Raw genomic sequence first — 54,401 nt, forward strand, 5'->3', positions numbered from 1 at the left:
ACCCAGACATAGGTAGCGATCAGGAGGGTTTCTGCGTCAAGATAGTAAAGGGGGTGCTCGCGATCTGAGTGCATAGCACCCCCTCTTGTTTCACATCTTGGGGTTCAGATCAAGTAGCACACGAAGGGATAGATAGTCATCCATTGGGAATCCACCCGAACCCTGCCACCCCCCGGATGATCTCGGGGTGCTGCTGGAAATAGACACACCGCTCTACCAGACGCTCTTGCAAAGCCTCCAAGCTGGGGAAGCTCTCATTGGCCACCGCTTCCCGCAGCAAAGGCACCACCGGCTCCGCCGGGGAGAGCTCCGGGGTGTAGGGCGGTAGGTTCAGCAGCAGCAGACCGGGCGGTACCTGGAGGTCTTTGGCCCGGTGCCAGCCCGCGTTGTCCAGAAGCAGCACCAGAACCTTCCTCCCCTCTGGATCCACCTCCCGCTGGAACTCCTGTAGGGCCAGGCTCATGAGTTGGCTGTTCACCGTGGGCAGGATCAAGAAGGTGCTCTGCCCACTGGCCGGATGCACGAAGAGGTAGACGTACAGCCATTCATAGCGGCTGCGATGGAAGGCCAAAGGCCGCTGTCCTTTGAGCGCCCAGACCCTGTGCACAATCGGCTTCAGGCCCAGGCGGGCCTCATCCTGGCTCCAGACCTCCACCGGCTTATCTGGGTGCAACCGCCGCTGGGCCTCTACTACCTGGGCTACTTTTTTTGAAAGCGGCCTTCTCCTGCGGGCTTGCCGCCTGGGTGTGACGCGGACGGAGGCGTTGGAGGCTGAAGCCCAGCCGCCGCAGGTAGGTCCAGGCGGTGATCTCCGCCATGACCTTGCCGGTGTGCTGCTTGACCCAGCGGGCCACCTTGGGGGCCGTCCACACCCCCCCGTCGGGGGGGCGCTCTTGCAGGGCCCGCCAGAGGGCTTGTTGCTGCTGTTTGTTCAGCAGAGCCCGCTTATCCCCTCCCGGGTTGTAGCGGTGCTTATCGATGAGCCCTTGGGGTCCCTCGGCGTTGTAGCGCCGGATGAGCTTGTAGACCCAGTTCTGGCTAAACCCGGTGGCCCGGCTTACCGCCAGGGTGCTGGGGCGGTTCTCCCGGGTCTGCTGGGCGTACAGCCAGATCACCTGCCAGCGGGTCTTCTCCTTGGCATCCTTGCAGCGACGATAGCGCTGTTCCAGTTCCTCCAGGCTCAGGTGGGGGTGTAGGGGTATGGCTTTGCTCGGCATGCATTATTATCTACATAGATTTGGTATGACATCGTTCAGTGACTAGCACCAGTGATTGGATAGGTGGCAACTTGAGTTAAGTAATCAAGTATTGCAGTAACTAAGTACCTCCGTATATCTTGCATCCATGTCGCACCCGTTGATTGGCCGCAAGGGAAGAAGGCCGTGCCCTTCTGCTTGGGAGCATATCAATCAGGCTAGCCACCTCTTTTTAATTTCGAGCTACAAACTCGCCTCGTGTTCAGGTCATCCCGCCCCTTCCCCGCAGCTCCTCGTTAGGCAGGGGCAGGATGAAGATCAGGGAAATTAGTACAAAGAGGGCAGCGTACATGAATATCTCTTTTTCTGCTTGGGTAATGCCGTTGTTGAGGGCCTCGTGAAGTTTGTTTTTGGTCTCCTCGAGCCTGGCCACCACCTGTTTGGGCACCTCCTGCAGGGCCTTTTGTTCGGCCACAGCAAGGTTTTCACGGGTGGCCTGCAGGGCCTTCTCCAGCGCAGCGGCCTGGGCTTTTTGCAAGCTCTCACGCACCGCCGCAACGGCCTGGGCAGTGGCGGCAGCCTGGGCTTTTTGTAAGTTCTCGCGCACCGCCGTAAGGGCAGCAGCCTCAGCTTGGAGCCGGGCCTGGGCCAGCCCGGCCTTGACCCCGGCCAGCGCCTGGGTTAGGGCTTGTTGCTGGGCTTGCTGCAGACCCGCCTCGATCTGTGCGCTGGCCTGCTGCGTGACCGCAGCGATAATCTGCGGCGACTGGGCTTCCAGGCCCGCCTTTACCTGGGCCAGCACAGCGGGTAGGGCCTCGGCGGGGGGTGGGTTATCCAGCAGGTTCTGGATACGGGGATCCAGGTTGGGTGTGCGCCGCAGGGTCTGGGCGGCCTGAGCATCTCCCTGCAGAGCCGCCTGCAGCAGGCCCAGGGTTTGCTCGAGCTGGGCCTGTACCTGGGCGGCCACCCCCCCTTTGGGAATGCGGGCTTTGAACTCGGCGGGTATCAGGGGGTTCTGCTGAACGGCCTGGTAGGCCTGGGCATCACCCTTCAAGGCCGCCAGAAGCTGGGTTTTGATCTCCTGGAACTGGGCCGGGAGGCCCCCTTTGGTCAAGCGGGCCTTGAACGCTTCAGGTACCTGCGGATTGTTGATCAGGGCGGTGTAAGCCGTTACATCCCCATTCAGGGCCGCCGCAAACTGGGCCTCGAGCGCCCGGAACTGGGCGGGAATACCCCCCTCTACCAGTCGGGCCTTGAGCTCGGCGGGCACCTGGGGGTTGCGGATCAGGGTGTTATAGGCCGCCACACTGCCCTTGAGGGCCGCCTCGACCTGGATCTCCAGCTCCTGGAACTGCGCCGGAATGCCGCCTTTGACCAGCCTGGCCTTGAACTCCGCGGGCAGATTGGGGTCGGCCATCAGGGCCGTGTAGGCCTTCTCATCGCCCTGCAGCGCCGCCACCACCTGTGCCTCCATCTGCCGGAACTGCGCCGGTATGCCACCTTTGACCAGCCGGGCTTTGAACTCCGCGGGCAGATTGGGGTCGGCCATCAGGGCCGTGTAGGCCTTCTCATCGCCCTGCAGCGCCGCCACCACCTCTGCTTCCATCTGCCGGAACTGCGCCGGAATGCCGCCTTTGACCAGGCCGTTTTTGGCCTCCTGGGGTACCTGGGGGTCTTGCAGCAGGGCCTGGTAGGCCTGGGTATCGCCCTTGAGGGCGGCTACGACCTGGGCCTCGAGCTGGGCAAACTGCTCATCCAGGTTCAGGCCCGTGCCCCCTTCGTTTGACCTCGAGGCCAGCGCCCCCGGCTTACAGACGGCATCCTGGGGGAAGACCTTGCAGGTCTCGGCGGTCAGGTTATGGGAGAGGACCGTACCCAGCACGGCAATGCCAATGGTGGAGCCAATCTGCCGCATGAGCTGGGTGAAAGCCGTGGCCGAGCCGATGCGCTCTGGGGGAACGTTGTTCTGGGCGGCTATCTGCAGCAACGACTGGGCCGGGCCTAACCCCAGCCCCAGGAGGAAGAAGAAGAGCACCGCCTGCCAGAGCGGGGTATCCACGCTCAACACAAAGTGCAGAACGGTAAAGATAAGGAGCAGCCAGAGGGTGCCCACCAAAAGCAGCGGCTTGAACCGGCCCAGCCGCCCCGACAGCACCCCACTCCCGCTGGCCCCCAGCACCACCCCCAGGGTCAGGGGCAGCACCGTCACGCCCGAGGCCGAGGCCGAGACGCCCTTCACCACCTGCAAATAGAGGGGCAGAAAGGCCACCGCCCCCAGAAAGGCCGGGCCGTAGAAGAAGGTGGCCGCCGAGGCCAGACTGAAACTCCGCACCCGCAGGACGGAAAGGTCGAACAGCGGGTGCGGCTCGCGGTTCTGCGACCAGACCCACAGGGCCAGGGCCAGTGCGCTGAGCGCAAAGAGGCCCAGAATGGGGGCGCTCAGCCAGGGGTAGGTGCTGCCCCCCCAGGAGAAGGCCAGCATCAGCGGCACTGTCCAGAGAATGAGCAGGCCAGCGCCCAGAAAGTCGAACCGTTCGCGCCGCTCGGGTGAAAGCCGCGGCATGAAGCGCAGGATGAACCACAGGGCCACGGCCCCCACCGGCATATTGATGTAGAAGACCCAGTGCCAGGAGAGGTGGTCGGTCAACAGGCCCCCCAGCCACGGCCCCAAAGCGCTGCTCACCCCGAAGATGGCCCCAAACAGGCCACCCACCTTGCCCCGCTCACGCGGGGGAAAGAGCACTGCAATGGTGGTGAGGGCCAGGGCAAAAAGCGCCCCTCCCCCAATGCCCTGGATACCCCGGAAGAGGATCAACTCGGGCATGTTCTGGGCCAGCCCGCTCAGGGCCGACCCGGCCAGAAAGATACCGATGGCCACCAGCAAAATGGCCTTGCGGCTGAACAGTTCGGTCAGGCGGCCAAAGATGGGCGCCGAGAAGGTGGCCGTGAGCAAGTAGGCGGTGGTCACCCAGGCGTAGAGCTCGGTGCCCTTGAGGTCGGCGATGATCCGGGGCAGGGCGGTGGAGACAATGGTCTGGTCCAGGGCAGCCAGAAACAGCCCCAGCAGAATGCCGATCAGGGTCAGGCGGGTCTCCCGCGCGGTGGTTTGGGTTTGCGAAGCCGAGGGGTCGGTGGGTTGGGCAGGATGGGTCATGGTTGCTCCTTGGGGGCTTCTTCGCTGGCCAGCACCTCGAGCCACCGTGCAAACTGCTGGCGCTCTTTTGGGGAAAGCCGCTCCAGCCGACGCTCCATGGCGCGCTGGATATGCTGGCGGCTCTCCTCGAGCAAAGCCCGCCCCCGCTCGGTCAGCTCGAAGCGGTAACGGCGCAGGTCGGCGGAATCGAGCGAGCGCACCACCAGTCCGGCCTGCTCCAGACGCCGAAGCATCTGGCTCACCGTGGGGGCGGGCATCTGCATGGCCCGCACGGCCTCGGTAGGGTAGCGGTGCCGTTCGATCTCGGCCAGGAGCCAGGGGTCGGTGGGGGCCAGACCCAGGCGCTCGAGGTGAGGCAGGGCTTCCTCGCGCAGTTCGCGGGTCAACTTCCACAGGTAGGTCAGGATGCCCCAGGTCATACTCGGCTTAAGATACTTTCAAATGAAATTATTGTCAAGCAGAACTATTCTTTAGCAAATCTTTACCGTTTAGAAGTAACACCAGGGTCAGGTGCACCACAGGCCGCCCCAGCCAGGGCGTCCAGAGGGGACTTTCCCAGCGGGCGTACTCCTGGAAGCCGAGTTTGCGGTACAGGGCGAGGGCGGCGGTGTTTTCCTCGGTGGTGGAGAGCTGAACCCCACAAACCCCTCGATCCCGCAAACACCCCAGGTGCGCCCGCAAGAGCTGCTCCCCCAGGCCCCTGCCCCGGGCTTCCGGCAACAGGTTCAGGTGCAGGTGGGCTGGGTACAGATTCAGGGGGGCCGCCCTCGAGGGATACCGCACCGCTCGCAGCAGATAGCGCAGGCTACCCCCCAGCCCCGGATACCGGCCCAGCGCGGCCCAGGCCAGCCAGCGCGGCAGCCTTTGGAGGTAGTAAAGCCGGTACCGCCAGGGATCCATGCTCCCCAGGATGTAGCCCAGGACTTTACCCTCTGCCTCGGCGACCAGGCCGCACGCACCCGCAGGCCCCAGATAGGGCCCCACCCAGAGCTCGCTAAAGAGCGCCCTGGCCGGAAAGTAAACCTCCGCCGAGCCGCCGAAAAACCCGGTGGCATAGGCAATATCGGCCAGCACTGGGTAGTCGCCGGGCTGAACGGGACGAATCCGAAGCACGCCAGGGCCCCTAGTGGCCAAAACCGCTGACCAACCGGGCCAGCCCATAGGCCGCACCCGCCGCCAGCCCCCCAACCAGCACGGTCTGCCAGGCCCCCTTGAGCCAGGGCAGGCCGGTAAAGCGGGCCTTGAAGGTGCCAAAGACCGCCAGCGCCAGCAGGGTCACGCCCGCACTAACCAGCAAGGACTGCTCGATGGAAAGAGGAAGCAGGTAGGGCAGCAAAGGAATGGCCCCACCGGCCACGTAGGAGCCGCCGATGGTTAGGGCGCTTCGCAAGGCGCGCCTGGGGTCAGGCGCCTCCAGGCCCAGCTCTTCCTTCATCATGAAGCGAACCCAGACCTGAGGGCTTCGGGTCACCGCCTCGGTGGCCTGCTCGAGGGCCGCGCCCTCCAGGCCATACTGCCGAAAGACCGCTCGCACCTCCTCGGTCTCGGCCTTAGGCAGCTCACGTACCTCCCGCTCCTCCCGCAAGAGTTCAGCCTGGTAGTGGTCGGCCTCGGTACGGGCCGCCAGATAGCCCCCCAGGCCCATGGCAATGGATCCCGCCACCACCTCGGCCAGCCCGGCCACCAACACCACAAAGTTGGAGTCCACCGCCCCCGCCAGACCCGCCGCCAGCGCAAAGGGCACCGTGAGCCCATCGGACATCCCAATCACCACATCCCGCACCGTCTCGGAGCCGGAAAAATGCTGTTCTATATGGGTTTTTGGCATCAGGTACCTCCTTCTGGCAAGTTCAAGCCTGCCACACTTCAATCAGGGTTGAATCGGGTCTGTTTATCGAAGTGCGGGATTGATTTGCATCGCTGGCTGTGCACAGGGTCCGTGTAACGGGAAACACCTGGATTACAAAGCCTCTGCAGCGGGGAGCTCGAGCCGGGCCAGCAGGCCGCCCTCGCGGGCTTTTTGCAGCACCAGCCGACCCCCGTGCTGCTCGGCAATGGCGGTGACCAGGGTCAGGCCCAGTCCGGCCCCCCTCACCCCCTGGGTGGCGGTACCCCGCTGAAAGGGCTGCATGAGGCGCTCAAGCTGCTCCGGTGGGATGCCGGGCCCCTCATCGGCCACCTCCACCACAGCCAGAGGGCCCTCCTGGCGGGTACGCAGCCAGACCCGCCCACCCACGGGGCCATACTTGAGGGCGTTGGAGAGCAGGTTGCCGATGGCGGTGCGCAGGGTCAGGGGCTGGCCATGGTAGGGGGTGGGCTCGAGCTCCAGCAGCACCCGGGCCTGCTTTTCTTTGGCCAGGGCCTCCAGAGACTCCTGGGCTTCCAGGGCCAGCAGGTCAAGATCCACCGGCTGCCGCTCTACTGGCTGGTGGGTGCGGGCCAGCAGCAGCAGGGCCTCGATCACCTGGGCCAGGTCTTCGGCGGTGCGCCCGATCTGAACCAGGGCCTCGCGGTACTGTTCGGGGGTGCGGGGCTTTTCCAGGCTCAGGCTGGCCCGGCCCTGTAGCAGGCTCAGCGGTGTGCGAAGCTCGTGGGCTGCGGCCAGGGCAAAAGCCCTCTCACGCTCGATGGTGCGCTCGAGGCGCGAGAGCATAGCGTTGAAGGTCTGGGTCAGGCGGGCCATCTCATCCGTGCCGGGGCTCTCGGGAACCCGCCTTCCATACCGTCCGGATGCCGCAATCTGCGCGGCCAGCCGGGTGACCTGATCCACCGGGCGCAGCGAGCGGTCCGCCAGCACATACCCCACCCCCAGCGCCACCACCAGCAGCACCGGCAGGCCCCAGAGCAGGGTCTGCTGAGTGCGATCGAGAGTTTGCAGGGCCTCTTCCTGGGATCGCATCACCTGCACAATGCCGCCATTGGAAAGCGGGTGGTTGTAAATCCGGGTCTGCTGGACGGTCATGAAGCCACTTTTGAGTTCAACCTGTACCCAGGGGCGCCCCAGACGAAAGAGTGGGTTCCCCTCAGCGTCATACACGGTGAGTACGGTAGCTCCAGGAAAACGGCTCTGAAGTGCGCTGGAGTCTCCCAGAGGGGTAGATTGAATCTGAAGCTCCGCCGCCGTGATGGTAGCGGTCTCCTGTAGCGACTGATCCAGGGTCTGGTGCAGCGCCGTATGAAAGACCCCATAAAGTAGCAGCCCACTCAAGAGCAGAAACGCCACCAGCAGCAGGCCGTAGTAGAGGGTCAGGCGCAGGCGCAGGCTCAAGGCACCCCCTCCATGCGGCCCAGGCGATAGCCCAGGCCCCGCACCGTTTCCACGAACGCCTCGCCCAGCTTGCGCCGCAGGCTGGAAACGTACACATCCACCACCTTGGTATCCACCTCGCTCTCCCCCGGCCAGACCCGCTCAATCAGGCTGTTGCGGGAGTAGGTGCGGCCCGGGTTCAGCCCCAGGCACTCCACCAGGGCATACTCGCGGGGGGTGAGGGGAACGGGCTGGTTATCTTTGAGCACCTGGTGGGCCGCCAGGTCGAGTGTGTAGCCCCCCGGCAGGGGAATCAGGTTGGCGGCCTCGCCCCGTGCCCGCCGCACCAGGGCACGGATGCGAGCCCGGAGCTCGCGAAAGTCGAAGGGCTTGGTCAGGTAGTCGTCCCCCCCGGTCTCGAGGCCCACCAGTTTGGAGTCCATATCCCCCCTAGCAGTCAGGAAGAGGATGGGGGTCTTGTCGCGCTGGCTCCGCAACACCCGGGCCAGCTCGAAGCCCGCCTGCGGCCCCTCGGGAAGCATGACGTCCAGAATTAGCAGGTCGTAGAGCTCGAGTTCGGCCATGCCCCGTCCAATGGCCGCATTGGGCGCATGATCCACTATCAGACCATCGTCGCTCAGGCCCTCCACAATCAGCGCGGCCAGGCGCGGGTCATCTTCTACCAACAGGACGCGCATAGATACCTCATAGCATGGCAGCGTAAGTGCCCAGGGTAAAGGTTGGGTAAAGGTCAGGGTATGGAGCTGGCCTGCATGGGTAGCCACAGGCGAAACCGCGCCCCCCTGGGCCCATTGGCCACCTCCACCTGGCCCCCGTGCCAGCGGGCAATGGCCGCCACCAGGGCCAGCCCCAGGCCGCTCCCGCTGCGGCGGTGTTCCACCTGGGCCTGGTAGAAGCGCTCAAACAGGTGCGGGAGAGCGGCCTCGGGAATGCCGCCGCCGGTGTCCTCCACCTCCACTAGCGCCTCGGCCCCCATCTGGCGCAGGGTTAGCCATACCTCGCCTGCCGGGGTGAACTTGAGGGCATTTTCCAGCAGGTTGCGCAGGGCCAGTCCCAGGGCCAGCCGGTCCCCGGTGACCAGGAACGGCCTTTCGGCCAGGTTTACCCGGAGCACAAGCCCTTTGGCCTCGAACAGGGGGTAGAGGTCTTCCGCCACTTCGGCAGCCAGCTCGTTCAGGGCTACCGTCTCCCGTACCAGTCCCTGCCCGGCCTCGGCTCGAACCAGTTGCAGCAGCTTTTCCACCAGGGCCAGGAGGCGCTGGGTGGAGCGGTGGGCCGAGTCCAGGGCCTGCGCCACCTGGGGGTCGCGGTTTTTCTCCTGGGCCTGCTCGAGCCGCCCCAAGAGCACCGTCAGGGGGGTGCGCAGCTCGTGGGCGGCATCCTGGGTGAAGCGGCGCTCGTTTTCGATGAGCTGGCCCAGGCTGGCCAGCAGGGCGTTGAAGGCCTGGCTCAGGGTGAAGAGTTCGTCGCGGGCCGCGGGCAACGGCAGGGGGCGGTTCCAGCTCCGGCTCTGGGCCCGCTCCCGCGCCGCCAGGGTCAGGGTACGCACCGGACGGAGGGCCCGCCCCACCAGGAAATAACCCAGCGCCAGGGCCAGCCCCAGGGCCGCGGGAAACACCCAGAACAGCACGCGCTCGAGGGCCTGCAGGCTGGCCTCGAGGCCCGCCAGGGGCCGCCCGGCCAGCAACACCCCCCCGTCTGCCCGCGTTCCGCAGAAACGAAAACCAGTTGCCGCAAAGCACCCCACCCGTGGCGCGGGTGGGGGGTGGGGGGCGCGCCCCAAGCCTTCAGTCAGATCCTGCGCCCCATAGAGCAGCAAGACCAGATCGGGTGGAAGCTTTGGCAGGAGTTCGCCCTCCTGGCTGAACCCGAGCCGCTCGTTGTCGCTGTTGACCCAGGGCTGAGCCAGCACCAGGGCCTCCTGCAGGCGCTGGTCCAGCTCGGCCTGCAGGATGCGGGCCAGGCCCAGGCGCAGCCCCAACCCCGCCAGGAGCAAGACCCCGGCCACCAGCAGGGTGTAGAAGAGGGTCAGGCGCAGGCGGAGGCTCATCCCAGCAATTTATAGCCCAGCCCGCGCTGGGTCTCGATGGCCTCCGGGGCCAGCTTCTGGCGCAGGCGGGAGATGTAGGGATCCAGGCTGCGCGGGTCAATGCTGGCCTCCCCCGGCCAGACGTGTTCCAGCAACAGCTCGCGGGGATAGAACTCCCCAGGGTGCAGGGCCAGGAACTCCAGGATCAGCCACTCCTTGGCGGAGAGCTCGAGCGCCGCCCCGTTCCACCAGGCCTGTTTGGCCTTGAGATCGAGGGTGAGCCGTCCCACCTCGACCCGGTTCTGGGCCACCCCCTTGGAGCGGCGCAGCAGGGCCCGCACCCGCGCCCGCAGCTCTCGCAGGTGAAAGGGCTTGACCAGGTAGTCATCGGCCCCGGCCTCAAGGCCGCGCACCCGGTCGTCCAGGCCGTCGCGAGCGGTCAGCATCAGCACGGGCCGTGCGTCTCCGCGCCCACGCAGGTGCTCCAGCAAGCTGAAGCCATCCCGCCGGGGCAGGCCCACATCCAGCACCACCAGGTCGTAGGGAAAGCCCTCCAGCAGCCCCTGGGCTTCCGCGCCATCCTGGGCCCAGTCCACCGCGTAGGGCTCGGCCTCGAGGGTCTCCTTGACCAGCGCCCCCACCTCGGGGTCATCTTCGACCAGGAGGATCCGCATAGCACCCCTACCGCGCCCTTTTGGCCCAGCGGTACCAGAGCGCCACACCCCCCACCCACAGGAAGCTCAGGGCCCAGCCCGCCAGCACGTCCGATGGGTAGTGCACCTGCAGGTAGAGCCGCGAAAGGCCCACCAGCAAGGCCCAGGGCAGCCCCAGGCCCAGCACCCAGCGGGCCAGGCGGGGATGGCCGGGCGTGAGCAGGGCATACAGGGCCAGCACCAGGGCCAGGCTGGCCATGGTGTGGCCAGAGGGAAAACTGTAGTCATGCTCCGGGATGAGCTGCGGAAAGAGCTGGGGCCGGGTACGGGCAAAGAAGAGCTTGGAACCCAGGTTCAGGAGCATGGCCCCGCCAAAACCCAGGGCAAAAAGGGGCCAGTTCAGTCGCCTCAGAAAGGCCATCAGCAAAACGAGCAACCAGTCCCCCCGCCACCGGGGCCGAGGCCGAACCGGTAAAGGCCAGGGCCAGGCCGTTCCAGAAATCGCTTTTCTGCGCATGAAAAAAGGCCAGGATGGGCGCATCGAAGAAAAAGCCCTCCCGCTCGTACACATCCTCGGCCAGGCCCACAAAGGCCAGAAGGCTCAGAAACAGGAGGGCCAGTAGCCAGAGCGGGGCCAGGCGAAGGCCTTGCCGGAAAAAGTGATAACTGGGTCGGGTCATCCTGGATGCTCCTTTGGGGTTCAGGGTGTGGTCTCGGGGTTCTTGTACTCCGCGCTGTTTATCGAGCCTGGGAAGAAAGCAGCTCCGACACCGTAACAAATGCAAACCCTCGAGCTTTCAGAGCGGGAATTAACCTCTGCAGCGCCGGTATTGTCGCCGGTAGGCGCGGCCCGCCCTGCCCGTGCAAAACTATGATGGAACCGTTTTGCACCCGGCTTAGCACGTTGCGTACGATGACGTCGGGGTTGGTCTGCCCGCCATCTTCGCCTGCTGCGTCCCAGTGCACCACCCGCAGCCCCAGCCGCGCCGCCAGGGCCAGGTCGTCGGGGGTGTAGCAGCCTCCAGGAAAGCGAAAGTAGCTGCTCCTGGCCCCAAGCTGCGCCAGCAAGTGCTGGGTCTTCAGTATCTCCTCGGCTTTCTTAGCAGGTTCCACGCTGGGAAGGCCATAGCAGGGCTGGGCAAAGCCCGGGTGGCTGTAGCTGTGGTTTGCCAGCTCGAAGAGGGGGTTCTGAGCGAGCTTCCGGGCCTGCTCGGGGTAGGCCTCGATCCACAGGCCGGTCAAGAAAAAGGTGGCCCTGACCTGGTTCTGCTCAAGCAGCCGGTACAGCTCCGTGGGGTTGTAGCTCTTAACCCGGCCCGTTTTGAGGTTTTGCCACATGCCATGGGTCACATCGGTATCGAAGGTCAGGGCCACCCGTGGGGCCTGGCGGGGGCCGTGGGTGATTGGGGCTGGGGCGGCCCATCCCAGCCCCAACAGCAAAACCGCCAGCGCCCACCCTCTCACCGCGTCACCCCCGTATGCCCCAGGGAGTACCGGCCCGGCTGAGGATAGACCGCCAGCCCATGGGGCCCCTGCCCCACCTTGATGCGGTGGGTCAGCCCGCCTTTGACCGGGTCGGTGTTGAAGACATAGACCTCGCCGTGGTAGCGCCCGGAAAGCCAGAGCTCCTTGCCATCGGCGGTAACCCCACCCATATCCGGGCTGCCGCCGCCGGGAATCCACCACTTGACCACCAGCTTGCGGGTAGCGAACTCGAGCACGCTCACCGAGCCTTCCCCGCGGTTGGAGATGTAGAGATAGTGGGTATCGCGGCTGGGGTAGAGCCCATGGGCGCCTTTTCCGGTTGGGATGAAACCTAGCCGCACCAACCTTTCCCCATCAATGAGGTGCACACCCCCTGCGTCCATATCGGCCACGTAGAAGATCCGCCCGTCGGGCGAGAGTTTGACGTCCTGGGGCATCCCTCCCAGGTGCAGCTTACCCAGCACCTTTTGGGCCGCTGCGTCAATCTTGAGCAGGTCTCCACTGAACTCACACGCGGCGATCAGTATGCGTCCGTCGGCACTATAGTCCATGTGGTTGATCCCTTTGCAGGGAACCTTGAGCGAGCTTTTGCGCTGCCAGGTCTGGGGATCGTAGAAGTCGAGCCTTTGCTTGACCTCGGCCACTACCAGCGCGTATTTTCCATCGGGTGTGAAGTAGAGGTTGTAGGGGTCGGGAATCCGGATGCGAGGCCCGGGCTTTCCGGTCTGGGGATCTATGGGAATGATGGTCTGGCCCACGTCGTTCACCACGTAGAGGGTCTTGAAGTCGTAGGCCGGCACCACGTGCTGGGGCACAGCGTCCACCGGATAGCTGTCCACCACCCGGTAGATCTTGGGGTCTATCAGGTAGAGCCGGTTGCCCTTCCCGTCGGGCACATAGACCCGCTCGAGGAAACCCCTTACCGCTGGGGCCAGCATTCCGGCCTGGGTAAAGGCATAGATGTTGTTGGGGTCATACGGAGGCATCCCTGGCAGGCCCGTCCGTAAGGCAGAGGATGGGTTGGAGAGGGAGCTCGAGGGCTGCGGCTGTGGCGGGGTGGCGGTCGTTGCCTGAGGCCGCGATTGGCACCCCACCAGCCCGAGGGCAAATATCAATCCACCGATTATTGGCCAAACGAGCCCCTTAGGCATAGAAAACCTCGCAGACATCTTGGGTAGTTTGGGTAAAGCTTTGGTAAATGCCCGCCGGGTGGGCCGCCCTCGAGCAGCCCACCCGTTGCGGTGAGGGGGTTTAGTCGTTTTCACCCTCGCTTTCGCCGTCGTTATCCTCCTCGGCTCCAACGGCCTCCTGGTGCAGCACCTTGCCGTTGCCCGCGTCTACCTTGACCTCCTGCCCGGCGATGACCACCTCCCAGACCAGGTAGCCGTTTTCCACTCCAAGCTTGACCTTGGTGGGGGTAGCGGTGCTGTTCAGCGCCGCCTGGGCGGCCTTGATGGCATCCTGCATGGAGACCTTGGCCATGGCCTGGTACTGCTGGGCGCTCAGGTTCTCCTGAACCCGCAGGCTGCCGGTGTAGCTGGGGTGCTGAGTGCCGCTCTGCCCGGTCTGTTGGGCAAATGCTGCCAGGCTCAAGAGGGCCGATGCCGCCAGCAAGATTGCTTTTCCGTACCGTTTCATCTTTTCCTCCTTGTCGGGCTCCTGCCCGGACGTGCCCAAGGTAGCCTGCGTACCTTGCAGGAAGGTTGCAGCGCCTGAGGGTTGGATGAAAGCCACCCAGAGCGCACTACGGGCGGCGTGCTCGAGCGCTCGAAAACCCGCCAGTTTCACGTACAGACAAGCACACTCTGCTCCATCTCCCTGTGCTAAACCCAACTTCCCGGCCATTACCGTTTCTTTACCAAACCTTTAGCCATGGCCCCTAGCCTGAGGTGTGCTCGAGGGTCTGGTGGTCTTGTGGAAAAACCCCTACGTGCGAGGGCTGGCCGGGCTATTGCTGCTCCTGCTGGCGGCCCGTTTCCTGTACCTCACCGCCGACCTATGGGGAATCCTTCTGGGGGCTTTGTTGCTGGCGGCCCTGGTGCGTCCGCTGGTAGACCGGCTGGAACGCCTCCGGCTGTCCCGCGGCCTTGCCCTGGGGGTGGTTCTGCTGCTTCTGAGCCTGGGGCTTGGCCTGCTGGGGGTAGAGCTGGTGCGGGTCGCCGAGCAACTGGCCCAGTACGCCGCCACGCTGCCCGGCACGGCGGGCCATCTGGCCGACTGGTGGAACCGCTTACCCGGATGGCTGCACGCCTCGGGCCTGCCCCTCTGGCTGGTGGGGGCCCTCGAGCAGGCCTATGGCAGCCTGGGGCAGCTCTTGCAGGGCCTCTCTGCCGAGCTAATCCCGCGGCTGGGCAGTTTCGCCCAGAGCGGGCTGGTTCCGGCCCTGACCCTGCTGTTTGGCGGGGCGGTCAAGCTGGCGGCTTTTGTGGTGCTCTTTATCTACCTGCTGGCCGACGGCCCTCGCATGGGCCGGAGCCTGCTCCAGCGGTTGCCGATGTCCGGGCGGGCCTGGGCCGAGCGGAGGGTGGGTTACCTCGAGCGGGCCGTGATGGGCTATTTCCGGGGACAACTGCTGGTAGCCCTCAGCCTGGGGGTGCTGGTGGGGCTGGGCCTGGGCCTGCTGGGGGTGCCGCTGGCTTTACCGCTGGGCATGCTGGTGGGGGTGCTGGAGCTCATTCCCTACCTGGGCCTGGCCCTGGGCACGGTGATGGTGGTGTTTGCCGCCCTCCCGCTGGGGGGGCTGATGGTGCTCAAGGCTTTGTTGGTGCTGTTGGGTGCGGCCCAGCTTGAGGGGCACCTGCTGGCCCCTCTGTTGGTGGGGCAGAGCACCTCGCTGCACCCGGTCACGGTGTTGCTGGCCCTGCTACTTGGAGAACGGCTGGCCGGGGTGCTGGGGATGTTGGTGGCGGTACCGCTGACCGCGGCCCTAAAGCTCTGGCTCGAGGACTTCTGGCCCTGGCCACCCTTGCGTCAAGATGAGGGTATCAGGTAGTGACCCGACATACCGTCCAGGCCACCCTGTGAGGAGGTTTACGCATGGAAATCCTGAACAACCTTTTCTGGCTTTTTTTGCTGCTTTCGTTCCTGAGTCCGCTGTTTCAGCGGCAGATGCTGGAGCTGGCTCGAGCCCGCAGCCTCCAGGCTTTGGAGCGTCGCCGGAACAGCCGCCTCATCACCCTGATTCACCGGCAGGAGGCCATTGCCCTGCTGGGGCTGCCCCTCTCGCGCTACATTGACATTGACGACTCCGAGCAGGTCTTGCGGGCCATTCGCCTCACCGACCCCCAGGTGCCCATCGACCTGGTGCTGCACACCCCAGGCGGCCTGGTACTGGCTGCCGAACAGATCGCCGAGGCCCTCCTGCGCCACCCGGCCAAAGTTACGGTTTTTGTGCCTCATTACGCGATGTCGGGGGGTACCCTGATTGCCCTGGCTGCCGACGAGATTGTCATGGACGCCAATGCAGTGCTGGGCCCGGTAGATCCCCAGCTTGGGCAGTATCCCGCCGTCTCCATTCTGAAGGTGCTGGAGCAGAAGCCCATCGATAAAATTGACGACGAAACCCTGATCATGGCCGACCAGGCCCGAAAGGCCTTGCTACAGGTCAAGGCCACCGCCAAAAACCTGTTACAAAAACACCTGGATGAAACCCAGGCCGAGGCCCTGGCCCACAAACTTTCCCAGGGCACCTGGACCCACGATTATCCCATCAGCGCCGAGGAAGCCAAAAGCATGGGCCTGCCCATTTCCACCGAGATGCCGGCCGAGGTCTACAACCTGATGGAGCTCTACCCCCAGCCCAGGGGCAGCCGCCCCAGCGTGCAGTACGTGCCGCTGCCCTACCGGCGCGAGGGCCCCAAGCCGAGGTAGTCAGATGCTCAACCACGGCCCCCTGAGCGACCAACAAACCCAGCAAGAGGCCCTGCGAGTACTGGAACGCCACTCCCAGAAACGTGGTCTGGCCCGAATATTGCCCTTTTTGGGCCCGGCCTTCGTAGCCAGTGTGGCCTATATGGATCCCGGCAACTTCGCCACCAACATCCAGGCCGGGGCTCGGTTTGGTTACCTGCTTTTGTGGGTGGTGCTCCTCTCCAACCTGATGGCCATGCTGATCCAAAGCCTCTCGGCCCGGCTGGGCATCGCCACCGGGAAAAGCCTGCCCGAAGTGGTTCGTCAGGAGTACCGGCCCTGGGCGCGCTATTTTTACTGGATACAGGCCGAGCTCGCGGCCATTGCGACCGACCTGGCCGAGTTCATCGGGGCCGCCCTGGGATTTCACCTTTTGCTGGGCATTCCCCTGGTCTGGGGGGCCGTGCTGGGGGCGCTGGCCACCTTTGCGCTGTTGGGCTTGCAACGCTACGGCTTCCGCCCGCTCGAGGCGGCCATCGCCGTACTGGTGGGGGTGATCGCCAGCGCATATGTGCTGGAGCTGTTTTTCGCCCACCCCGACCCCAGGCTCGTGACCGGCTTTGTACCGCAGTTCAAGGGCAGCGAGAGCATACTGCTGGCAGTGGGCATCCTGGGCGCCACCGTGATGCCCCACGTGATCTACCTGCACTCGGCCCTCTCGCAGCAGCGCATTCCCGTCCTGGATGTTGTGCAAAAGCGTAAACTGCTGTCCTATAGCAACATGGACGTGGTGCTGGCCCTCTCCATTGCGGGCTTTGTGAACATGGCCATGCTGGTAGCGGCTGCTGCCACCTTTCACCACACGGGCCGCACCGACGTTGCCGACATCACCACTGCCTACCAGACCCTCTCTCCCCTGCTGGGGCCGCTGGCGGCAGGGGTCTTTGCCGCAGCCTTGCTGGCCTCGGGTCTGTCCTCCACCACCGTGGGCACCCTGGCCGGCCAGGTGGTGATGCAGGGCTTTGTGGGTTTCAGCATTCCCCTCTGGGTGCGGCGGCTGGTGACACTGGTTCCTTCGTTTGCGGTGATTCTCCTGGGTTTCGACCCCACCCAGGTGCTGGTCATTTCGCAGGTAGTGCTCTCCTTCGCCATTCCCTTTGCCCTGGTGCCCCTGCTCCTGTTCGTCGGCAACCCCCGGCTCATGGGCGACCTGGTGATCAGCAGACCCATCAAGGGGGTGGGCTGGCTGACAGCAGCGGTGATCATCGGGTTGAACCTGTATCTGCTCGCGCAGAGCGTAGGATAGAAGCTTAATCGAGGTTGACTCATGTCAAAAACTTTGCAGATAGCACTTTATGTTCTGGCTCTGGTTGTCGTGGTAGTTTCGGTAGATTACCTGTTTTTGAGGGACCGGTTCTGGGTTCGACTGGCTGTCAACATCGGCATTGTTCTGGCATTTGCAGCACTCTACCTGCTTTTTTTCAGAAGGCCCTGAATCAACCTCCTATAAAAGCATGCTGCGTAGTTCATTTGGGCGCAAAAGGGGAGCAGCATTTGGTAGCTTGAAAAGCATGCTCCGCACGCTAGGCGGACTACACCTTGAGGGAGAAACGTTTAGCCGGATCAAACCGCTGCTGCTGGTCGCCTATCTGGCCATTGAAGGAAGCCAGCCCCGCCGTAGATTGGCAGAGATGTTCTGGCCCGAAGCTCAGGATCCTTTGAATAACCTTTCGGTGGCCCTGAGTCAGCTTCGCCCATTTAGAGTCATTGAGGGGGAGGAGGCGCTGAGGGCAGTGATCCCCACCGATCTGGAGCCCCTGCACCGGGCCCTATGCGAAGGGCGGCTTTCTGAGGTTCGCGGGCTCTACCGGGGGGCTTTTTTGGAAGGGGTGGAGGCGCCTTTGGGGGAGGAGCTGGAGGAGTGGGTCTGGTCCACCCGTGAACGGATCGCGCTGGAGGTGTACCGGGGTTACGCGGCGCAGGCCAGAGCCTGTTTTGCCCTGGGATTCACCGAGAGGGGGCAGGCCCTCCTGAGCGAGGCTCTGGGGCTGAATGGGGTGCGCCATGCCCTGGAGGTACACACCCCCCCCTCACCATGCCCTGAGCCCCTCCCACGTGAGGTACGCAAGGCCTACTGGGCTTATGCCCTGCTGCCTGGGCGGGCCGCCGAAGTATTATCGCTGAACCCCGAGGCCCTCGAGCGGCTCTACGAAGAGCGGCTCCTGGACGGAACCGGACAGGCTAGACCCCTGGAGGGGCTGACCCCCGGTACCTCAGTCGGGCTACCGATCGAGGCCCAGGAGGTAGCCCTGACCCTAGCCAGGCGGCTGCCCCTGCGAGGGGCTCTGCCTCTTTACCAGATAGGGCGGGCATTATGGAGCGCAGAGGATCAGGAGCGAGCCGGACAGGCCCTTCTAGCAGAGGCCCGGAGGATGCTTTCTGAGAACCCTGCCGAGAGCCTGCGCCTGCTGCAAGGGTTGGCCCTGGAGCCCCAGGTACAGCTCCTGCGAGCCCGGGCGCTGGAGCGGCTGGGCCGGTATCAGGAGGCTTTGGAAGCGCTGGAGGAGTCGGGTTTGCAGGGGGCCGAGGCCGCCGCCGTGCGGGGAAACCTCCTGTTTCGCCTGGGCCAGCCAGGGGCCGAGGCCCAGATCCAAGAAGCCCTGCAAGGGAGCAGCTGGGCCCAGGGAGAGGCCCTCAACCTCCAGGGCTTGCTGGCCTTCAGCCGGGGGGAGTTTGGCTCGGCGGCAGATCTGTTTGCCCGGGCGGCGGTGCGCTTCCTGGCCGCGGCGGAGACCGCCCGCCAGGTAGACGCCCTGAACAACCGGGCGGTGGCGCTGTTTGAGCAGGGCAGCCCGGAAGCCGAGGCGGTGCTGGGCGAGGCCTTGAAGGCTGCTGGCGATGTGCCTCTCCTGCAGGCTCGAGCCCTGCTCAATCTGGGGGTGGTGCGGGAGCGTCAGGGGCGCAGCGAGGAAGCCCAGCAGTTGTACCGGCAGTCCCTCGAGGCTGCGCAAAAAGCGGGGGCGCTCGAGGCCGAGGGCCGGGCCTGGAACAATCTGGGGGCGCTTTTTCACCGGCGAGGCAAGCCTGAGGAGGCCGAGGCCGCCTACCGCAAGGCCCTGGCCCTGGCCCGAGAAGGGCGGGAGTGGATGCTCACCGCAGCAGTCTTGGCCAACCTGGCCGAGCTCAGGAGCGACCCGGCGAGCCTCGAGGAGGCCATCGCCCTGCTGCAAGAGGCCCGCTACGCCGTTTTAGCCGAGCGTTACCGGGGTCGGCTGGAGGCGTTCAGACCCCGTTAAGGGTGAGTTTGCTAAGGTTTCCCGTGGAGGTAGAACCGATGAAACACACCTCTCGTCTTCTGCTCCTGGTTTTCGGGTTCTTGCTTGCGGCCTGCGGTGGGGGCAGCAGCCCGCCCCCCAGCAGCATCACCCTCACCGTGGTGGATGACCAGAACCTGGGGTATGCGGCCAGCTACCAGCTGGGCAGCGGGGCCTGGACGGCCTTTACGCCAAACAGCAGCAACACCTATACCTTCAACCTGAGCGGCAATACCGTTTACGGCGTAGCAGTGCGCTGCAACCCCCCGGTTCCTGGCATGGCTACCGAGGTGCAGGTGATTCAGGCCGCCGCCGCGGAGTTATCCAACCCCAAGGTGACCTGCAGCGAACCTAACCCTAGCACGGTGGCCTACACCCTCAACGTGGATGTCTCGGCGGTGCCAGGGGTGGTCGCAGGGGACACGGTGGTGGTCAGCGGAAAAGACTTTAGCGACGGGGGCAGCGTGCTTAACCCGGCCAATCCGGTGGCGGTAAACCTGACCGCCCCCGCAAGCACCCAAGACCTGCTGGTGACGGTGAGCGCCTCAGGCAACCCCACCAACTACAAGGCCGCCAAGGTGCTGCGAAATGTAAACATCAGCAATGGGGGCTCGAGCAGCACCTCTCTTGCCGCAGCAGATGCCCTCGCACCGGCCAACCTCTCGGCCACTCTTCCGAGCGGCTTTACCCCCACCTATGGCACCGCATCGGTGATCTATCTGAGCAGCGACAACCGGGGCCTGGGCCAGGTGGGGCATGCCACCGGAATGGCAGCGGCCAGCTTCAGCTACCGCCCGGTCAGCGGGTTCGGGAGTGGGGATCGCTACGTGGCCTTCGCCGTGGCTGGGAATAGCGGCAACGTGCTGGAGCGCTACAAGGGCAGCTCCGGCGGGGCCCTTGCCCTCACCCTGCCCAACCCCTGGGCTTCGGGCAGCCTCAGCCTGAGCGCGCTGGCCCACCCCACGGTCAGTGGGCTGAGCTACGGCGGAGCCAATCTAAAAGCCTATCGGATCGAGCTGGAGGACGCCACCCTGATCTACCAGGTCACCCTGGGCAAGGGCTGGCTGGGCAGCAGCACCAGCTATTCCTTCCCCAACCTGGCCAGCCTGCTGAGCTATACCCCCTTTGCCAACGCCAGCAGCGTTCAGGCTTCGGTAAGCGCGCTGCTTTCACCCAACCCCGTGCTGAGCCTGGATGAAAGCAATCCGGCCTCCTTCACCGCCACTACCGATATCGCCCTGGCCATCGCCACCGGCGCCTACACGGTGGGGGGAAGCAACCTGAGCCTCCCCTAGCCATGCCGATCTGGGTCTTGGATGTCGCAGGAGAGAGCTTCCTCCTGGTGGAAGGAACCCGTGATGAAGAGGTATTTTCGGATCTTCTGGCTGGCCTGGGTGGTGCTCTGGGGCGTGGGATGTTCGCCCCAGGGCCCCTCGGTATCGCTCTCACTCTCCCGCGCGGCCATTGGAGAGGAGGTGGAGGCCCGGCTTGTGGGTCTCAGCAGTCAGGGCGCGCGGGTCTACGTGGGCGGGGTAGAGGCCCTGGTCACCGGGCGTGAGGCTGGGCAGCTGCGCTTCAGGGTGCCGGGCCTGCCGGGGGGGCCCCAGCCGGTGCGGGTGGTGGGTGAAGGGCAGGAGGCCCGGGGGGTGCTCTCGGTGCTGGGCACGGTGGATCCCAGCCGGGTGCTGCTGCGGCTGCCCCTGGGCCAGACCCCCCGCCTCCCCACCGGGTTTACCCTAGTGCGGCTGGACAGCCTGCAAGGTTGTGGCTTCGCCCTGGCCGAGCTGGGCTACAGCGGCGAGACCCTGGGCCGGGCCCTGGCCGAACTCGAGGCCCAGGATCCCAGCTATAAAGCCGACCCTGAGAGCCTCTGGAGCCTGGGCGCAACCCAGGGGGGCTTGGAGGTGGGGGCCCCATTGGCCCAGAGCCGGGGCCACCGGGGCCAGGGGGTGCAGGTTGCGGTGCTGGACACCGGGGTAGACCCCGCGGTTCCCCAGCTTTCCGGGTACGACTTTGTGGAAGACGATGCCATCCCTCAGGATGCCTTCCCCGGCGGGCACGGCACCGGGGCGGCGGGGCTGGTCAAGGAGGTGGCCCCCGAGGTCGGAATCCTGCCGCTGCGGGTCTGCGACGCCAGCGGGGTCTGCCGGGCCAGCCGGGTGGTGCGGGGGGTGTGCTGGGTGGTTCAGCACCGCCAGGGCCCCACCGTGCTCAGCCTGAGCCTGGGGGGTGACACCCCGGTAGAAGCCCTGAAGCTGGCCTTGCAGGCGGCTTTAGGCCAGGGCCTCCCGGTGGCTGCGGCAGCCGGCAACCAGGGCAACCAGGGCAGCCCCACCCACTACCCGGCGGCCTTTGACCTGCCAGGGCTGGTGGCGGTGGGGGCCCTGCAAGCCTCCCCGACGGGCTGGCAGCCGGCCCCCTACAGCACCCAGGGTTCGTACGTAGACCTGGCCGCGCCCGGCACGGATCTGGACTGCGTCCAGCCGGGAGGGGCGACGGGCAGCTGCACCGGTACCTCCTTTGCCACGCCCCTGGTAGCCGGGGCCATGGCCCTGTGGCTCGAGGCCCAGCCCACCCTAACCCCCGCCCAGCTTCAGCAGGCCCTGCAGCAGCATGCCAAACCCCTGCCCTACCCGGTCCAAGCGGTGGGGGCGGGGATGCTCGACCTGAGCCAAGTCCCTTGAGTCGGCAATGATCCACATAACCAGCCATACAAACCACCAGAGGAGGAATCCCATGCGGCATAAGAACGTGATCTTGGCAATGGGTTTGGGTTTTTTACTCGCCGGGCTGATGGCGGGGTGCAGCCCAGCAGCCCCGTGTACTACCGCAATCTGCCTTGTAGCCCATTGGCCTTTGAACGAGGCCCCAGGAGCCACCAGTGTGGCGGATGTGGTGGCAAACCCAATTTTTAACCAGGGCGCACCCAAACCCGGCCCCGTGGCGGCCTGGCCTAGTTTCAGCGGCCCGACCCAGGTCAGCGGGCAGGTGGGAGGGGCCCTCTACTTCCCTGGTAACGGGAATACCTGGGTTGAGGTACCTTCTACCCCAGACCTTAACCTCTCCTACGGGAGCTTATACCTGGAAGCCGGGGTGGCCCCAGTGGGGTGTGGGGCTTTAGCCTTCTATCCTGTGCTGGACAAATGGGATCAGGCCACCCAGAACGGATACGCCCTTTACCTGGAAGGAGTGAGCTCAGGAGTGGTTCGGGCGGCTTTCAGGCTGGGGAATCAAACCTTTTTTTCTAACTCCTTCTCTGCTAACTTCAATCCTCCTTCTAGTGGCACCTGGGCTAAGGTAGCGGTGAAGGTAGATGGTACCAATGGCGCCTTCTACGTAAACGGAAGCCCTGCGGGTACCTTCACTGCGCCTAGTGGTGTCACCAACAATACCCTACCGCTTTGGCTTGGGGCCTTGCACACCCAACCCTCGGGCCTCTTCTGCGAGGTCGCTCTTGATGAGATCAAGATAGGCACGATAAATCCCAGCTACAGCGGGCAATAAAGGGAATCTATGAAGCGTTTTTGGCCTCTCCTCTTGCTTCTGTCACTCCTGACCGCCTGCTCGGGCGGCGGGCCTCAGGCCCTGAACGTAACCCTGGTGGATGGGCTCGGGGAGCCCCTACAGCCCCTCGCCGGGGCCTGGCGGCTGGGCCCTCCCCCCTCTACCGCTGGCCTGCCTTGGAACGCCTTACCCCTTTCCCAGACCAGTTGGAACCTACCCATCCCCCCAGGAACCCGTTTCCAGGTGGCCTTTCGCTGTCCGAGCAGCGGTTCCGCCCAGTCCTACGTCAGCCTGGATCTGAGCCGGGCGGAGCTCTCCTCGAGCCTGGTGGTGCGCTGCCCCAGTACCTATGCCAGTCCTACCGTAACGGTTGGGGGCAGTCTGAGCCAGGCCCTTCAAAGCGGCACCGCGGCCTCCGCCCGGGGCCAGGTTTCCCTGAGCGGGGCGGCCTTTTCCAGCCTGCCCCTGCCCCAAGGCATCGGGCACGAGGTGGGGGTCTTCGGGGTAGACAGCGGGGGAACTCCATACTTTGGTCGCACCGGCCCCATTTCCGTAGGGCCGGGCACAACCCTGGTAGGGCCCATCTCCCTGGCCGTCACCCCAACCCTAACCGTCACCGCCCCTCCCGGTTTCCTCTCCGAGGCCGGCCTGATCCTCACCACCTCCGTCCAGCTCCCCCTGGCTGCTTGGCCCGGAGGAACCCAGGGGGTGGGCCGCCCCAGCCTTTCGGCCAAAGACTTTTTCCAGTTCTGGACCTACCATGGGTTTAGTTACGCCTTCTGGCGGATGAATGCCATGGACCCGGCGGTGGCCGCTGGGGCCACGCTGAACCTCGGCGTGCCCCCCCTAAGCCTCTCGGGCAACCAGACCCACACCACCACAGTCCTTCCCACCTTTAGCAGCCTGAGCGCCGGAGGTTTCAGCCCCGGCCTTTCCTTCCTGGGCTATGCCCTCTCCCTGGAAGAGCCGGGGGTGCGCAACTGGCGGCACTACTTGAGCCCGGGGGCCCTGGGGAGCAGTTCCACCTACTACGTGGATCTGGAGAACGCTCCAGGATTCTCCGGGGTGGTGCCCGCGCCGGGCCAGGGCGTACAGCTATACGCCAGCGCCTTCGCCGGAAGCCAAGCCCTGAGCGCTCTTCTCGCGGCCAAGCCCATCCCCAGCGAAACCGTTACCAACCACACCCTGTTCCTGGATCGGATTTGGCCGGTGCACCTCGAGGCTGCCTTCATGCAAAGCAGTTTCACCTGGTGAGCAAGCTGGGCTTGGTATCTCAACCCGCCCTTCCTACTCAAACTTACGCAAGACTTAAGCAGCCGTGTCCAGGAAGGTGTACAGGTCACTCCTGTCCAGGGTCAACTTGCGAGAAATTGCGACGGAGCACAAACACACCAGAACAGGTCTGCAGTTTCAGCTTTTTCAGGTAGAGGTAGATCAGAAGGCCAAAGGTCAGATGCTGGGTGCAGGTGTTGATCTGGCGGTGACGGCAGCGGATCTGGAGTTCCCAATAGCAGATTGGGGTTGGTTCATCGCCAAACGAAAACGAATCAACCCGACCAACGAGAGCCGACAAAGCAATCCAGAAAAGCCACCCGTCGGGTGAGTTGAACTGGAAGGCTACCCCTCAGGCTTCGCTTCCAACTTGGCCGACCTTTACCGAACTTAAACCACGACCGACTACCCTTCAGACTGTGCTTGCCAGGCAAGCCAAGGAGAAACAGCCATGAAGAGCACAGTACTCAAAACCTCCAGCCTGCTGGCGGTGGCGGTGCTTTCGGGGTCGGCCTTGTGGTTCGCGTTTAGCCATGGTCAGTCCAGCACGGCCCCCAGTCCAGTCCCGAGCAGCCTCCAGGGTCTGCTGTCCGATGAACGAAACACTGTGGAGATCGCCCAGACCGCCAGCGAAGGGGTGGTCTACATCTCGGTGCGCAGCAACCCGGCAGCCAGCCTGCCCGATAACCTCCAGCCCTTTGCCCCCTTCCTGCAACCACAGCCCCAGCAGGGCACTGGCTCGGGGTTTGTGCTCGACAAGCAAGGCCACATCTTGACCAACTACCACGTGGTGCAGGGGGCCAGTCAGATCACCGTGCGATTCAAGGACAGCCCCAAGAGCTACACCGCTAAGGTACTGGGCACGGCCCAGCCACTCGACCTGGCGGTTATCCAGGTACAGGCCCCTGCAGAACTGCTTAAGCCCCTAGCGCTGGGCGACTCCGATCAGGTACAGGTAGGCGAGAAAACCATCGCCATCGGGAATCCCTTTGGCCTCGACTACAGCGTTTCGACCGGTATCGTCTCGGCGGTGCGCCGCAACCCCGGCGCAGTGGATGCCCTGGTGCCCACCCTGATCCAGACCGACGCCGCCATTAACCCAGGGAACTCTGGTGGGCCATTGCTCAACTCGAGGGCCCAGGTCATCGGCATCAACACCGCCATCATCTCGCCGTCCGGGCAGTTTGGCAATGCCCAGAACGCTGGGGTGGGCTTTGCCATTCCCATCAACCTGGCCAAACAGTACCTCAAACAGCTCGAGCAGGGAAAAAACATAAGCGACAGGGAGATTCTGGCCTCCCGCCCACGCCTTGGGGTATCGGTGGTACCCCTGGCCGCCTACAATCCCCAGACCCTGAAGGCCAACGACCTGCCCGAGGAGGGTCTGATGGTGCAGAGCGTTGAAAAGGGCTCTCCCGCCGAGAAGGCCGGTCTCAAAGCCTCCACCCGGTTCCTCCAGGTGCAGGCTCCGGATGGCTCAGTGCAGCAGCTGGGCCTGAACGGGGACGTTATCCAGGAGGTAAACGGTACCCCCATCCAGGACATCAACGACCTGCGGGGGGTGCTGGAAGGTGCCGCAGGCCAGCCGGTCACGCTCAAAATCTGGCGCGAGGGCCAGAGCCTGACCGTCACCGCCACACCGCAGCTCCTGGCCAGCAACTAAGCCCTGATTGCATCTTGCCCTCCCCGTTGTATCTTGCCCTCCTCGCCCCCCTCGAGAAACCTCGAGGGGGTTATTGCTTTGACCCCAGGTCTATGCGTTGTCTTGAGGGCGTGGGATCAGGAGGTCGCTAGACGGACGCAGGTTCGAAAACCTGCTGATAGACATCGGGGCCAAAGCTGGTGCTCAGGGGTTCGCCGGGCAGCATACGGTAGCTCCGGCTGCCATCGGGCTTTCGCTCGGCCCGCAGGAACACCGCATCGGGAAAGCCTTCCTCCAATAGCCTGCGCGTAAGGCTGTACATGTGGCTTACCAGGTACACCCGCACCCCCTGGGCCCGCAGCGCCCGCACCACCTGGTAGGCCACTTCGGCCCCCTCGAGCTCGTGGGTTGCCGCAAACGGCTCGTTGAGAAGCACCAAAGCGCCGGGACGCAGATGATCCACAATCCGGCTCATACGCGATAACTCCTCGTCGAACTTGCCGCTTTTGAGGGTGGGATCCTCCTCGCGCTTGAAATGGGTGAAAACCCCCGCACAAAGCCCCGAAGTGAAGGTTTGGGCCCCCACAAATAGCCCCGACTGGAGCATCAGCTGGGCCTGACCCAGGCTGCGCAAAAAGGTGGTCTTGCCGCCCTGGTTGGGGCCGGTCACCACCAGAATGCGCTCCGGATCCTCTAGGTAAAAACTGTTAGGTACCACCTTGCCGCCAGCTTCTAGCTGCTGGCGGGCCAGGGCCAGCTCAAAACCCTCTCGAAGCGATTCCCACTTGTCTTGGGCAATCTCCGGAAGGCAAAAAGAGAGCCCCGCCGTCTGCAAGGGCTGAAGGTAGTCCAGATAGCTCAGGAAGAACTGTACCTCCCAATCAAGCGTGGCGAGCACAGGATCGGGAAAGTCTGGGTGGCGCAGGGTGAAGGCGGCCAGCTCGGCGAAGACCTGGGGAAAGAGCCCCACCACCCCCTCCAGAATGCGCTCCTCGATGTGGTTGAGCTGGTTCCAGTCCGAAAAGCTTACCCGGTAGTCCTTCGAGTGGCCCTGGCGGAAGCGGCCTCGAGCTCGGTCTGGTAGTCGGGCTCGCCGGCCCAGGCGCGCACCGTGACCCGGTCACCCTGGATGTGCAGCGTATAGCGGATGGCCGCCAGGGCCGCCTGCAAACCCTGGGCCTCCTGAGCCAGAGCCGCAAAACCCGCCGAGGCCCGGTACTGCGCGAGGAAAGCCCGCACCCGCTTCAGCCCTTCCGAGGCCAGGCACGAGCCATCCAGGGCCTGGCCCAGGGCCCGCGTCGAGCGCACGTAGAGCAGGGCCGCCTCCAGGAAATAGCCCTGTTGCTGGTAGGGGTTGCTAAGGGTCTGGGCCAGTTTTAACAGCCGCCTGAGCTCCTGCTGGGCCTGGACAAAGGCTCGCAGGGCCTCCCTGAGCACAGGGTCTGCCAGATCGGCAAAGACGGCCTGGCGGTAGCGGATGGCTTCTGGCTCGTGCAGGGGGGTGTAGTACAGCGGGCGCAGGTCGAACTCGAGGCCCCCCACAGCCTTTTCCACCACCCGGTCGAGGTTCAGGTCGGGGAAGAAGGGTGGCGGCTCCACCACCAGCGAAGCAGGGGTCGTGGGCCAGAGCAGGCTGGGCGTCATGGAGCCTCCTCGGGGGTGAAGGCGAGCAAGGCCTGCTGGAGCACACTGGCCAGGGCGGCCCGCGCCGGGTCGAAGGCCCTGAAGCCATCGGCAGGGCGGGCGGCCTCCTCCAGACTCTGGCTGCGGGCCTGCTCGAGCCGCCGCAGGAGGGCGGCCACACTCAGAGCCAGCCAACGTTCGCCCTCGAAGCGCCAGGGTTCGCCGTGCTCGGCCTGCCACAGGCTTTGGGCCTGCTCTTCCAGCGGCTCCAGCGCCTCGCGCCAGACCCCCAGCGTGCGGGCCTGGTACAAGAACAACAGCGTGGCCTCGAGCGGCTCCATCTGCTCGGCAGCGCCCGGAGGGGCCAGCCGGTGGAGCAGGTTGAGGGCCACACCCGCCTCGGCCCGACTGCCCTGAACATGAAACTCCAGCACCTGCCGGTCGCTTTCGCACTTGTAGAGCTGGTAACGCAGCACGGCGTTCTCCCGAAGCGCCGGGCCTGCGTCTTGAACCAGACGGTGATTTTGTTTTTCGCAGAAGGCCAGATCCTGCTCGAGCTGGGCCACCCGCGCCTCCAGGGCTGCTTTTTCACTTTGCAGGCGGGCCAGGTCGGGTGGGGGCGGCCTGTGGAAGAGCTTCACGCCCGTACCTCCTTCAAGGTGGCGTAAAATCGCCACAGAAACAGCGCAGCAGCTATTTGCAGCAGCACCGCAAAGGCGACCAGATGCCGGGGGGCCAGGCTGTAAAAGAAACCCATGGCCAGGCTGCCCAGCATCCAGGCCCCCCCAAACGCGGTATCGAAAAGGCCGTAGGCGCTGCCCCGGCGGGCCTGCGGGCTCAGGACGGCCACCGCCGTACGCATCAGGCTTTCTTGCAGGCCCAGCGCGCTGCCCCAGAGGAGCGCCGCCAGCACCAGTACCCCCAGGCCTTGCCCCAGGAAGAACAACGGGGCCACCGCCAGGCTCAGCACCGGCACCCCCCAGAGCAACCGGAGCCCCAGCCGGTCAAAGAGGTGCCCCACCCCGTAGGCCACCAGGGCGTCGGCTCCCATGGCCAGGGCGAACAGGAGCGGGATGGTGGCCGCCGGGACGGCACGGGTTGCCTCCAGGTGGTAGGCCACCAACTGAAAGTGCGCAAACCCTGCCACCGTCAGCATGGCAAAGAGCAAATAGGCGTAGTAAGCTCGGGGAAGGCTTTCCCAGTCCTGCGGCGCGGACGGCCTGGCCACCCCATCGAGCCGCCGGGCCGATAGCAGGAAGACCAGGGCCAGCAGCGCCGGCACGAGGAGTCCGGCAAACCCCAGGCGGTAACCCCCCAGGCTCACCAGCAAGGCCACCAGCAGGGGCCCCAGAAACGCCCCCGATTGATCGAGTAGCTCATGCAGGCCAAAGACCTTGCCCTGGCCCAGATGATCGCCCGCGTGGGAGAGCAGCGCATCGCGCGCCGGGGTGCGCAGGCCCTTGCCCAGGCGCTCGAGAAACAAGAGCAGGGCCGCACCCCAGGCGGAGGGTGCCAGGGCCAGGGCCGGGATGGAGAGCAGGTTCAGGGCATAGCCCAGGTACATAAGCCGCCAGGGCTGGCCGCTCCGATCCACCCAGCGCCCGGCAAACAGGCGTACCAGGTAGCCCAGGAACTCGCCCACCCCGGCCACCGCCCCCACCAGCAAAGGCCCGGCCCCCAGCACCGCCAGAAAGGGCCCGCTGATGCTGCGCCCGCCCTCGTAGGTGAAGTCAGCAAAGAGGCTCACCAGCCCCAGGCCCACCACCAGCCGCCAGGCTGTCTGGGTGTTGGTTTTCATGCAGCCTCCCGCAACCATAGCCAGCCTGCCTCCTGCTGCCAGTAGCCCAGCCACTCCCCCCAGTCGGCCAGGGCCTGGGCCGTCTGTTCGGCGTGGGGGCCCGTCACCAGGTCGGCCAGGGCCACGAGCGAGAGCCGCCCACCGGCCCGCCGCAGGCGGGCCCGTACCGTTTCCAGGGGAAGCTCCCCCAGCAAACCCTCGAAGGTCGGGGGTCGCACCTCGGGCCGCGCCGCCCAGGCGCAGCCCAAGGGGGTGGGCATCAAGGCCAGTCCGCTTTGGACCACCAGGCCCAGCCGCTCGGCCAGCTCGAGGGTCTCCAGGGGCTGGTCTACGATCGCCCGCAAGACCGGGGCGGCCTCCTCTAGCGGGGCCTCGCGCGCCTCGCAGAGCCAGGCCACCACCCGGTAGAGGTCGGCAGGACCTGCCAGAAACCTGAGTTGTGGTTGCATACCTCTCCTCCTAGAGCCGGGCCTCGAGGTAGATCCGGCGCAGCTCGTGGCGCACATGCTCCTCCAGCGGCAGGCGTTCCAGCGCGGCCAGCAACGGGGTGCGGTCGTATTCCAGGCGACACAGGCGCACCTCGCCGTCCTCCCACAGGGCAAAGGCAGTACGGGGATCGCCGTCCAGGGGCTGCCCCACCGAACCAGGGTTGATCACCATCAGTTCTCCTACCCGGCGCACAAGGGGCAGGTGGGTATGGCCGACCAGCAAGAGATCAGCCTTCACCCCGGCGCAAAGCGCGGCCAGCAAGGGCCCGTCCGCGTCGGGGCGCAGGCGGTAGTCGTGGAGGGGGTCGCTCGGGGTGGCGTGCACCATGGCCACCCGAACGCCCGACAGCTCCCAGGTGAGCTGCACCGGCAGGCTGCGCAGGAGGGCCATCTGGGAAGCGGTGAGTCGCTGGCGGGTCCATTCGGCAAGCGTCCGGGCCAGCCTGGCTTTGGCCGGGGCGGCTTTGGGGTCTTGCCGAAAGGCCACTGCCTGGTCGTGGTTGCCCCGCACCGCCACCGCGCGTCGGCTGGTCAGCCAGTCCAGCACGGCGCCGGGCTCGGGCCCGTAGTTCACCGCATCGCCGGCCACCAGTACCGCGTCCACCGGCCCCACCCTCCGCTCTATGGCCTCCAGGGCCCAGGGGTTGGCATGGATATCGGTCAGCAACAAGAGCCTCATGACCGCTCCTTGGGCAGGTAGCGGATTACCTCTACCTTTTCCATGGTGATGAGCCCCTCCTGCACCATCTGATCCAGCACCGGCAGGAACTCGCGGATTTTCTCCTCGGCGTCCACAATCTCCACCAGCACCGGCAGGTCTTCAGCGAGCTGCAGAATTTTGCTGCTGTGGATGCGCGAGTGGGCCCCATACCCTTCAAAACCTTTGAACACGCTCACCCCCGCCAGCCCGAAGCGCCGGGCCTCGAGCACAATCGCCTCGTGCAGCGGCTTGCCGTGCCAGTGGTCGGCCTCGCCGATGAATATGCGGAGTAGCTTGGCTTCACCTTGCAGTTTCATGCAGACCTCCCTTTAGGCCACCATCCGTCCGCCAAGGCTGTAGCCCAACCAGGTCAGCAAGAGGCCCAGCAGCAGGCTCAGTTGGGTATAGAGCATCCAGGAAACCCACTGTCGGCCCTGCAACAGCCCCAAGGCTTCCCAGCTCAGGGTGGAAAAGGTGGTGAAGCCCCCACAAAAGCCCATGGCCAGAAGAAAACGACCCTCCCGCGAAACCGCGCCCTCGGCAGAGAGCCGCAGCACCAGGCCAATCAAAAAGCTGCCAAGCAGGTTGACGGTCAGGGTACTCCAGGGAAAACCGCTGCCCAGGCCACTCTGGATCAGGCTGCCCAGGCCATAGCGGAGCACCGAGCCCACCGCACCCCCCAGGAAGATGAGCAGATAGCGGTTGGAGAAAAAACTCTGCCAGAAGCTCATCCCAGCCCTCACAAAACTCCTTTCGCGGATGCCCCGCATTTCAATGCGGGGAGGAAGCGGAAGCCGGGCGAAGCCCGGTCTAGCACACCCATCCGCTGGTGCGCTACAGTACATCCATGCACAGGGCAGAAACCGTCGTGCTCAAACTGCGCGCCCCCGGCAGGGCCAAGCGGGCCTGGCTCGACCAGACCGCTGAGCGCTTCCGCCAGGGAACGCAGCTTGGCCTTGATTTCGCTCTGAGCGCCAAAACCTCGAACAGGGGGAAAATCCATGCCGCCGCCTACTCGAACATCCGCACCCTGGGCTTGCCCTCCGACTACTGCCGCATGGCAGTCAACCAGGCCGTGCAGCTTGCGAGAAGCCATTTTGGGCTTCGCAAGAGCAAGCAGCGGACGGGCAGACCGACGGTGGTACGTAGCCAGGGGATAGGGCTGGGGGTCAACGCCTACCGGGTCGTGGGCACAGCCCTTCGGCTTTCCACCGGGGTGCAAGGTGACTACATCTGGCTCCCCCTTTGTGTCCCGCGGCATTGGCGGGACAAACTGCAATACGTCCAGGGTGATGCTCGGCTGTTCAAGCGGGGCGAAGACTGGTTCGTGATGCTGCCCCTTAGAATACCCACTACCCCAACCATCTGTGATGGACACGGCGAACCTACCGTGATCGGGGTTGACCTGGGCATCGTTCGGTTGGTCGCAGCCAAGCATCCCAATGGCCTTTTTGTTGCCAACGGTAAACCCATCCGCCATGAGCGCGAGCACCGGGCCTCTCTCCGCAAACGCTACCAACGCCACCGCCGTACCGACCGGGTCAAGGCGATGCGGGGTAAGGAGCGCAGATGGATGACCGACCTCAACCACAAGACCAGCAAGAAGTTGGTAGACCTTGCAACCCAGTACCCCAATCCGGTGCTGGCCTTCGAGAAGCTGGACGGCATTCGGGATAGGGTGCGGGGCAGCAAACGCTTCAACCGCATGGTCTCTAGTTGGGCCTTTCGGCAACTGGTGGATTTTGTTCTCTACAAGGCCGAGCGAGCCGGGGTGCGAGTGGTGTTCGTAGACCCCCGCAAGACCAGCCGTACCTGCCCCCGCTGTAGGCACGCTACCCGGGCCAACCGACCCGAGCAGAGCCACTTCCGATGTGTGGCCTGCGGCTACCAGGGCAACGCCGATGTGGTAGCCAGTTTGAACATCGCTGACGTAGCGGCTGGACTGCTGCGTCATGGGCCGCCTGACACGGCCCGACCGAGCGCCGCGCCACGGCGCGGCGCAGGTCAGCCTGGTCTCATTGGAGACCGGGTGGATGGGGTAAAGGTGTGGGCTTCCAGGTGTACGGGCATGGCCCGTCCCGAAAGGGAATCTACCTCGGCTCATGCAGACTCCAACCTCGAAAGTTCCGCGTAGGAGCCCCCGGACTGAAGTCCGGGGAGGATGTCAGTGCACCACCATCACCGGGCAGGGCGCATAGCGCAGCACCCGTTCCGAGACCGAACCCAGCATCCAGCGCTGCACCCGCGTGAGCCCGCGCCGCCCCAGCACCACCAGGTCGGCTCCGCACTCCTCGGCATAGCGCATCAGTACCTCAGCCGGATGCCCCACCCGGCGGTGCAGGTGTAGCTCTACCCCGTGTTTATGGGCGGCGGCCCGAGCCCAGCTAAAGGCCTCGCTGAGGGCGGCCTGGGCCTGGTTCAGGGCTCCCTCCACCTCGCCCTCGAGCTCGGCAAACTCCGGAGGCCGCACCACCGCCACCGCATGCACTCCCCCTTGAAAGGCCCGGGCCAGCTCGAGGGCCTCCAGCAGGGCCTTGCGCGAGGATTCCGAGCCGTCAAACCCCACCACGATTCGCCTGAACATCCTCCACCTCCGTCAAAATGTTCTCGATTCGCTCTAGACCCCGCTCGAGCAACGACAGCCGAACCTCCAAAAAGCCCGCCACCTCCGGTTTGAGCGGCCCGTAGCTGCTCAGATGGGCCGGGCGTAGCTCCTCCAGGTTGGCCCAGTGGGCCGAAAGACCCGCCCAGATCAAATCAAACCGGTCGTGCCGAACCGGCTCCAGGGCCAGCAAGCGGGCCAGTTCGCCCACCTGCCCCCGCAGCGCATCCGCCACCTTCACGATGCTCTCCGCCCGCTCGTGGCTTTGCAGGGCGTTGGCCTCCTGGTACAGGTGCCCCACCAGGGGCTCCTCGGTCAGGGCACGCTCGAGCCGCAGCAGGTACTCCTCCAGCTCGGCCAGGGCCAGCGAGAGCACCCGGCGGTGGTTCTCGGTCAGCCTCATGCTGCTACCTCCTGGGTGGACTTAGACACCTGCTCCAGGTGCCGCCTTGGCAGGAAGAAGCGGTTGGCCAGCCAGGTAGGCACCACCGCGCTGGCGATTACCGCCGCGACCAGGTAGGAGTACTGCGCCGCGCTGATGATGCCGTGGCTCAGGCCATACAGGGCGCTGATGGTGCCGAAGGTCAGCCCGGTGCTCATCAAGAGGGTGGTGTACATGGACTCCCCCTGCGGGTAGTGGTAGCGGTGGGTCACCGGAAAAACGCCCACGAACTTGGTGAGCATCTTGCCCAACAGCAGCGCCGCAAAAACCCCAAAGCCGCTCACCAGCACCGGCATCTGCACCAGCGAGCCAGCCCGGATGAAATAGAAGGGGGTCAGGAAACCGAAGGTGAGGGTGCGCAAGCGGCGCACCAGGGCGTGATCCTTGCCCACCGTGCCGGCCAGCACCATGCCCACCAGATAGGCCGGTAGCACCGCCTCGGAGCCACTCCAGACCGCCAGCCCCCCCAGCGCAAACAGGGCAAAGAGCAGAAACTTGGCCTCGAGCTCGCTGGTACGCCCCCCATACTTTTGGAAGAAGGGCCCGGTAACCTTCAAAAGTACAAACAGCCCCCCCGCCAGGCCCAGGGCAAAAAGCAGGGTACGCAGGCCAAACGGCGCAAAGAGCAGCCCCAGGGCCACCACCGTTGCCAGGTCGTTCACAAAGCAGGCCGCCAGGATGAGTTTGCCGTAGGCGGTTTTGTTGAGGCCCAGCTCGAGCATGACCGCATACACCACCGCCACGCTGGTAGTGGAGAGAGCCACCCCGGCCAGCCAGGCCGGCTGTGCGGCCCACCCCAGGAGGTAGTGGGCAATGGCTGCCACCCCCAGGAAGGGGGCCAGAAAAGCGGCCAGACCCAACACGGTGGCCTCCTTCCAGCTTTTGCGGAAGGCTTCGGGCTCGAGCTCGGCCCCGGCCAGAAAGGTCAGCACGATGCTCCCCACCCCGGCCAGAAAAGCAATCCAGCCCTGCTCAGCCCCCAGCACCTTGGGCCCCAGGGCTGCCCCCACCCCGAGCTGCGCCGCCACCCCTACCACAATCTCGGTCAGGGCCACCGACAAACCTAACCAGATGGAAAGCAGGGTAGCCAGAAGGGCCAGCCCCAACCAGAGCGCCGCCGAAAACCAGATATTCTCCATGCCTGTCCTCCCTGTGGTCGGGGCAGGTAAGAGAAACCCCTACCCCTTCTGGAGTAGGAGCTATCAGCCCTGGGGGCGGTTATGGCGAGCTCCATCGCCTTTGAGAGCAGTATGGGGGCCTGGGGTAAAGAATTGGTAAAGATCAGAACCAACGCAGTATCTGATGGGAGATTACGATAAAGTCATGAAACAGCAGTTCACGGCCCATCTGTGGCGTGAGGACAACCTGCGGGTAGCCCGGTGCCTCGAGGTGGACGTGGCCAGCCAGGGAACCAGTGAGGAAGAGGCCCTACAAAATCTGCGGGAGGCCCTGGAACTATACCTCGAACCCCCATTGCCAAACCCTTTGCCCTTGCTGTGCAAGGTGGAGGTAGAGCTTGGGGTCGCTTAGGCCCCTCCCCTACCGCGAGGTAAGGCGTCGCCTTGAAGCTGCGCTGCGGGTTTTATCCTTCAGTCACAAAAGGGCAGCCACGTCAAGCTCGTGCGGGAAGAGGGATGGTGCGCACCGTAATTGTTCCTGCCCATGAGGAGATTGCAGTGGGAACATTACGAAGTATCCTACGTCAGGCTGGTTTAGGCCTGGAGATTTTCGAGACCCTGTAAAAACGTTTAGTACAGCGTCGTAAAGGAGCCTATACATTCTGCCGAACGTTGGTCTGAGCGCTCGCCAACCAGTCTCTCAGGTGGCAACCGTCATTGCGAGGAGGCCAAAGGCCGACGAAGCAATCCAGAAGAAGTTTGCCAAACTACCAGCTGGGTTGGGCGATCTGGATTGCTTCGCATCCTGCGGATGCTCGCAATGACTAGAAGACTTCCAGGACTCCAGTGAAAATGTACAGGCATCTATACGACTGTGTATTTAGATTCCCTGCCCTCACCCATCCTTTACGGGCAGATCAAGAGCGCACCCCTGGCTCCCTGCACCACACCGTCCACCGTGCGACCAAAGCGCAGGCCCAGGAAGACCCCGTGCCCGTGGGTACCCATTACCAGAAGGGAATGGGGCCCGGTTAGCGAAGCCAGGGCTTCCGCCGGGCGCCCCTGAATCAACTCGGCGGAGACGGGGTCAATGCCGAGCTCGTGAAGGAGTCCCCCTGCCTGGCGCAGGGTGGTCTCGTCTACGCGGCTCTCTTCACGCACCGCCCGCAGCAGGAGGGGCAGACCCCAGCTTTGGGCCAGCCGAGCGGCCACCTGTAGGGCATCGGCGGCTTTTGCGCCACCGTCGTAGGCCAGCACCACCTGGCGGGGCTCGGAGGCCCCTCCTACCGCCAGCCAGACCGGCACCGGGCTGCGGCGCACCCAGGTATCCTGCAGGGCCCGCAGTTTATGGCCCCCCCCAGAGCGGCCCAGCACCATCAGGTCGGCCTGGTGGGCAGCCTCAAGCACCTGGGCGGCCACGTCCCCCATGCGCAGCTCGGTGGTGTAGCGCACGCCCGCAGCCTGGCATTCACGCTCGAGGTGATCGAGGCTCTCCTTGGCCCGATCCTCGGCAATCCGGAGCAGATGGGCCTCCATGGACAGATTGGGATCCACGGGCTGGGGCGGCAGGCCGTTGCCCATATCCATCAGCAGCGGCTCGGTCTGGTAAGGAGCCGGGTCGAAGACGTTGAGCCCGTGGATTATTCCGCCGTGTTTTTGGGCTATCTGCAGGGCCTGCTGCAAGGCCATCTGGGCGCTTGTACCGCTGTTGTAGGGAACCAGGATTCGTTCGAACATACGCACTCCTTTCTGACACCGGATAAAAAGACCATCTACAACGCAAAAAGCCTGCTGGAGGCTAGCGCTTGAAAACCAATACCAGCACCCCCAGGGTGACCAGAGCGATGCCCAGCCAGTCGCGCAGGCTCGGGCGTTCCCCCAGAAAGAGCATGGCCAGCAGTGCCACCAGCACCACGCTGAGCTTGTCCACCGGGGCCACCCGGTGGGCCTCCCCGAGTTGCAGGGCCCGGAAGTAGGCCACCCAGGAGGCCCCCGTAGCCAGCGCCGAGAGGCCCAGGAAGAGCCAGGTCGGGCCCGGCAAGCTCAGGGGATTGATCCACTTGCCCGAGAGGCCCACAAATGCCAGCAGGGCCCAGAAGATCAGGAAGGTACGCACCAAAGTGGCAAAGTCGGCGTCCACCCCGCGCAACCCCAGCTTGGCCAGAATAGCCGTCAGGGCCGCAAAGAAGGCGGAGAGCAAAGCCCACAGCGCCCACCCGGCCATCTTAGACCTGCGCCCCCACCGGGCCCAAAAACGCACCCGCCACCACGATCTGGTCCCCCTCGAGGCGAATGGGTAGCTGCGCCAGGGCCTGCGGGGCCGGCCCACTGACCACCCGGTCTTGCCGGGGGTCGTACAGCGCTCCGTGGCAGGGGCAGCGCATCAGCTTCTGCGCTGCGTCCCACAGGCTCACCGTGCAGCCCAGGTGGGTGCAGATGGCCGAGTAGCAGACCACACCCTGGGCCACATGGGCTGCCACTTTAGCGTCGTAGCTGCTGGGGGGTTGTTTGAGCACCAAAAGGGTGTTCTTGGGCTCCTTGTTGCGGATCACCCGGGTCTTGGGGTCCATCGGGAAGGCCAGCTGAAAAGGCCCGCCCTCGGCCAGGTCAGAGGTCAGGATGGGCTGGTTCATCTTGGCGCCGGTGGCGTACACCAGAATGTCCCCCTCCTGCGGGGGCTCGTTCTCGGGGGTCTTGGTGACCCTGGGGATGAGCCCTGCCCCCACGTAAAGGCTCGAGAGCAGTGTGGCCACTGCAGCGGTGCCCATGGCCGCCTGCAGCACCGCCCTGCGGGTGGGCATGGCCTTTTCGTCGGCTTCGCGCATGGCTTCTTCGTGGTCTTCCATTGCCATCACTCCTTTGCAAGCAACACGGTATGGTTCTGGGCTTCCCAGCCCTCCTCAAAGCGGCGGGTGAACTCGAGCGAACGATGACCTTGCAGCAAATCGGCCTTCAAAAAGACCCCAAACCGCCCAAGTCCCACCGGGACAGCGGCCAGCTCCTGCGTGCCCTGCCAGCCGTCGAAGCCAAAGTGGAGGGCGAAGGGCCGGGCCTCCTCGAGCAGCAGGGTGCGCCCAGGCGGGATGGCAATATAGGGGGTATCGCTGCGCCAGTGCAGTACCGCTGGCGGATGGGGGCGCTGATAGCGCTCGGCCACGGAGCTGATTCGCTCGGCGGGACGGCCCTTCCGCCAGGCCAGAAAGAGCTTCAGGTACTCGGCATGAGCCCAGACCAGGGGCATGGCACTGCCGGTGGGCCTGCCGGGAAAGAGCCCCCGCTCGGGAATCGGCGCACCATCCCAGACCTGCTCGGGGATGAGCCCACCCGCACTCGCGGAGCGGGCCATGGCCTCGAGGTAGCGCCGGGGGTCCTCCCCACTCAGAAGCGCATAATGACCCCGCTCACCTGAGAGCAGCGGCCAAGCCCGGCCCACCCCCGTCCCGTCGAAGGGCCGACCGTCGGCATGCTCGCCGTAGCCGTCGTGGTTGTAACGGTGGTAAAAGACCCCGCCTGGGGTCTCGACCCTCAAGAGGGCCTCCACCAGGCGCAGGGTGTCCTGGATGCGGGGGTCGTGGGGGGTGCGCAGCCCCAGCCGAACCAGGTAGAGGAAATCCAGGCTGATGAGTTCTTGGGCGCTCAGGCACTCGCCCCCGCGGTTCTGTACCCGTACCCGTCCCCGCAGGCCCAGCGCCCCCGGTGGGCGAATGCGCACGTAGTGGCCCCGCAGCCCGTACTGCTGGTCGAGGGGGGTGTTCTGCACAAAGGTCCACTCCTCGATGCGGGCGTTCCAGTCGTCGGCCAGCGAAAGGGCGTAACTGCGCTCGGGCTCCTCCAGAAAGGCCGCCCCTGCAACCAGCGCGGCGACCTGCACCCCCAGGGTGTAGGGATTGGCCCCGGCGTTCTCCTCCCAGCGGTCTTGCGGGCTGTAGGGGCCGTTATTTGCGATGAAACGCAGGGCTTGCTGCACCATCCGGGCCGCTCCGACCCGCTCGGAAAGGTGCCCCTCCTCGGCCAGCCGGGCCGCCAGTAGCACCGGCAGGGCCACCTCATCGAGCTGAAGACCCTGCCAGTAGGGGCGGCCATCGGGGTAAAAGTTCTGCGGCCAGCTCCCATCGCGGGCCTGGGTGGCCACCAGATAGGCCAGCATCCGCCCTGCGTCGGCCACCTGACCGGCCATCTGCAGGGCCAGCCCCACCTCCACCGCGTCGCGCGGCCAGACCAGGTGGTAGCCGCCGGGGTCGTCGTGGGTGGGCCCCCAGGGGGTGGAGAGGCTGGCCACCACCGCTCCGGGGTAGGTGGTGTCTTCGTGCACCTTGAGCACCATCGCCGAGGTGCGGGCAAGCCCGGTGAGCTGGGGATTCTCTCCCTCTATCTGTAGCTGGTGGGCCCAGTCCTGCCAGCCCTTCAGGTAGCGGGCCTTGAGGGACGAAAAGCCCTCGGCCAGGCTCGAGGCGGCCAGGGTGTGGGCCCCCTCTGGGGTGCGGGCCAGGCCCAGGGCCAGCACCCCCTCGCCGGTCAGCAGCTCGCCCATCAGGGCTACGTTGCCGCCCTGGGCTCGGCTAAACTGCCAGGTCATGGCCCCGTTGTGCCGGAAGTCCTGCCAGCCGTCGGAATAGCCCACAAACCCCGCGCTGGCCCGCGCAAACCCGGGCTCGGCCAGCCAGCAAAGCGCGGCCCCTTCCTTCTGGGCATACAGAGCAGCACCTTCCAGCCAGGCGGTGTTGCCCTGACCGCTGCCGCCCAGGTGAGGGGCCAGCAGGGGGTAGAGGCGGAACCCTTCGCCCTGGAGCCGGTAGTGCACCAGCATTACGTCTCGTGCGGGATCGGCTAAAAATTCGAGCTCGAGGGTATACCCTTCCCCCTGGTGCACCACAAGGGGCAGGGGAATCTCGGGTGCGGGGGTGGACAGGGTGTAGTTTCGCAGGCGCTTGACCTCGTACCAGGCCCCTTCCCGGGCCACAATAAAGCCCAGGTCGCGGATCTGCGGCTCGCCGGTAGAAGGCCAGAAGACCTCGTTGAGGATGCCGTGCCCCAGCGTAAACCAGACCCGGCTGGTGCCCAGGGCGGTGCCCACCAGGTCCTTGTCGCTGGAAGCCCAGGTCGGGGCAATGCCCGGTGCGCCAAAAGCCTCCATCAGTTTCTCCCCAAAGGCCGCCAGGCGTGCCCCTCGTCCATCAGGCGGCCCATGCCCACCGGCCCCTCCGAGCCCGCCGGGTAGGACTCCGGCTGGCCCTGAACCCAGGCCCCAAGCACCGGCTCCAGAATCCGCCAGGCCCACTCCACCTCGTCAAAGCGCAGGAAGTGCGTGCGGTCGCCTTGCAAGGCGTCCAGCAGAAGCTGTTCGTAGGCGGTGTAGGAGGTGTCACCGGGGCGCTGGTAGGGGGCTTCAAAAACCAGCGAGCGCGTCCTGAGTGACAAGCCTGGCTCCTTGGCCCAGGCCCAAAGCTCCAGGCACTCCTCGGGCCTGGTGCGGAAGACGAGCCAGTTGTGCTGGGGAGGGGCCTCGCCAAAAAACCGGGTAGGCACCTCGCGAAAGGCAATGGCCACTTCGGCGTAGTCGGCCCCCAGCCGCTTACCGCTGCGCAGGTAAAAGGGCACCCCCCGCCAGCGCCAGTTGTCCACGTACAGCTTCAAAGCGGCAAAGGTCTCGGTGGTGGAACTGGGCGGGATGTGGGCCTCCTGCAAATAGCCTGGCACCCGCTGCCCCCTCAGGCTTCCGGCGATGTACTGCCCCCGCACCGCATGGGCGTCTACCTGGTCGGGCGAAATGGGCCGCACCGAGCGCAGCACCTCTACCTTGTGTTCACGCAGAATATCGGCGTCCCAGACCGAGGGGGGCTCGAGGGCCACCAGGGTAAAGAGCTGCATCAGGTGGTTCTGGAGCATGTCCCGCAGGGCCCCCGCGCGGTCGTAATAGCGCCAGCGGCCCTCCACACCCAGGGTCTCGGCGTAGGTAACCTGCACCTGGGCGATGTGCTGAGCGTTCCAGACTGGCTCCAGGAAACGGTTGGCCAGGCGGAAAACCAGGAGGTTCTGGGTGGTCTCCTTGCCCAGGAAGTGGTCAATCCGAAAAAGCTGCTCTTCCCGCCAGTAGCGGTGCATCTGGGTACGCAAGGCCTCTGCGGACGTCAGGTCGTGGCCAAAGGGTTTCTCCACCACCAGTCGGCGAAAGCCCTGGGCCCCCTGGTTCAGCCCGGCCTGCCCCAGCCCTTCTGCGGCGAGGCCAAAGAGATCGGGGGGCAGGGCCAGGTAGAAGAGGGTGTTGGTTCCAACGGCGCCGCGCAGGGCGGCCAGCCTCGAGGGGCTCAGGTCACCCGAGAGGTACTGCACCTGACCCCGCATCCGCTCCCAGACCGAAGGGTCGAACTCCGGTACGAACTCGCGCAGGGCGGCCTCGAGGTGCTGAGCAAAGAGGACGTCGTCCCACTCGCTCGTGGCATACCCTACCAGCCGAAGCCCTTCCAGATGACCCCTGGCCCACAGCCGGTACAGCGCAGGGGCCAGCAGCCGCCGGGTGAGGTCGCCGGTGGCCCCAAGGATGACCAACGTGGTTTCGGCAGGCACCTGGGCGTTCATACCCAGATATGCTCTTGCTCTCTGGTTAGGATTTGGTAAAGGGGTGCCCCCAGATGAGGGGGATTCACCCAGCGCTTCGTTGTGGCTGTTGCCAGGCCAGGGGGTCGAGCCGATAAAAGCCCTTCAGTTGGGCGTAGACCTCGGGGTGCTGAGCCAGCAGCGCCTGAGGGCGTTCGAAAAAAGCTTCGCTGGCCACCGCAAAAAACTCCGCCGGGTGGGTAGCCCCGTAGGTGTCGAGCACCTCTTTGGAAAAGGATATATGGGCCTTTTCCTGGGACAGCTGCTCAAAGGCCTGCCGCATTACGCGGGCCCAGGTGGCGTAGACCCCCCTCGAGCCCCGCAAGCGGGGAACCCCATCGGCGGCCCCGTTCTCTTCGTCGATCTGGTGGGCAAACTCGTGCAGCACCACGCTGTGCGCCCCGGCCAGGGCCCGCGCCCCTCGGAGGGCATCATCCCAGGAAAGCACCACGTTGCCAAAGCCCCAGGACTCCCCCAGCCGAGCCACCTCGCCCTTGGCCAGCACGCCCCCCGGCAAAACCTGGGTCACCGTGGACACAAAGGCGCTGGGGTAGACCAGAACCCGGTTGCAGTGCGGGAAGCCGTCGCTGGCCCCGCCCAGCAGCAGCAAACAGGCCTCGGCGGCGATGGTCACCCGAATTTCATCGGTGATCTCCAGGCCCCCACACCCCTCAAAGGGCTTCTCGTGCAAAAACACCTGCACATGGCCCTGCAAGGCCTGCTGCTCCTGGGGGCTCAGAAAGCGGTAATGCGCCACGTTGCGCTCCAGAACTGGCACCCACTCCGCCGGAAAAGGCTGTCGGCGCAGGTGCTCTCGCTGCCACTCCTTGAGGCTGAACATACCTGCATCTTACCGCAGGGTCGCCCCCTCAACCTCCTTCCCACATTGGCCTGCTACCCTTCGCTCGGCCTTAGGCCAAAGAAGAGGTGAACATGAAACAACTACTATGGATGCCCCTGGTTTTAGGTCTGGCCATTGCCCAGACCCCAACCCCTGCCCCGGTACAGAGCCCCGCTCAGAGGAGCGAGCAGCGCCTGGTGCAGAAAGCCACCCAGGAAGTCGCCAAGGCCCAGGCTGCCAAGAGCTACCTGCAGGGCCTTCGCCTGAGCAATACCCCGGCCTGGCTTTCGCAGGGCGATGCGCTTTTGACCCAGGCCCAGAGCGACTTGCAGGCCCAGCGGTACTTTGCCGCCAAGGAGCGGGCCGATGCAGCCAAAAAGGTCTACGAGGCCGCGCTGGTTCTGAATGGACAGACCCTGGGCAAACCCAAGAAGGAGGCTGCCCGCCCCGATAAGAGCGCCGAGCAGGCCTACCGGGCCCAGCAGAAAGTAGGACGCCTCGAGGCCGAGCTGGCCTACTACCGCAACAACAACCCCTCTGTACGCAATCTGCTCAGCGCAGCCAAAGGGCTACAGACCAGCCAGCCCGAGGTGGCCCGCAAGCTGGCGGAGGCCGGGCTCGATATCATCAAGGCCAACCGGGGGTTCTGAGAACCCCTGGGCTAGACTGGACGTATGCCCCATCTTGCAGCGCTATTCCTCTTGCTCGGGGCCGTGCTGGCCCAGCCCCTCCCCTCTCCAACCGGGGGGAGGATTGGCCTCGAGCAGGCCGTGCTGCTGGCCCAGCGCTACCTGAACCAGCCCCTGGAGCCCTACAAAGCCGAGTTCAAGCGAAAGCCCAGGGAGGGCCTGCAGGTATGGGAGATCCGCCTGGGCGGGTTTGAGGTCTGGGTGGATACGCAGAACGGTCAGGTGACCTACCTGCGGGCCCGACCCGCCCCCCCGCACACCCGGCAGCCCCATTTGCCCTTCAGCCAGGCCCTGGCACTGGCGAAAGGCCTGGTGCCTTCGCTGGAGGAACTCGAGCTCAAACTCAAAGAGGGCCGCCTGATCTGGGAGGCCAAGGGGGCCGGACGCGAGGTGTGGCTGGACGGGCGGGATGGGCGGTTAATCCGCTCCAAAAGCGACTGATGCCCCACAGATTGGCCAGACCCCTGCTTTACCAGATCTTAACCCAGGAGCCGCAAACTGCCCCAGGGCTGCCTCTTCCTGGGCGGCTCGGAGCCAGAGAGGCCAGGGACGCAATCATGCCAGATAGGCCGCACCGACTCCCTCGAGTACGGCTCGGCCATGACATCCTGCAAGGCTTCCCCTAAAGCGGGCAGGTTGCTTCATCGGCAAAGGTCTTCTGTTATGCCCTACCCGGTGTAGGCGCACCAGGCATTTCACCGAACACCCTCGAGGTTTTATGCGCAAACTAATCCAAAGCCCTATCAGCCGCCGTAGCCTTATCTACCGGGCCGCTGGCCTGGCCCTGACCCTCTGGGCAGGCCGCAGCCTGGCCCAGCCCCTGCCGGCCCGCATGCAGCTCGACATCAGCTTCGAGATTGTCAACCCTGGGGGCGGAAGATTCAAACCCCCCTATGTGGCCGCCTGGATCGAGAACGCCTCGGGCCTGCCGGTACGCACCCTGGCGGTATGGTTCAACCAGTCCCGCAAGGGCTGGCGCTACCTGGATGAGCTGCGGCGCTTTATCCGCTTCGGCAACCCCGCGCCCACCGTCTCCGGCCCCACCCGCCTACCCGGACGCTACACCCTGGTATGGGATGGCCGGGACGACAAAGGCAACCCCCTTCCCCAGGGCAGCTATTTCGTCTGCCTGGAAACGGCCCGCGAGGATGGCCCTTATGTGCTGATGCGGGAGCCCATCACCCTGGCGACGAGCACCTTCAACAAGGTCGTTTACCCAGGCAAAGACCTCAAGGAGGTAACCCTTGCGTACCATTAAAGCCAGCCATGCCGTCGCACAGACCCGCGCAGGTCAGCCCCTCCGGGCACAGGCTTACGTCTGGGCACGCTCGATTCACCTCTACACTTCGATGATCAGTCTGGTGGTGGTGCTGTTTTTTGCCGCTACCGGCATCACCCTCAACCACCCCGACTGGGCCTTTGGCAACACCCAAACCACCCACACCTACCAGGGAACCCTGCCTTCAGCCTGGCGGCCCAACGGCCAGATCGACTGGTTGAAAACCGCCGAGTTCCTGCGAAGCCAGCACAGCCTGAAGGGCCAGGTACAGGACACCACCCAGGATGCCCAGGAAGCCTCGCTGAGCTTCCGCGCACCCGGATACGCCGCCGACGCTTTCATTCAGTTACAGACCGGAAGCTATACCCTGCGGGTGGTGGCCCAGGGCCCGGTGGCCGTGCTCAACGACCTGCACCGGGGACGCGACGCAGGAGCCGCCTGGAGCTGGGTGATTGACCTGGCGGGGGGCTTTCTGGGGATTGTCGCCCTGAGCGGCCTGGCCCTATCCCTCTTCCTGCGCAAGACCCGGAAGGCCGCCGTCCTGACCGCACTGGTGGGCAGTGGGCTGCTATTGTTGTTGATGTTAACCACCCGGTAGGTATGCGTCTGTTGCTCGTGGAGGACAACCCCCGCCTGGCCGGGCTGGTACAGGAGGTGTTGAGCGCGCAGGGCTGGGCGGTGGATACAGCCATCCTGGCCGAGGAGGCCTGGGGCCTGCTGGAGAGCTTTCCCTACGACCTGCTGGTGCTCGACCTGGGCCTGCCCGATGGGGACGGGCTGTCCCTGCTGCAGCGGCTGCGCGGAGCGGGCCGGAAGCTCCCGGTGCTGATCCTCACCGCGCGGGATGCCCCCGAAGCCCGCATTGCCGGCCTCGAGGTCGGGGCCGACGATTATGTGGTTAAGCCCTTTCATACCGGGGAGCTGCTGGCGCGGGTGCGGGCCCTGCTGCGCCGCTCCAAGGGGGAGGCCCGCAACCGGCTCGGGGTGGGGCGGCTCGAGCTCGACCTCGAGCTGCGCCGGGCCTGGTGGGAGGGCCGACCGGTGCAGCTTTCCGGGCGGGAGTTCGCCCTGCTGGAGTTTCTGGCCCTGCACCCGGAGGGGTACTACCCCCGGGAGGTTCTGCTGGAAAAGTGCTGGCCCGGCGAGGCCAGCATCGAACCGCGCACGGTGGACACCTATGTGCGCTACCTGCGGCGCAAGCTGGCCGATGAGGCCATCGAGACCGTGCGCAACCTGGGGTATCGTTTTCGGGGATGAACCTGCGCCTGCGCCTGACCCTGTTCTCGGCCCTGCTGGTGGGGCTGGTGGTGGGGGCTGCGGGGCTCTGGCTGCGCGTCGGGCTCGAGCAGCGCCTGCTGGCCGGGCTGGACCGCGAGTTGAGCAGGGCCCTGAGCCTGGCCCGCCCACTGGTGGGCCGTGACCCGCTGGAGGGGGACGTGCGCCTGCTGCCCGACCAGAGCCTGGAGGTGCTCCCCCGGCTGCTGCCCGAGCTGACCCTGATTCTGGCGGGCTCGGAAGGCGTACTGGATGCACTGGGCCGCCTGCCCGAGCCCAGCCTGCTAAACCGACTGGCCCAGGCCCGCGAGGGGTACTTTACCCTCGAGGGCCGTCGGCTGCTGGGTACCCCGGTGGGGACGGAGCTCTACCTGCTGGCCGCCCTGCCGCTCACCTCGGTGAACGAGGCCCTGCGCTCGCTGGATGCCCTGCTGTGGCTGCTGCTGCCCGGCGCGGTGCTGCTGGCCTTTGGGCTGGGCTATCTCCTGAACACCCGGGCACTGGCCCCCGCCGACCGCCTGACCCGTTCGGCCCTGCGCCTGGCCGAGCAACACAACTGGCAGGCCCGGCTACCCGAACCCAAAAGCCACGACGAGCTGTGGCGGCTCTCCCGGGCGGTTAACCGGCTGCTGGAAGCCCTGCAGACCGTAATCGAGCGGGAGCGCCGCTTCAGCCAGGACGCTTCCCACGCCCTGCGCACCCCCCTGACGGTGCTACTGGGGCGGCTCGAGCAGCTGCCGCCAAGCCCCCCCGTGCAGGAGGCCCGCCGGGGGGCTGAGGAGCTGCGCGAGCTGGTGGAGAAGCTCCTGCTGCTTTCGCGGGCCGAGGCCGGGGGCTTGCGCCCGGAGCCCCTCGAGCTCGACGCCTTGGCCTTTGACAGCGCCGAGGGGCTGCGCCCGCTCTTTGAGCGTAAAGGGCTGGCCCTGACCCTCGAGCTGCCCCCCGAACCCCTGCGGGTGCAGGCCGACCCCACCGCCTTAAGAGCCGCCCTGCAGGCTCTTCTGGAAAACGCCTTCAAGTTCACCCCCGCAGGCCGGGTGGGGCTGCGGGTCTGGCGCGAGGGGGGCTTGGGCTGCCTCGAGGTCTGGGACACCGGGCCCGGCTTGCAAGGGCCAACCCAAGTGCTTTTCGAGCGCTTCCGTCAGGGCCCTCATGCGAGCGAGGGGAGCGGCCTGGGGCTGGCCCTGGTGGCAGCGGTGGTGCGCTGGCACGGGGGGCGGGTCTGGGCACAAAACCAGCGTGAAGGCGGCGCCAGGATAGGGTTTGCACTGCCCATCTTGGGTTAGCCTCCCACGTGCACCACCGGACGCCGGCTCGGGTCGGGCTCGGCCCGCCGCAGTATCTCATGGGTCAGGCTCCCGATATCGCCCTCACCAAAGAACAAAAAGCGCAGGGCCTGCTGGAAGGGGCTATGCTCGCCCCACTCCAGGTATACATGGGGCCGTTTGCCGGTCTGATCCCGCAGATACAGCAGAATGGCCGCAATGGTATTGGGCACACTGGCCGACTGGGTGCGCAACACCCGGTAAGGGCCCACCTGCACCCCCACCACCTTCACCCGGCTGGAAAACTCCGAAGGGTCCAGCACCCCAACCTCTAAGAAGAGCAGCGTGCCCTGGCCGGGTAGATGGGTCTCCTGCTTCATTTCCTTCTCGGCGGCGCTGTACTCGAAAAGGGTGCCCCGTTCCCGGTGGTGGGCGATGAGACGAATCTCCCCTTCGGCCTGAGCGATGAAGCGCCGGGCCTCCTGGTCAAACTCCACCTTCGAGACCCGCAGCTCAAAGGCCCGCAGCACCCTGGAAACAAACGAGACCAGCAAAACAGCAGCAATAAAAAGCAGGGCAATCCAGAGCCCGGTGGAGCGCTCATGCACGTTCATCGCCCAGGTATAGACAAAAACCAGGGTGATCAGGCCAAACCCCACCGCCGCTCTCCAGAACCCCCGACGCAACGCGGCGAGCCAGACCGCCAGAGAAGCTGAGGTCATCAAGGCCAGCACCCCGGTGGCATAAGCTGCCCCCTGGGCGTCCACGCTGGCTTGGAAGAGAAGGGTGATAAAAAAGGCCACAACAGTAAAGAAGAGCACCAGGGGCCTTGGGATTTTGGTCCACTCGGGGGCCATACCGTAGCGGGGCAGGTAGCGGGGCACCAGGTTCAACAACCCCGCCATGGCGCTGGCCCCTGCAAACCACAAGATCAGGATGGTGGAGAGGTCGTAGAGCGAGGCCACCCCTGGCCCCAGGTAGGTGTGGGCCAGATAGGCCAGGGCCCGTCCGTTGGCCGCGCCGCCGGGCTGAAACGCTTCGGGGGGAATCAGGAGGGTGGTGACCAGGCTGCTGCTCAGTAGAAAAAAGCTCATGATCAGGGCCGCCGCCAGCAGGAGCTTACGGGTGTTGCGGACGCGTCCCCGGGGCCAGGCTTCGGTATCGCCCGGGGCCCCCCGTACCTGGGGCATCACCACCACGCCGGTCTCGAAGCCCGAGAGCCCCAGGGCCAGCCTGGGAAAAACCAGGGCTGCCGCCAGGGCCACCTCGGTGGGGCTGGGGTAACGCAGGGCCACTGCCCCAAGCCAGCCCTGCCAGAGTTCGGGCCGCGCCAGCAGCGCGGCAAACCCCACCGCCACCACCCACAGCGAAAGCCCCAGATAGAGCACCACCAGCACCACCGCCACCCCGATGGCCTCCCGAAAACCCAGTAGAAAAACCCCGCCAAGCAGGGCCACCAGAACCAGGGTGAGGGGTACGGGCTGGTTCAACCAGGAAGGGGTCAGGGGGTTGCCGATGATGTGGGCGCTGGCGTCGGCAGCCGAGAGGGTGATGGTGATCATGAAGTCGGTGGCGGCAAAACCCAGCAGCACCAGCACCGCAAGTTTGGCCGTCCAACCCTTGAGCAGGCGCTCGAGCATCCCCAGCGAGCCCTCCCCGTGGGGGCTCTCGGCGGCTACCCGCCAGTAGACCGGCAGCGCTCCCAACAGGGTAAAGACCACCAAAAAGAGCGTGGCCCAGGGGGAGAGCAGCCCGGCGGCCAGGGCCGCAATGCCCGGCTGGTAGCCCAGCGTGGAAAAATAGTCCACCCCCGTCAGGCACATCACCTTGTACCAGGGTTGCAGGGTGTGGGGTGCCGTTTCCGGCGCATGAAAAAGCCAGCGCTTCAACCTTGCACGGCTCATGGGCGCTCTTTGGAAACCTCGGCCTGGGCCAGCCGCAGGGCCTCCTCGGCGGTCAGGCCGTTCTTGATGACCAGAGCCAGCAGAAGCCGGTTCTGGTACTCGATGTGCCGAAGCAGGGCCTCGATCTCCTCCTCGGCCTTCACGTTGACCTCGAAGTGGTGCTCGGCCCGCAGCTCGGCATGACGGCTTTGCAGGTTCTGCCCCACCATGATCAGGGGCATCAGAAAAAGCTGGATCATGTTGGAAAGGAAAAGCCAGAAGACGAAGGCCATCGGCGGGTCGAACTTGAGGTGAGGCGGGGCCAGAAAGTTCCAGGAGAGCCACAGCACGATCCAAAAAAACACGATCAGGAAAAACCCCTTGCTGCCCACGTGCTCGGTAATCCAGAGAGCCAGCCGCTCGAGCGGGCTGAGCGAGTCGCGGTGTTCCTGGTTGATGTTCCGCAGGGGCTTGCGCTTTTTCAAAAGTTCGTTGATGGCAGGTGGGAACTGCATGCAGTATAGAATACGCCCGTCGGCATGTCCGCGCTCGAGTTTTCCCTTCTGCTCTTCCTGGGCAGCCTGCTGGTCGGGCTGATTGGGGCCCTGACCGGGCTGGGCGGGGGGTGGTGCTGGTTCCCCTGCTGATGCTGGGCTTCAAGGTAGACCTTCTTTATGCGCTGGGGGCCTCACTGGTCTCGGTGATTGCAACCTCGAGCGGGGCCGCCTCGGCCTATGTGCGGGAGGGGTATTCCAACCTGCGCATCAGCATGTTTCTGGAGGTCGCCACCACCCTGGGGGCCTTGCTGGGGGCCTATTTGGTGGGCATACTCTCCAAGAGCGTAGTCGCCCTTATCTTCGGGCTGGTGCTCCTCTACTCTGCCTACCTGAGCCTGCGGGAGGTGAACCGCGAGGCCCGCACCGACCCCCGCCCCTCCGACCCCCTGGCGGTGCGCCTGCGAATGGAAGCCAGCTACCCTACCCCGGAGGGCCCTAGGCCTTACAAGGTACACAACCTGCTGGGTGGTCTGGGCCTGATGGGGGTGGCGGGGATGCTCTCGGGGCTTCTGGGTATCGGTTCGGGGGCCGTCAAGGTGCTGGCCATGGACCGGGTGATGGGCCTGCCCTACAAGGTCTCCACCACCACCTCCAACTTCATGATTGGGGTGACCGCCGCGGCCAGTGCAGGCATCTACCTGAGCCGGGGCTATATTGATCCGGTGCTGTCCATGCCGGTGATGCTGGGGGTACTGCTGGGCTCGCTGGTCGGCGCGCGTATCCTGACTCGGGCCGCCCCGGCTCGTCTGCGGGTCTTGTTTATTGGGGTCATTGCCCTGCTGGGCGTGCAGATGGTTTACCAGGGTCTGCGGGGTGGTTTGTGAAAGACCAGCAAATGGAGGTATGGCTCGGAAACCTGCTGCGGCTGGGGGTTGCAGTGGCCGGAGCGGTGGTGTTCCTTGGGGGGGTGCTCGAGCTCCTCCAGCATGGGCATCAGACCGTCAACTACTCGGTCTTCAGAAGTGAGCCGGCTTCACTTCGCACGCCTTTGGGTATTGTCCAGGGATTGGGACAGCTCGAGCCGCGCTACCTGATTCAGTTCGGACTGCTGCTGCTCATCCTGACCCCCATCCTGCGGGTCGCGCTATCGGCGCTGCTGTTTGCCCGGCAGCGCGATGGGGTCTTCACCCTGTTGACGCTTGTGGTGTTGGGGGTCTTGCTATACAGCCTAACACGTTAGTGGAGAAAACAATGAACCAGATCGGCATGGTGGGACTTGGACGGATGGGGGCCAATATGGCCCGCCGACTACTACAAAGAGGCTTTCAGGTGGTGGGTTTCGACCAGAATCCCCAGGTGGTTCAGACCATTGAGGGTCTGCTGGCGGCAGCCTCCCTTCTGGAGCTGGTCGAGCGCCTCAGTCCGCCCCGCATCATCTGGCTCATGCTGCCAGCAGGCCCCGTAACAGAAGAGAACCTGGAAACCCTGGCCGTGATGGTGAACCCCGGCGATCTGCTGGTAGACGGGGGCAACACCTTCTACAAAGACAGCCAGCGCCGGGCCATGCATCTAGCTGAACGAGGCATTCTATTTGCCGATGTGGGGGTATCGGGCGGGGTCTGGGGCTTGCAAGAGGGCTATGGGCTCATGATGGGCGGCCCGGCCGAGGCTGCAAAGAGGCTTGTGCCGATTCTGAAAGCCCTGGCCCCGGCACCCGATAGGGGCTGGGTACACGTGGGGTCGGTTGGGGCCGGGCACTTTGCCAAGATGGTTCACAACGGTATCGAGTACGGGATGATGCAGGCCCTGGCTGAAGGCTTTCACCTGTTGCACCAGAAGCAGGAATTCCAGATTGACCTAGCGAAGCTCAGCGAAGCCTGGCGCTACGGTACGGTCATCCGAAGCTGGCTGCTGGATCTGCTGGCCGAGGGTCTGAAGGCCGACCCCAACCTGAAAGGTATCGCCCCGGTAGTGGCCGACTCTGGCGAGGGCCGCTGGATGGTGCAGGAAGCGCTAGAGCTGGGAGTGGCGGTTCCAGTTACGGCCCAGGCACTCTTTACCCGATTTGAGAGTCAGGACCAGGATGGCTTTGATCGCCGCCTGCTATCGCTCATGCGACACCTGTTCGGCGGGCATGCGGTGGAAACACAAGACCCGAGCGCTTCTTAGGCCGCGTATTAGACCCATCACCAGAAAGGGCAAGGATGGCAGATCTCGAGGTGCAAACCTGCACCAGCACGGAAGAAGTAGCCCAGGCTCTGGCCGACCTTCTGGCCGAGCACTTGCAAAGGGGTGGTAGCGCCGTGCTAGCGGGCGGCCAGACCCCATTGCCGGCCTACCAATTATTGGCCCGCCTCGAACTTCCCTGGCCACAAATACACCTGATCCCCTCAGATGAGCGCTGCGTAAAGCCCTCTTCCCCACTCCGAAATGATCTGCAAATCCTTGCCGCGCTGGGTGAAAAAGCGCCATTGCACCGCTTCCCTGCCGAGCTGGGGCCTAGCGAAGCCGCCTCTCAAATGGAAGCGGTGGTACGAGCCCTCCTGCCCTTTGAGCTGGTAGTGCTAGGTATGGGCGAAGACGGGCACACTGCGAGCTTGTTCCCTGGACACCCAAACTACGAGACCCTGGTAGCCCCGGTATACAACGCTCCCAAGCCCCCGCCAGAACGGGTAACTCTTACCCCTAAAGCCTTGTCTCAGACCCGGCTGCTGGTTTTCGTGGTTACCGGTGAGGGCAAACGCGAGACCCTGCGCCAGGTGCTGGCCCGAACACCCTTGCCACCCAACCAGATTCCCGCCCCCAGGCGGCTCCTTCTATGCGACCGGGCGGCCTATCCTCATCCCAATGTCTGAGCGAATCCCGCCATCTGTGGGAGGCACTACTCGTCATCCGCCGGGCGGTAGGAGAACGCCAGCCCGACTAACAATAGCAGAAGCCCCGCAGCCAAGCCCCAGACCCAGCCGCCCGGCAACCGGCCCACTGCGGCCCCGCTGAGGAGGCCTGGGCTGTGCAGCTCGAGCTTGAGCACCCAGCCCGCGTAGACCACCAAAAAAAGCCACAGGTAGTTGTGGCGCAACCGCACTGCCAGGGCCTGCCGCCGATTGACCGGTGGTGCCGGGCGCTTGAGGCTTTGTAGCAGCCGATCCACCCAATCGCCCCCGCTTTCACCCAGCACCTGCGGGTAGAAGCCGGCCTCCATCAAACGCACCCGGTAACGCACCAGCTCGTAATAGCGGTATCGGCGGGCCTCCATCCAGAGGAAGATGGCATCTAGAGCCAGCGCAAGTGCAAATACAAAGTGTGGCATCTGGGGGTTGCCCAGGGCAAAAGAGACCATGGCCGCCGTGGTGCCCACGGCCCAGTTGGTAGTGGTATCGAGCCGGGTGCGGTAGACCGCCATCCGGGCAACCTCGCCTCGGTAGAGGTGAATGAGGGCCGTGTTCTGGTCTTTGGTGTTTAACTCCACGCGCCCTATTCCCCAGTCTGGGCCAGGAGGTAGTTGGAGAGGCCCATTTGCTCGATCAGGCTACGCTGGGCCTCGAGCCAGTCGATGTGGGCCTCTTCCTGCTTGAGAATCTCGGCCAGCATCTCCCGTGTACCGTTGTCGCCTACCTCGGCGGCCAGGGCCATGGTCTGGTTGTAGCCTCGCACACCCAGCAGCTCGCCGTCGTAATCGTTGAGCACAATATCGGAGACATTAGCCCCGATGCGAATCTCACCCAGTCTGGCCACATTGGGGGTGCCCTCGAGAAAGATGATGCGCTGAATCAGGGCCTCGGCGTGGCGCATCTCGGTGCGGGCGGTAGCCTCCAGGTGCTTTGAGAGCTTCGCGTAGCCCCAGCTTTCACACATCTCGGCGTGCACCATGTACTGCATGATGGCGGCCAGCTCTTCGGACAGGCGGTGGTTGAGCTGCACAATCACTTCGGCGTTTCCTTGCATGGTTGCCTCCTATACATTGGTTTGCTCAAGGCTTCGTTCTTACGCTCAGGGTTCAAAGTACCAGGCCGTAATGCCTCCAAGTACCACCACTCGGGGGGGCAGTAAGGCATGGATTCGAACCTGCCCAACCCCGGTGGTGGATAGCACCAGACTACTACCCCTGGGCTTCCGGGGGCAAAGGTAAACCACCCTAACCAAACGCTAACGCGTTCTGGTTAGGGCTTTCCGAGGAAAGACGATGCAGAGAAGACACCCTCAGAATCCGGGCCGGTTTACAACGGCCCTTGCCCATCGAGCCTGCTCTTTGGGCGACGATCCCCTTTGGGACGGGCAAAGCCCGTGCACGCAGGGCAATGTTGTGTGCAGCCACCCAGTCTGCGTTGTGCTGGAAGCCGCATTGGCTGCAGCGGAACAGCGCCTGGCTCCGGCGGTTCTCCTGGGCAATGTGGCCGCAGCGGGGACACGCCTGGCTGGTGTAGCGGGGGTCTACCGCCACCACCCGCACCCCCTTCAGGGTTGCTTTGTACTCCAGCAGGGAGCGGAAGCGGGCGTAGGGCCAGAGGCCATGCAGATGGCGCTCTGTTTTGCCGCGTTTGGTGGTGCGGCCTCTCAACCCGGTCAAATCCTCAACAGCCAGGGTGTCCCCAGGTTCCAGGCTGTCCACAATCCGCCGTGCCAGGGTGTGAAGGGTGTGATTTACAAAGCGCTGCTCTTTACCCCTAAGCCGTGCCCAGAGGCGCTGTACGCCTCTGGTGCGTTGGGTATCCAGCTTGCTTCTGACCTCGGCCCGCTTGTTCCGGTAGTGCAAACGCTTCCCCTTCAGGGAACCGCCGGAGAATCGAACCCCGCTGGAGAGGGTGGCCAGGGCCTTCTGACCCAAATCAACACCCACCACCCTGCCCCCACCGCTGGGGGGCTCAGGGGTCTTTACCCGCAGGGAGAGGTGGATGTACCACTTTCCCTTCGGCCCCTTGGTCAGCACCCCGCCCTGCACGCTTTTGGCCCGCTTCAGCACCCCGCGCTGGTAGTTCCCGAGCTTCATCGGGATAACCATACGGCCAGATACCGTGGTCAGCGAGACCGCCTCGCCCCGCAGGGAGAGGGTGCGCTGGTCGAAGGCGCAGGAGGTGGGTTGGTAGAACTTCGCCCGGCTGCCCCTTTTCTTTGCTACGCGAAAGATGGCCTGGATGGCGAGGTTAGCCGAGAGCCCCATTGCCCGGAGGTCGCTATAGACCAAACGCTGCAACCCGAACTTGCGGAACTCCCCCTTCTCCTTGGCCACCCTGAGCGCGTGGTTGCAGCCCTCGGCGAACCGCCGCACTGTGGCCTCCAAAGCCGCCGCCTGTTCAGGGGTGGGCTTCAAGGTGCAACGGAGCGTGAGGGTCTGCATAAGCAAAGTATAGCACATCAAGCAGGGGCGAGTGGGTATCGCCGCCTGACGGCGGCCTGGGGCTATCCCTCCCCGACCAAACTGCAGCTTGGTCGGGGACTCACGCCCCAGACCCCAATCAGTTGAAATGCGGCACGCTGCCCCGAAACACCCGTAGGGAATTGCGCCAGGCACATATTTGCAGCATTTGGCGGCATCGCATTTCTACCCTGGCGCAACTTAGACCCCAAAGGTTAGGTTTCGGTAAAGAACCGTTTTTTACCGACCTTTACTCGGTTTTTACCAGTCTAAACCATGCTCTTAGCTCAAGGAGGCCGGTAATGTTCGATCTGCACGAGCGCCTGCTGTTGCTAGCGCACAGCCTGGAGGGGGTTCAAACCGAGCTCGAGGGTGCAACTGAACGCTTCTATCACGGCAGTCCAATGCTTCCGGGCAGGCTCTTTCTGGAAGTGATAGAGGCCGACCACATGGTTTATGGTTTGCCGCCCCATCCACAATGCCACTTTCGTGCTTCCGTGGTATTCCCGCACCCGGTATACCCAGGCTGGGTGCGAATAGCCCAACCAAGCGAGGAAGAAGAAGCGCTGCTGTGGCAGAGCATCCTTT

57 protein-coding genes, 1 pseudogene and 1 riboswitch (1 of these 59 running past the window's edge) are annotated in these 54,401 nt (G+C 64.8%); of the genes and pseudogenes, 23 read left to right on the forward strand and 35 right to left on the reverse strand.

Annotation, left to right across the window (positions count from 1 at the left end; genetic code table 11):
- Positions 1–136: 136 nt before the first annotated feature.
- The 13 genes and pseudogenes from J3L12_RS12215 to J3L12_RS12275 form a co-directional block, all read right to left on the reverse strand.
- Positions 137–1,217, reverse strand: a pseudogene (locus tag J3L12_RS12215) (IS630 family transposase).
- A gap of 241 nt (positions 1,218–1,458) precedes the next feature.
- Positions 1,459–4,350, reverse strand: a complete 2,892-nt coding sequence (locus J3L12_RS12220) for a DHA2 family efflux MFS transporter permease subunit (RefSeq protein ID WP_208015339.1) — start codon at positions 4,348–4,350, stop codon at positions 1,459–1,461.
- Complete coding sequence (locus tag J3L12_RS12225) at positions 4,347–4,769, reverse strand: MarR family transcriptional regulator (RefSeq protein WP_208015340.1); 423 nt, start codon at positions 4,767–4,769, stop codon at positions 4,347–4,349. Before J3L12_RS12225 ends, J3L12_RS12220 begins: the two co-directional genes overlap by 4 nt.
- Positions 4,770–4,803: 34 nt before the next feature.
- On the reverse strand, positions 4,804–5,463 hold the full coding sequence (locus J3L12_RS12230; RefSeq protein ID WP_347708894.1) for an N-acetyltransferase: 660 nt from the start codon (positions 5,461–5,463) through the stop codon (positions 4,804–4,806).
- Between the two features lie 10 nt (positions 5,464–5,473).
- The gene (locus J3L12_RS12235) at positions 5,474–6,178 is read right to left on the reverse strand and encodes a VIT1/CCC1 transporter family protein (RefSeq protein WP_208015342.1); all 705 of its coding nucleotides are present in this window, start codon (positions 6,176–6,178) and stop codon (positions 5,474–5,476) included.
- A 132-nt stretch (positions 6,179–6,310) separates the two neighbouring features.
- Positions 6,311–7,618 carry an ATP-binding protein gene (locus J3L12_RS12240; RefSeq protein WP_208015343.1) on the reverse strand — a complete coding sequence of 436 codons (1,308 nt, stop codon included), beginning with the start codon at positions 7,616–7,618 and terminating at the stop codon, positions 6,311–6,313.
- Positions 7,615–8,295, reverse strand: a complete 681-nt coding sequence (locus J3L12_RS12245) for a response regulator transcription factor (protein WP_208015344.1) — start codon at positions 8,293–8,295, stop codon at positions 7,615–7,617. Before J3L12_RS12245 ends, J3L12_RS12240 begins: the two co-directional genes overlap by 4 nt.
- Positions 8,296–8,348: 53 nt before the next feature.
- Positions 8,349–9,668, reverse strand: a complete 1,320-nt coding sequence (locus J3L12_RS12250) for a HAMP domain-containing sensor histidine kinase (protein ID WP_208015345.1) — start codon at positions 9,666–9,668, stop codon at positions 8,349–8,351.
- The gene (locus J3L12_RS12255; protein WP_208015346.1) at positions 9,665–10,321 is read right to left on the reverse strand and encodes a response regulator transcription factor; all 657 of its coding nucleotides are present in this window, start codon (positions 10,319–10,321) and stop codon (positions 9,665–9,667) included. Before J3L12_RS12255 ends, J3L12_RS12250 begins: the two co-directional genes overlap by 4 nt.
- Before the next feature lie 7 nt (positions 10,322–10,328).
- Entirely contained in the window at positions 10,329–10,736 is a 408-nt protein-coding gene (locus tag J3L12_RS16775; RefSeq protein WP_243455202.1) for a phosphatase PAP2 family protein, read from the reverse strand.
- 302 nt (positions 10,737–11,038) lie between these two features.
- Positions 11,039–11,764, reverse strand: coding sequence for a polysaccharide deacetylase family protein (locus J3L12_RS12265; protein WP_208015347.1), 726 nt, complete (start codon positions 11,762–11,764; stop codon positions 11,039–11,041).
- Positions 11,761–12,771, reverse strand: a complete 1,011-nt coding sequence (locus J3L12_RS12270; protein ID WP_208015348.1) for a YncE family protein — start codon at positions 12,769–12,771, stop codon at positions 11,761–11,763. Before J3L12_RS12270 ends, J3L12_RS12265 begins: the two co-directional genes overlap by 4 nt.
- A 265-nt stretch (positions 12,772–13,036) precedes the next feature.
- The gene (locus J3L12_RS12275) at positions 13,037–13,423 is read right to left on the reverse strand and encodes a PepSY domain-containing protein (protein WP_119275662.1); all 387 of its coding nucleotides are present in this window, start codon (positions 13,421–13,423) and stop codon (positions 13,037–13,039) included.
- Positions 13,424–13,676: 253 nt separating this feature from the next.
- Here J3L12_RS12275 and J3L12_RS12280 point away from each other — a divergent pair, with 253 nt between their 5' ends.
- The 10 genes from J3L12_RS12280 to J3L12_RS12325 all read left to right on the forward strand — a co-directional run bounded on the left by J3L12_RS12280 (position 13,677) and on the right by J3L12_RS12325 (position 25,387).
- Complete coding sequence (locus J3L12_RS12280) at positions 13,677–14,777, forward strand: AI-2E family transporter (protein WP_208015349.1); 1,101 nt, start codon at positions 13,677–13,679, stop codon at positions 14,775–14,777.
- A gap of 44 nt (positions 14,778–14,821) precedes the next feature.
- Positions 14,822–15,655 carry an ATP-dependent Clp protease proteolytic subunit gene (locus tag J3L12_RS12285; RefSeq protein WP_208015350.1) on the forward strand — a complete coding sequence of 278 codons (834 nt, stop codon included), beginning with the start codon at positions 14,822–14,824 and terminating at the stop codon, positions 15,653–15,655.
- Positions 15,656–15,659: 4 nt separating this feature from the next.
- On the forward strand, positions 15,660–16,940 hold the full coding sequence (locus tag J3L12_RS12290) for an Nramp family divalent metal transporter (protein ID WP_208015351.1): 1,281 nt from the start codon (positions 15,660–15,662) through the stop codon (positions 16,938–16,940).
- 265 nt (positions 16,941–17,205) lie between these two features.
- On the forward strand, positions 17,206–18,930 hold the full coding sequence (locus tag J3L12_RS12295; RefSeq protein ID WP_208015352.1) for a tetratricopeptide repeat protein: 1,725 nt from the start codon (positions 17,206–17,208) through the stop codon (positions 18,928–18,930).
- Between the two features lie 38 nt (positions 18,931–18,968).
- Positions 18,969–20,243 carry a peptidase S8 and S53 subtilisin kexin sedolisin gene (locus J3L12_RS12300; RefSeq protein WP_208015353.1) on the forward strand — a complete coding sequence of 425 codons (1,275 nt, stop codon included), beginning with the start codon at positions 18,969–18,971 and terminating at the stop codon, positions 20,241–20,243.
- Between the two features lie 63 nt (positions 20,244–20,306).
- Positions 20,307–21,632: a S8 family serine peptidase gene (locus J3L12_RS12305; RefSeq protein ID WP_208015354.1), complete on the forward strand. Its 1,326-nt coding sequence runs from the start codon at positions 20,307–20,309 to the stop codon at positions 21,630–21,632.
- A 109-nt stretch (positions 21,633–21,741) separates the two neighbouring features.
- On the forward strand, positions 21,742–22,452 hold the full coding sequence (locus J3L12_RS12310; protein WP_243455210.1) for a LamG domain-containing protein: 711 nt from the start codon (positions 21,742–21,744) through the stop codon (positions 22,450–22,452).
- A 9-nt stretch (positions 22,453–22,461) separates the two neighbouring features.
- Positions 22,462–23,706, forward strand: a complete 1,245-nt coding sequence (locus tag J3L12_RS12315; protein ID WP_208015356.1) for an ArsR family transcriptional regulator — start codon at positions 22,462–22,464, stop codon at positions 23,704–23,706.
- A gap of 106 nt (positions 23,707–23,812) precedes the next feature.
- Complete coding sequence (locus J3L12_RS12320; protein WP_208015357.1) at positions 23,813–24,055, forward strand: hypothetical protein; 243 nt, start codon at positions 23,813–23,815, stop codon at positions 24,053–24,055.
- Between the two features lie 120 nt (positions 24,056–24,175).
- A complete protein-coding gene (locus tag J3L12_RS12325) occupies positions 24,176–25,387 on the forward strand; it encodes a trypsin-like peptidase domain-containing protein (protein ID WP_208015358.1) in 1,212 nt (403 codons plus the stop codon).
- A gap of 127 nt (positions 25,388–25,514) precedes the next feature.
- Here the strand turns inward: J3L12_RS12325 and J3L12_RS16780 are convergent, their stop codons facing one another.
- From J3L12_RS16780 to crcB, 8 genes are read right to left on the reverse strand one after another with little or no spacing between them, the layout of a single operon-like run.
- Positions 25,515–26,336 (reverse strand): hypothetical protein, encoded by an 822-nt coding sequence (locus tag J3L12_RS16780; protein ID WP_208015359.1) that lies wholly within the window; start codon positions 26,334–26,336, stop codon positions 25,515–25,517.
- 56 nt (positions 26,337–26,392) lie between these two features.
- On the reverse strand, positions 26,393–27,010 hold the full coding sequence (locus J3L12_RS12335; protein ID WP_208015360.1) for a hypothetical protein: 618 nt from the start codon (positions 27,008–27,010) through the stop codon (positions 26,393–26,395).
- Positions 27,007–27,630 carry a hypothetical protein gene (locus J3L12_RS12340; protein WP_208015361.1) on the reverse strand — a complete coding sequence of 208 codons (624 nt, stop codon included), beginning with the start codon at positions 27,628–27,630 and terminating at the stop codon, positions 27,007–27,009. The genes J3L12_RS12335 and J3L12_RS12340 overlap by 4 nt, the downstream gene beginning before the upstream one ends.
- Positions 27,627–28,787 carry an MFS transporter gene (locus tag J3L12_RS12345; RefSeq protein ID WP_208015362.1) on the reverse strand — a complete coding sequence of 387 codons (1,161 nt, stop codon included), beginning with the start codon at positions 28,785–28,787 and terminating at the stop codon, positions 27,627–27,629. Before J3L12_RS12345 ends, J3L12_RS12340 begins: the two co-directional genes overlap by 4 nt.
- Complete coding sequence (locus J3L12_RS12350; protein ID WP_208015363.1) at positions 28,784–29,236, reverse strand: hypothetical protein; 453 nt, start codon at positions 29,234–29,236, stop codon at positions 28,784–28,786. Before J3L12_RS12350 ends, J3L12_RS12345 begins: the two co-directional genes overlap by 4 nt.
- Before the next feature lie 10 nt (positions 29,237–29,246).
- Positions 29,247–29,954 carry a metallophosphoesterase family protein gene (locus J3L12_RS12355; protein ID WP_208015364.1) on the reverse strand — a complete coding sequence of 236 codons (708 nt, stop codon included), beginning with the start codon at positions 29,952–29,954 and terminating at the stop codon, positions 29,247–29,249.
- Positions 29,951–30,292, reverse strand: a complete 342-nt coding sequence (locus J3L12_RS12360; protein ID WP_208015365.1) for a DUF190 domain-containing protein — start codon at positions 30,290–30,292, stop codon at positions 29,951–29,953. The genes J3L12_RS12355 and J3L12_RS12360 overlap by 4 nt, the downstream gene beginning before the upstream one ends.
- 12 nt (positions 30,293–30,304) lie before the next feature.
- Positions 30,305–30,706, reverse strand: a complete 402-nt coding sequence (crcB, locus tag J3L12_RS12365; RefSeq protein ID WP_208015367.1) for a fluoride efflux transporter CrcB — start codon at positions 30,704–30,706, stop codon at positions 30,305–30,307.
- A gap of 116 nt (positions 30,707–30,822) precedes the next feature.
- On the opposite strand from crcB, the gene J3L12_RS12370 reads away from it, so the two are divergent.
- A complete protein-coding gene (locus tag J3L12_RS12370; protein WP_208015368.1) occupies positions 30,823–32,109 on the forward strand; it encodes an RNA-guided endonuclease TnpB family protein in 1,287 nt (428 codons plus the stop codon).
- Positions 32,110–32,139: 30 nt separating this feature from the next.
- On the opposite strand, the gene J3L12_RS12375 is transcribed toward J3L12_RS12370, so the two are convergent.
- From J3L12_RS12375 to J3L12_RS12385, 3 genes are read right to left on the reverse strand one after another with little or no spacing between them, the layout of a single operon-like run.
- Positions 32,140–32,559: a universal stress protein gene (locus J3L12_RS12375; protein ID WP_208015369.1), complete on the reverse strand. Its 420-nt coding sequence runs from the start codon at positions 32,557–32,559 to the stop codon at positions 32,140–32,142.
- Positions 32,531–32,980 (reverse strand): hypothetical protein, encoded by a 450-nt coding sequence (locus J3L12_RS12380; protein ID WP_208015370.1) that lies wholly within the window; start codon positions 32,978–32,980, stop codon positions 32,531–32,533. The genes J3L12_RS12375 and J3L12_RS12380 overlap by 29 nt, the downstream gene beginning before the upstream one ends.
- Positions 32,977–34,158, reverse strand: coding sequence for a cation:proton antiporter (locus J3L12_RS12385; protein WP_208015371.1), 1,182 nt, complete (start codon positions 34,156–34,158; stop codon positions 32,977–32,979). The genes J3L12_RS12380 and J3L12_RS12385 overlap by 4 nt, the downstream gene beginning before the upstream one ends.
- Positions 34,159–34,205: 47 nt before the next feature.
- A riboswitch (Fluoride riboswitch) is annotated at positions 34,206–34,266 on the reverse strand.
- A 76-nt stretch (positions 34,267–34,342) separates the two neighbouring features.
- Between J3L12_RS12385 and J3L12_RS12390 the strand changes: the two genes are divergently transcribed.
- Positions 34,343–34,549, forward strand: coding sequence for a type II toxin-antitoxin system HicB family antitoxin (locus tag J3L12_RS12390; RefSeq protein WP_208015372.1), 207 nt, complete (start codon positions 34,343–34,345; stop codon positions 34,547–34,549).
- A 494-nt stretch (positions 34,550–35,043) separates the two neighbouring features.
- Here the strand turns inward: J3L12_RS12390 and J3L12_RS12400 are convergent, their stop codons facing one another.
- From J3L12_RS12400 to J3L12_RS12425, 6 genes are all read right to left on the reverse strand, one after another.
- Positions 35,044–35,874 carry a universal stress protein gene (locus J3L12_RS12400; RefSeq protein WP_208015376.1) on the reverse strand — a complete coding sequence of 277 codons (831 nt, stop codon included), beginning with the start codon at positions 35,872–35,874 and terminating at the stop codon, positions 35,044–35,046.
- A 61-nt stretch (positions 35,875–35,935) separates the two neighbouring features.
- Positions 35,936–36,361 carry an EamA family transporter gene (locus J3L12_RS12405; RefSeq protein ID WP_208015377.1) on the reverse strand — a complete coding sequence of 142 codons (426 nt, stop codon included), beginning with the start codon at positions 36,359–36,361 and terminating at the stop codon, positions 35,936–35,938.
- A gap of 1 nt (position 36,362) precedes the next feature.
- The gene (locus J3L12_RS12410; RefSeq protein WP_208015378.1) at positions 36,363–36,983 is read right to left on the reverse strand and encodes a Rieske 2Fe-2S domain-containing protein; all 621 of its coding nucleotides are present in this window, start codon (positions 36,981–36,983) and stop codon (positions 36,363–36,365) included.
- A gap of 5 nt (positions 36,984–36,988) precedes the next feature.
- Positions 36,989–39,271 (reverse strand): glycoside hydrolase family 15 protein, encoded by a 2,283-nt coding sequence (locus tag J3L12_RS12415; protein ID WP_208015379.1) that lies wholly within the window; start codon positions 39,269–39,271, stop codon positions 36,989–36,991.
- Positions 39,271–40,713, reverse strand: a complete 1,443-nt coding sequence (zwf, locus tag J3L12_RS12420; protein ID WP_208015380.1) for a glucose-6-phosphate dehydrogenase — start codon at positions 40,711–40,713, stop codon at positions 39,271–39,273. The genes J3L12_RS12415 and zwf overlap by 1 nt, the downstream gene beginning before the upstream one ends.
- Positions 40,714–40,777: 64 nt before the next feature.
- Positions 40,778–41,572: a M90 family metallopeptidase gene (locus tag J3L12_RS12425; RefSeq protein ID WP_208015381.1), complete on the reverse strand. Its 795-nt coding sequence runs from the start codon at positions 41,570–41,572 to the stop codon at positions 40,778–40,780.
- 92 nt (positions 41,573–41,664) lie between these two features.
- Here J3L12_RS12425 and J3L12_RS12430 point away from each other — a divergent pair, with 92 nt between their 5' ends.
- The 6 genes from J3L12_RS12430 to J3L12_RS12455 all read left to right on the forward strand — a co-directional run bounded on the left by J3L12_RS12430 (position 41,665) and on the right by J3L12_RS12455 (position 46,101).
- Positions 41,665–42,222 carry a hypothetical protein gene (locus J3L12_RS12430; protein WP_208015382.1) on the forward strand — a complete coding sequence of 186 codons (558 nt, stop codon included), beginning with the start codon at positions 41,665–41,667 and terminating at the stop codon, positions 42,220–42,222.
- 24 nt (positions 42,223–42,246) lie between these two features.
- Complete coding sequence (locus J3L12_RS12435; protein ID WP_208015397.1) at positions 42,247–42,702, forward strand: hypothetical protein; 456 nt, start codon at positions 42,247–42,249, stop codon at positions 42,700–42,702.
- 277 nt (positions 42,703–42,979) lie between these two features.
- Complete coding sequence (locus tag J3L12_RS12440; RefSeq protein ID WP_208015383.1) at positions 42,980–43,519, forward strand: DUF2271 domain-containing protein; 540 nt, start codon at positions 42,980–42,982, stop codon at positions 43,517–43,519.
- Positions 43,506–44,138 (forward strand): PepSY-associated TM helix domain-containing protein, encoded by a 633-nt coding sequence (locus J3L12_RS12445; protein ID WP_243455203.1) that lies wholly within the window; start codon positions 43,506–43,508, stop codon positions 44,136–44,138. The genes J3L12_RS12440 and J3L12_RS12445 overlap by 14 nt, the downstream gene beginning before the upstream one ends.
- 2 nt (positions 44,139–44,140) lie before the next feature.
- A complete protein-coding gene (locus J3L12_RS12450; RefSeq protein WP_208015384.1) occupies positions 44,141–44,797 on the forward strand; it encodes a response regulator transcription factor in 657 nt (218 codons plus the stop codon).
- A complete protein-coding gene (locus J3L12_RS12455; RefSeq protein WP_208015385.1) occupies positions 44,794–46,101 on the forward strand; it encodes a HAMP domain-containing sensor histidine kinase in 1,308 nt (435 codons plus the stop codon). Before J3L12_RS12450 ends, J3L12_RS12455 begins: the two co-directional genes overlap by 4 nt.
- Here J3L12_RS12455 and J3L12_RS12460 read toward each other — a convergent pair.
- Both J3L12_RS12460 and J3L12_RS12465 read right to left on the reverse strand, forming a co-directional pair.
- On the reverse strand, positions 46,098–47,984 hold the full coding sequence (locus tag J3L12_RS12460) for an amino acid transporter (protein ID WP_243455204.1): 1,887 nt from the start codon (positions 47,982–47,984) through the stop codon (positions 46,098–46,100). The genes J3L12_RS12455 and J3L12_RS12460 overlap by 4 nt on opposite strands.
- Positions 47,981–48,478: a DUF1003 domain-containing protein gene (locus J3L12_RS12465; protein WP_208015386.1), complete on the reverse strand. Its 498-nt coding sequence runs from the start codon at positions 48,476–48,478 to the stop codon at positions 47,981–47,983. Before J3L12_RS12465 ends, J3L12_RS12460 begins: the two co-directional genes overlap by 4 nt.
- Positions 48,479–48,591: 113 nt before the next feature.
- Between J3L12_RS12465 and J3L12_RS12470 the strand changes: the two genes are divergently transcribed.
- Genes J3L12_RS12470 through pgl form a run of 4 tightly spaced genes read left to right on the forward strand, consistent with a single transcriptional unit; the run spans position 48,592 to position 51,315 of the window.
- Positions 48,592–49,344 carry a sulfite exporter TauE/SafE family protein gene (locus J3L12_RS12470; protein WP_347708895.1) on the forward strand — a complete coding sequence of 251 codons (753 nt, stop codon included), beginning with the start codon at positions 48,592–48,594 and terminating at the stop codon, positions 49,342–49,344.
- A complete protein-coding gene (locus J3L12_RS12475; RefSeq protein WP_208015387.1) occupies positions 49,341–49,700 on the forward strand; it encodes a DUF1634 domain-containing protein in 360 nt (119 codons plus the stop codon). The genes J3L12_RS12470 and J3L12_RS12475 overlap by 4 nt, the downstream gene beginning before the upstream one ends.
- An 11-nt stretch (positions 49,701–49,711) precedes the next feature.
- A complete protein-coding gene (gene gnd / locus J3L12_RS12480; RefSeq protein ID WP_208015388.1) occupies positions 49,712–50,629 on the forward strand; it encodes a phosphogluconate dehydrogenase (NAD(+)-dependent, decarboxylating) in 918 nt (305 codons plus the stop codon).
- A 35-nt stretch (positions 50,630–50,664) separates the two neighbouring features.
- Positions 50,665–51,315, forward strand: a complete 651-nt coding sequence (gene pgl, locus J3L12_RS12485) for a 6-phosphogluconolactonase (protein WP_208015389.1) — start codon at positions 50,665–50,667, stop codon at positions 51,313–51,315.
- A 26-nt stretch (positions 51,316–51,341) separates the two neighbouring features.
- On the opposite strand, the gene J3L12_RS12490 is transcribed toward pgl, so the two are convergent.
- The 3 genes from J3L12_RS12490 to J3L12_RS12500 all read right to left on the reverse strand — a co-directional run bounded on the left by J3L12_RS12490 (position 51,342) and on the right by J3L12_RS12500 (position 53,795).
- Positions 51,342–51,929, reverse strand: coding sequence for a DUF2270 domain-containing protein (locus J3L12_RS12490; RefSeq protein ID WP_208015390.1), 588 nt, complete (start codon positions 51,927–51,929; stop codon positions 51,342–51,344).
- Positions 51,930–51,934: 5 nt separating this feature from the next.
- Positions 51,935–52,405 (reverse strand): bacterioferritin, encoded by a 471-nt coding sequence (gene bfr, locus J3L12_RS12495; protein ID WP_208015391.1) that lies wholly within the window; start codon positions 52,403–52,405, stop codon positions 51,935–51,937.
- 190 nt (positions 52,406–52,595) lie between these two features.
- Positions 52,596–53,795, reverse strand: a complete 1,200-nt coding sequence (locus J3L12_RS12500) for a transposase (protein WP_243455205.1) — start codon at positions 53,793–53,795, stop codon at positions 52,596–52,598.
- 320 nt (positions 53,796–54,115) lie between these two features.
- Here J3L12_RS12500 and J3L12_RS12505 point away from each other — a divergent pair, with 320 nt between their 5' ends.
- On the forward strand, positions 54,116–54,401 hold the 5' portion of the coding sequence (locus tag J3L12_RS12505; RefSeq protein ID WP_208015393.1) for a hypothetical protein. It continues 80 nt past the right edge of the window; the window shows 286 of its 366 coding nt (coding positions 1–286); it begins with the start codon at positions 54,116–54,118; its stop codon lies beyond the right edge, outside the window.

Origin of the sequence: Meiothermus sp. CFH 77666 (assembly GCF_017497985.1) — a bacterium.
Lineage (GTDB): Bacteria > Deinococcota > Deinococci > Deinococcales > Thermaceae > Meiothermus.

Excerpts from the sequence above, each read along its gene's own strand:
- J3L12_RS12250 (WP_208015345.1), bottom strand. The coding sequence starts at position 9,668 with ATGAGCCTCCGCCTGCGCCTGACCCTCTTCTACACCCTGCTGGTGGCC.
- J3L12_RS12405 (WP_208015377.1), bottom strand. The coding sequence starts at position 36,361 with ATGGCCGGGTGGGCGCTGTGGGCTTTGCTCTCCGCCTTCTTTGCGGCC.
- bfr (WP_208015391.1), bottom strand. The coding sequence starts at position 52,405 with ATGCAAGGAAACGCCGAAGTGATTGTGCAGCTCAACCACCGCCTGTCC.
- J3L12_RS12455 (WP_208015385.1), top strand. The coding sequence starts at position 44,794 with ATGAACCTGCGCCTGCGCCTGACCCTGTTCTCGGCCCTGCTGGTGGGG.
- J3L12_RS12310 (WP_243455210.1), top strand. The coding sequence starts at position 21,742 with ATGGCGGGGTGCAGCCCAGCAGCCCCGTGTACTACCGCAATCTGCCTT.
- J3L12_RS12270 (WP_208015348.1), bottom strand. The coding sequence starts at position 12,771 with ATGCCTCCGTATGACCCCAACAACATCTATGCCTTTACCCAGGCCGGA.
- J3L12_RS12440 (WP_208015383.1), top strand. The coding sequence starts at position 42,980 with ATGCGCAAACTAATCCAAAGCCCTATCAGCCGCCGTAGCCTTATCTAC.
- J3L12_RS12370 (WP_208015368.1), top strand. The coding sequence starts at position 30,823 with ATGCACAGGGCAGAAACCGTCGTGCTCAAACTGCGCGCCCCCGGCAGG.
- J3L12_RS12430 (WP_208015382.1), top strand. The coding sequence starts at position 41,665 with ATGAAACAACTACTATGGATGCCCCTGGTTTTAGGTCTGGCCATTGCC.
- zwf (WP_208015380.1), bottom strand. The coding sequence starts at position 40,713 with ATGAACGCCCAGGTGCCTGCCGAAACCACGTTGGTCATCCTTGGGGCC.
- J3L12_RS12255 (WP_208015346.1), bottom strand. The coding sequence starts at position 10,321 with ATGCGGATCCTCCTGGTCGAAGATGACCCCGAGGTGGGGGCGCTGGTC.
- J3L12_RS12325 (WP_208015358.1), top strand. The coding sequence starts at position 24,176 with ATGAAGAGCACAGTACTCAAAACCTCCAGCCTGCTGGCGGTGGCGGTG.
- J3L12_RS12355 (WP_208015364.1), bottom strand. The coding sequence starts at position 29,954 with ATGAGGCTCTTGTTGCTGACCGATATCCATGCCAACCCCTGGGCCCTG.
- J3L12_RS12465 (WP_208015386.1), bottom strand. The coding sequence starts at position 48,478 with ATGCAGTTCCCACCTGCCATCAACGAACTTTTGAAAAAGCGCAAGCCC.
- crcB (WP_208015367.1), bottom strand. The coding sequence starts at position 30,706 with ATGAGCTTCTGGCAGAGTTTTTTCTCCAACCGCTATCTGCTCATCTTC.
- J3L12_RS12450 (WP_208015384.1), top strand. The coding sequence starts at position 44,141 with ATGCGTCTGTTGCTCGTGGAGGACAACCCCCGCCTGGCCGGGCTGGTA.
- J3L12_RS12500 (WP_243455205.1), bottom strand. The coding sequence starts at position 53,795 with ATGCAGACCCTCACGCTCCGTTGCACCTTGAAGCCCACCCCTGAACAG.
- J3L12_RS12305 (WP_208015354.1), top strand. The coding sequence starts at position 20,307 with ATGAAGAGGTATTTTCGGATCTTCTGGCTGGCCTGGGTGGTGCTCTGG.
- J3L12_RS12350 (WP_208015363.1), bottom strand. The coding sequence starts at position 29,236 with ATGCAACCACAACTCAGGTTTCTGGCAGGTCCTGCCGACCTCTACCGG.
- J3L12_RS12415 (WP_208015379.1), bottom strand. The coding sequence starts at position 39,271 with ATGGAGGCTTTTGGCGCACCGGGCATTGCCCCGACCTGGGCTTCCAGC.
- J3L12_RS12275 (WP_119275662.1), bottom strand. The coding sequence starts at position 13,423 with ATGAAACGGTACGGAAAAGCAATCTTGCTGGCGGCATCGGCCCTCTTG.
- J3L12_RS12245 (WP_208015344.1), bottom strand. The coding sequence starts at position 8,295 with ATGCGCGTCCTGTTGGTAGAAGATGACCCGCGCCTGGCCGCGCTGATT.
- J3L12_RS12435 (WP_208015397.1), top strand. The coding sequence starts at position 42,247 with ATGCCCCATCTTGCAGCGCTATTCCTCTTGCTCGGGGCCGTGCTGGCC.
- J3L12_RS12220 (WP_208015339.1), bottom strand. The coding sequence starts at position 4,350 with ATGACCCATCCTGCCCAACCCACCGACCCCTCGGCTTCGCAAACCCAA.
- J3L12_RS12315 (WP_208015356.1), top strand. The coding sequence starts at position 22,462 with ATGAAGCGTTTTTGGCCTCTCCTCTTGCTTCTGTCACTCCTGACCGCC.
- gnd (WP_208015388.1), top strand. The coding sequence starts at position 49,712 with ATGAACCAGATCGGCATGGTGGGACTTGGACGGATGGGGGCCAATATG.
- pgl (WP_208015389.1), top strand. The coding sequence starts at position 50,665 with ATGGCAGATCTCGAGGTGCAAACCTGCACCAGCACGGAAGAAGTAGCC.
- J3L12_RS12290 (WP_208015351.1), top strand. The coding sequence starts at position 15,660 with ATGCTCAACCACGGCCCCCTGAGCGACCAACAAACCCAGCAAGAGGCC.
- J3L12_RS12400 (WP_208015376.1), bottom strand. The coding sequence starts at position 35,874 with ATGTTCGAACGAATCCTGGTTCCCTACAACAGCGGTACAAGCGCCCAG.
- J3L12_RS12425 (WP_208015381.1), bottom strand. The coding sequence starts at position 41,572 with ATGTTCAGCCTCAAGGAGTGGCAGCGAGAGCACCTGCGCCGACAGCCT.
- J3L12_RS12410 (WP_208015378.1), bottom strand. The coding sequence starts at position 36,983 with ATGGAAGACCACGAAGAAGCCATGCGCGAAGCCGACGAAAAGGCCATG.
- J3L12_RS12295 (WP_208015352.1), top strand. The coding sequence starts at position 17,206 with ATGCTCCGCACGCTAGGCGGACTACACCTTGAGGGAGAAACGTTTAGC.
- J3L12_RS12285 (WP_208015350.1), top strand. The coding sequence starts at position 14,822 with ATGGAAATCCTGAACAACCTTTTCTGGCTTTTTTTGCTGCTTTCGTTC.
- J3L12_RS12300 (WP_208015353.1), top strand. The coding sequence starts at position 18,969 with ATGAAACACACCTCTCGTCTTCTGCTCCTGGTTTTCGGGTTCTTGCTT.
- J3L12_RS12345 (WP_208015362.1), bottom strand. The coding sequence starts at position 28,787 with ATGAAAACCAACACCCAGACAGCCTGGCGGCTGGTGGTGGGCCTGGGG.
- J3L12_RS12335 (WP_208015360.1), bottom strand. The coding sequence starts at position 27,010 with ATGACGCCCAGCCTGCTCTGGCCCACGACCCCTGCTTCGCTGGTGGTG.
- J3L12_RS12235 (WP_208015342.1), bottom strand. The coding sequence starts at position 6,178 with ATGCCAAAAACCCATATAGAACAGCATTTTTCCGGCTCCGAGACGGTG.
- J3L12_RS12460 (WP_243455204.1), bottom strand. The coding sequence starts at position 47,984 with ATGAGCCGTGCAAGGTTGAAGCGCTGGCTTTTTCATGCGCCGGAAACG.
- J3L12_RS12380 (WP_208015370.1), bottom strand. The coding sequence starts at position 32,980 with ATGAGGCTGACCGAGAACCACCGCCGGGTGCTCTCGCTGGCCCTGGCC.
- J3L12_RS12225 (WP_208015340.1), bottom strand. The coding sequence starts at position 4,769 with ATGACCTGGGGCATCCTGACCTACCTGTGGAAGTTGACCCGCGAACTG.
- J3L12_RS12390 (WP_208015372.1), top strand. The coding sequence starts at position 34,343 with ATGAAACAGCAGTTCACGGCCCATCTGTGGCGTGAGGACAACCTGCGG.
- J3L12_RS12385 (WP_208015371.1), bottom strand. The coding sequence starts at position 34,158 with ATGGAGAATATCTGGTTTTCGGCGGCGCTCTGGTTGGGGCTGGCCCTT.
- J3L12_RS12375 (WP_208015369.1), bottom strand. The coding sequence starts at position 32,559 with ATGTTCAGGCGAATCGTGGTGGGGTTTGACGGCTCGGAATCCTCGCGC.
- J3L12_RS12360 (WP_208015365.1), bottom strand. The coding sequence starts at position 30,292 with ATGAAACTGCAAGGTGAAGCCAAGCTACTCCGCATATTCATCGGCGAG.